Below are 57,671 nucleotides of genomic sequence, written 5' to 3'. Positions count from 1 at the left end.
GCACCGTTGTCCCCACGATCGCGAAATTGGCGCCGCTGACCACACACAGATGCTGCAATCCCGCGATCTCGAACTCCTCGCGCACCGAATCCGCCAGCCCGGCGGTGTCCCCGACCACCAACGCGGGCAGCAGCCCGGCCGCCTCCTCCGGCAGCGACCGCACCGCCGCCGTCCGCAGATCGGCGCGCACCACCCCGGCGACCCGCTGCCACCACGGCAGTGGCCCCGCGATCACGGGCTCCCCCTCGGCGCGCAGGACCGCCACCGTCAGATCCCGCCGATCGGGTGGGCTGACCCGGGCATCGAACGTGATCGGTTGCCCCGGCGACAGCGCGGCCCAGCCGGAGCCACCGGCGAGGACCACGACCGCTCCGCCACCGCGCGTGAGGACCCCACCGCGCCGAAACTCCCGCAGCTCGGCCCGCACCACCCAGCGTTGCCCGCCGAACGACGTGCCGCGCAGCGGTTTCGGATCACCGCTCGGTGTCACGGTGACCTCGATCCGCGCCTTCTCCCCCATGTCCCCCAACGGATGGAGATCCACCTGATACCCCCGCAACCCCGCCGACAGCGCGAATCCGAGCGTCAGCCCCGACGCCGCGACCACCACCGTCACCCAGGTCCGATGCCGCCGTGCCGGACCCCCGATCCCCCATGACCGCAACGGTTCTGCCCACGACTCGGTATCACCGCGCGACCTCGCCCCGGTGCCGCCGTGCGAGGACAGCATCGCCGACCGATCACCCAGCCGGATCACGCGCCCCACCCACCCCGCGATCGCGGTCCCGCCGCTGGGCTCAGGCCCGCCTGCGGCCTGCGCCCACGATCTCCCCCAGACCACCATGCCGGTGACCGAAACCACCACGGCGACAACGACGCCGATCGGCCATCCGCCGCGGATCACCACCAGTGTCGTGATCCAGCAGCACAAGGCGGCAGGCAGCAGCCGTGCGTCGAGCCTGTCCTTCGAGTCTCGACGTTCCCCGGCGACGGTGTCTCGGATGCGGCGGAGAAACACTTCGACCGTCGTCGCGAACGGGTGGGCATGTCGCATCCGCCACCTCGGCACCGGCGTGACGCCGCACGTCGGCCGAGGCCACCGCCTGGTCCCCCGAGGCGTCATACCGTCACCAGGTCTCGCAGACGCGCGAGTCGGGCGGGGCCGATGCCGTCGACTTCGGCGAGCTGGTCGACCGAGGTGAAGCGGCCGTTCGCGGTGCGCCAGTTCAGGATTGCGCGGGCGGTCACCGGACCGACGCCGGGCAGGGCGTCGAGTTGCGTCTCGGTCGCGGCGTTGAGATCCACTCTGCCGGTCGGCCCGGTGTCCGGTGTGATGTCCGCCGAGCCCGGCATCGTCGCGGACCCGCTGGTGGTGCCGCTGCCCAGCTGGGATGATCCGTCCGGCCGGGCGGCGCCGACGAGGATCTGATCGCCGTCTCGTACCCGCTGCGCCAGGTTGAGTCCGGTCAGGTCGGCCCCCTCGCGCGCGCCTCCCGCTGCGGCGAGGGCGTCGGCGACGCGGGCTCCGGCGGGAAGCCGGACCAGTCCGCCACGGTGGACCAGCCCGACGACACTGACCACGACTTCGCCGGGCGCGTCCAGTCGTACCTGTGCGGAGGCGCCGGCTTCCGCGGGCTGTGTCACGGTCGAGGGCGCGCCCGGCCCCACGGTCGTGGTCTGTACCGCGGCGAGCGGCGGGACGGGATAGGAAACCGGTCGCTCGCGCATGACGACGAACACCGTGACCACCACCGCGATCACGCCGACGACCACCAGGGTGAGCGCCCCACGGCGGCCCGGATCGATCCGCGCGCCCCCGAATCGGTTGGTCGGCACATCGTCGTCGCCGTCGGGATCGGGCCTGTCGCGCAACCAGTCCGGCGTTCCGACATCGGCCACGCCGTCGGCGTCGGCGACGGCCGAAGGCGCCCGGACATCATCGACGGCGACGGCTCGACGCTGTCGTCGGGCGCGTGCCGCCGAACGCGCTTCGACCGAGCCGTCCGGAGACACCGGATCCGACGACCGCGGAACCGAATGCGGTTCCGCTACCGCATCTGTCGACGCGGGATCGGCCGGCGGCGCGGTGCCCGGCCCCGAGTCCGCAGACAACTCGGGACTCCGTGCCTGCCCGAGCCGCGTCACCTTGCCCGGCAGCGACGCGGAATCCGCTGTGTACGTGCCGTTTCCGACTTCCGCGACCGCCGGGTCCCGCGCATCCGGATCGTCCGGCAGACGCTCGAGATGCCACCGCGACGTCACGTGGGGAGAGGAATCCCTCGGCCCGACCGGAAAGTCGCGGCCTGCCGCCTCGTCGGCCGGACGCCGGGGCATCCGGTCCGTACGCCCGGCCACCGCAGGTCTGCCCGATGCGAGCACCGCGGCGCGGCTCGCGCTCACCTGGTCGGACAACACCCCCAGCCGACGGCGCCGCCGCTCGCGTTCGTCATATCGCACCATGTCGGCGAGAGTAGGTACGACGGTCCTCGCGAACGGTTCGCCGACCTGGGAGTTCATCCATGCTGGGGATAACCCTCAGGCTGTGGAGAAGTAGACCCCGGCCGCCTGGGAACGGACCGCTCACCCGCATCCGCCGGGCACGACCAGCACTCCGACCGCACCGAGACCGAGGTGCACGCCGAGCACGGGTCCGAACTCCGCCACGATGAGTTCTTCGACGCCGGGAACCCGCTCGCGCAGCTGGTTCGCGATGTTCTCGGCGGTGTCGGCGGCGCCGAGGTGCTGCACGGCGATGGCGGCGCCGTCCGCGCCCGCCGCTTCGACCGCGGCGGCGACCAGGCGGGCGTGGGCTTTGGAGCGGGTGCGGGCTTTTTCCCGCAGTTCCAGCCGGCCTTCGACGATCTGCAGGATCGGTTTGGTCACCAGTTCGCTGCCGAAGAACGAGGCCGCGGTGCTCAACCGACCGCCACGGCGCAACTGCTCGGTGCGGTTGACCAGGATGAACGTCCGTGCCCTGGTCGAGGCGGTGACCGCGGCCTCGTAGACCTCGTCCAGCGTCGCGCCCCGCGCCGCGGAGCGGGCCGCGGCCAAGGTCGGCAGGCCGGTGGCCAGCCCCGCGCCCAGGGAGTCGACCAGGCGGATGTTCTCGCCGGAGCCGATATCTCGAACGGCCTGCCTGCCGGCTTCCCAGGTGGCCGAGAGCTGGCGGGACAGGTGCACGGCCACCACGCCGTCGCCACCGCTGCGTGCCAGGGCGTGCTCGTAGACCGCACGGATCTCGCCGGGCGAGGCCGCCGAGGTGGTCACCGTGTCGGAGCTGTAGTCGATCTCGACGGGGTCGACACCATCCCGGATCGCGCGGTCACCGACCAGCACGTGCAACGGGACCACGACGATGCCGAGCTCGTCCACCGTTGCGGTGGGCAGGCCGGCCGACGAATCGGTGACGACCACGACGGCCACGGACTACCGAACCTCCTGCAAGGTCTTCACCATCGCGTTCGCGACCGCGGTGTGACCGTCCCACCCCCAGTGGATGCCGTCGGGGTTGGCCTCGCCGGAGAAGATGTTCTCCCGCACCGCTTCCGCGAGATCCACCAGCGGCACCGAGGTCTTCTCCGACCACGCGCGCAACGCCTTCTCCGCACGCGGACGACCGGAGTGCACCCGCCCGTAGGCGTCGCAGTTGTGCACCGAGGGCAGCACCGCGATCACCGGCAGATCAGGACGCAGCTGGGTGATCGCCTGCCGCGACTGCTCCAGGTAGTCGACGCTCAGCCGCGGCGGCAATGCCACCGGACGGCCCAGCTTGGACAGCTTGGGCTGGCACCAGTTGTAGACGTTGCGTACCACCCGGCGCAGCCCGGGCGGGCGGATGTAGCGGATCAGCTCCCGCAGCGCGGTCGGCAGCGGCGAGGGCAGCGTGTCCATGCCGCCGACCGCGAACACCACTGCCGACGCCTTCGGTACCGCCGCCCAGATCCGGGGATCGCCGATGAGTGCCCAGTAGGCATCACGGCTGGTCCAGCCGATCCGGCCGACCAGCTCGACATCCCAATCCAGCTCGGCACCGACCAGATTCGGCCAGATCCGCGGATGGTCGGCGGGCAGTCCGCCCTTGGGACCGAAGTAGGCCAGTGAGTCGGCGATGACGATCAACACCGGACGCTGGGCGTTGTCGGCCGGCACAGGCGCCGGCTCCGCGGCGGCCACCTGCGACAACGATGCGGCAGTGACGCCCGCATCGGGTGCGCCGGTCTGCTCGCCCGCCTCCCGCGCGGCCTCACCGGTCACCGCGGTGTCGGCCGCGGGATCACCTGCCTGCCCATCGGCGGAGGGAACGTTCACCGCGGTCGCGGCGGCGCCGGGATTCCTTTCGGCGACCTCATCGAGGACGACGGCGTTCGCCTCGGAGTCCTCGGCGGCGCCGGGGTCGGCCGCAGCGTCCGCTCCTGTCGAGAGCGAATCCGGATCGGCGCCGAGAGCGTCGTCGGTTCCGGCGGGCCCGACTTCGGCAGCCGCACCCGTCGAATCCGCCACGCCTGCGCCGGCGCCGCCGAGGTCCTCGGCGGCATCCGCCGCCACGGAATCCTGTGCGGACTCGGTGGCGGACACCGGATCCGCGGCGGCTTCCCGCCCGGCGGAATCGACACTCGCCTCGGCGACCCGAGACTCACCGACACCATCGGACTCGATCTCGCGTGCCGCCACGGGCTCGGCCGCCGACGCCTCGGCGTCCGATTCGGCTTCCTCGTCCTCGGAACCGGACACCGCGACAGGCGAACTGGGGAAAGGACCACCGAAAAGCAGGTCGGGCAACTGCCGTTCGGCCTTGGCCGACACCTTCTGCTTGAACAGCTCGTCCGGCACCGACGGTGCCTCCTCGGCCGCCGGGCGCGGAAGCCCCTTCGCCGCGGACGTCTCGTCCTCGGCCACCGGATCCGCCGCCGCGGCGGGTGGTCCGCCGAAAAGCGCATCGGGCAGTCGTCGTTCCGGTCTGGCGCTCACCTTCCGGAACAGTTCGTCCGGCACCGACCGGTCGGGCTCATCAGAGGACATCGGGTGCTACCTTCGCCGCTGCGTTCCACACATCGAGACGCCAGCCGGGCTGGTCGATGCCTGGACCGTGGCTGCTCAGTTGCACCCAGCTGGTATTGGCCAGTCCACCGAGGATCGGCCAGTTCTGCGGCGGCAGTTCGAGCAGCGCGGCCGTCAAGGCGGCGATCAGCCCGCCGTGCGCCACCAGGATGATAGTCCCGCCGGGCCAATCCTGCCGCTCGTTGTACAACTCCTGGACCACGGGCAGCGCCCGCGCGCCGACCTCGAGCTTGCTCTCCCCACCGGGCGGGCGATAGGTGGCGTCCAGTCGCCATGCCACCCGCGCGCCAGGTGCCTGAGCGTCGACGTCGATGTGCGTCAGTCCCTGCCAGTCGCCGAGATGGGTCTCGCGCAGGCGCGGATCCACGGTGATGGGCACGTCGATGTGCTCGGTGAACGCGAGTGCGGTGTCGTGGGCGCGACGCAGGTCCGAGGTCACGATGGCGAGGGCGTTACGCGAAACGAGTTCGCGGGCGGCTTCTTTCGCCTGCCGACGCCCCAGCTCGGTGAGGTCGGTGTCGATCTGGCCTTGCATGCGATCGGAGGCGTTCCACTCCGTCTGCCCGTGCCGCAGCAGGATCAGCGTGCGGACGCCGGCGTACTTGTTCACGCGTCGTTTTCTCCCTCGGCGACCGCCTCCGGTCGCGGCCCACCGACACCCTCGACAGGCAGGACCGGGCAGTCCTTCCAGAGCCGTTCCAATGCATAGAAATTGCGCTCGTCGTTGTGCTGGATGTGCACGACGACGTCGACGTAGTCCAGCAGCGCCCAGCGCCCTTCGCGGGTGCCCTCCCGGCGCACGGGCCGGTGCCCGACCGCGCGCAGCTTCTCCTCGACATTGTCGACGATGGCGTTGACCTGGCGCTCGTTCGGCGCCGAGGCGATGATGAAGCAGTCGGTGATCACCAGTTGCTCGGAGACGTCGAGCACGACCACGTCGGTGGCCAGCTTCTCGTCGGCCGCGCGGGCCGCCACTTCGGCCATCGCGATCGCTTCGGCGGACGCGCTCACCCGCTCACCTCCGGGCGGTACTCGTTCTCGTTCAACTCAGCTACCCTCCGCTGACTCCGGCACGTACAGGTGCCGCTTCGATATGTACTGCACCACGCCGTCCGGGACGAGGTACCAGACCGGCCGCTTCTGCGCGGCTCGGCGACGGCACTCGCTCGAGGAGATCGCCAGCGCCGGGATTTCGAGCATCGTCACCGCATCGGCAGGAAGCTCACGCAGGTGTTCCTCGAGATGATCGGTGTTCAGTTCGTAGCCCGGACGGCTCACCCCGACGAACTTGGCCAGTTCGAACAGTTCGGCCCAATCCTGCCACGACAGGATGTTCGCCAGTGCGTCCGCACCCGTGATGAAGTACAGCTGCGCATCCGGGTACTGCGCCTTCATCTCGCGCAGGGTGTCCACGGTGTAGGTGACCTTCCCGCGGTCGATGTCGGCGCGACTGACCGAGAACCGGGGGTTGGAGGCGGTCGCGATGACCGTCATGAGGTATCTGTCCTCGGCCGGACTGACCGTCTTGTGCGCCTTCTGCCACGGCTGCCCGGTGGGGACGAAGATCACTTCGTCCAGATCGAACCGGTGCGCGACCTCGCTGGCGGCGACCAGATGTCCGTGGTGGACGGGATCGAACGTGCCGCCCATCACGCCCAGCTTGCGGCCACCCGTCCCTGTCTCGTGCATGAGAAGCGAGCTTACTGCGACCTGGAATCGAGCATGTCGGTGAGCTGGCGGCGGGTGTGGTCGAGCTCGTTGGCGATCTCCCGGCTGGGCTGCCTCTCGGCGCGCTCCTGCAATTCCGCCAGCAGGCTGCGCAGCGCCTCGATGCTGGGCCCGCGCAGTTCGCCGGTCGGAGCCGCCCAGAACCGCAGCCAGGCCGCCGAGCGCAGGCAGCGGGCGCGGGGGCCGGTGCGGCCGAGCTCGCCCCACAACTCGGCCGCGCGCAGATAGGCGAGCGCGGCCGGGCCGTCGGCGCCGCAGGCATCCAGCGCCGAGGCCGCCGACCACGTGAGCTCGGCGCGCAGTTCCCGCTGGTCGGCGTGTCCGCGGATCGCGTGCGCGGCCGCGAGGTATTGCCGAGCCGCCCCGCGATGATCGCTCAGCAATCGCAGCGAACGGCCGTACTGGCCGCGCAACACCGCCATCTCGGGGACCGGGTAGGGCGCGGCCTTCGCGAGGGCGCGGGCGAACAGCTCGGCGGCACGGGCATGGCGGCCCGCGCGGTGCAGGGCGCGAGCGGCCACGAAGACCAGGTGGGTGGCGGTGTCGCCGGACAACTCCTCCCAGTGTCGTGCGGCGTCGAGCGCCACCTCGGCGAGTTCGGCCTCGCGATCGGGCGCACCGGACAGCGCCGTGACCAGCTGCGCGTGCAGTCGTGCGATCTGTTCCTCGGACAGGACCCCCGTGCCCGCGGCCAGCGCCGCGCGCAGATACCCTTCGGCCTCCGTGGGCGCGCTCAGCAGACTGCCCGCGGCCAGTTCCCCGAGCCGTGTCGCCTCCTCGGCCGGACCGGGGTCCGGGTCGGTCGATGTCACGCCGTCGGGCGTCGTACTCCCCATGGCGGCGAATGCTGGAGGGCGCCACCAACGAACCGCTTAACAAATCCTGAAGGCGGGCACGACGAAGCCACCGAGGCTCGGGCGATCTCTCGTCGAGACAGGATCGACGGGCCCGCTCGATGCGTTAACCGCGCACGCGCCTCGGCGACGATCAGACCGGCAGCAGTCGGGAGACCACCTCGGTCAGCTGCCTGGCCGAGCGGCATTCGTGCATCTCGATGACGTCGAGGTACTTGTCGGCGGCCGAATCGCCCGATCCCCAGTTGTGCGTCGGCTCGGGATTGAGCCAGTGCGCGTGTTTGGCGGTGGCCACCAACTCCTGCAGGGTGTCCAGGGCCGGGTCGCGGTAGTTGGTGCGGGCGTCACCGAGAACGAGCAGCGAACTGCGACTGGTGACGGCGTCGGGAAAGTGTTCGGCGAAGGACCGCAGCGCGTTGCCGTAGTCGGAGTGCCCGTCGAAGCCGACCACGTCGGCCTCGGTGAGGATGCGCGTCATCGACTGGTCGAGCTGAGTATGCGGGTCGAAGAAGCGGGTCACCTCGTCGGTGTTGTCGACGAAGGCGAAGATCCGTACCCGGGAGAACTGCTCGCGCAGCGCGCTCACCAGCAGCAGCGTGAAATTGCTGAAGCCGGCCACCGAACCGGAGACATCGCACAGCAGAACCAGTTCCGGACGTCCCGGGCGCGGCTTCTTGTTGACCAGGTCGATCGGCACGCCGCCGGTGGACATGGACTTGCGCAGCGTCCGCCGCAGATCGATCTCCCCACGCCGGTGATGCCTGCGCCGCACGGCCAGTCGGGAGGCCAGCACCCTGGCCAGCCGCTGGGTGCCGCGCCGCAGTTCGGCGAGTTCCCGTTCGGAGGCACGCAGGAAGTCCACATCCTCGGCTTGGCGGGCGACGCCGTAGTTGGCGACCCGCTCCTTGCCGATCCGCTCGGCCACCCGCCTGCGGGTCTCGGCGTCGACACTGGCGCGGAACCCCTCGATGCGCTGACGGGCCGCGCGCCGGGCGACCTCGGTCTCGAACTCGCCCGCGTCGGGGCCCAGCGCCATCCCGGCCAGGATCTTCGCCAGCAGCGTCTGCGGTTGCACGTCCTTGAGCGCCTGGTAGGCCGAGAAGGACGGGCCACGCGCGGATTGGTACTGCCCCATCTGCTCGACCATCTGGGCGGCCATCTGGTCCAGTCCGTCGGTGTCCTGCTGGGCCAGCATCTCGGCCAGCATCTCGCGCAGTGCGGGGATGTCGACCTCGCCGGAGGGCTTGCGCGGGATGTCGACGATCTCCTCGACGGTGGCTCGCTCACCGACCGCGACCGGGAACCACAGGTCGAACAGCCCGTCGAAGGTGGCGCGGTGGGTGGTGCGGCGCAGTAAGGCGCACGCCAGGCCCTCGCGCAGCACCTCGCGGTCGAACAGGTCCAGCACGGTCACGACGCGGCCCGCGTCCACCGTTTCCGAGGGGCCGACCGGGATGCCGCGCGCCCGCAACGCCTCGACGAAGCCGACGAGGTGCCCGGGGATGCCGTGTTCGGCGCGCAACGACACCGGCGTCTGCGGGGACGATCCGGCGCTCATGTCAGGCCAGTTTCAGCTCGGACAGCGCACGCTCGTGATCGCTGCGATGCTTGAGCACGACACCGAGGGTGGCGCGCACGGTCGTGTCGTCGAGATCCTTCATGCCCAGCGCGAGCAGGGTGCGCCCCCAGTCGATGGACTCGGCGACCGAGGGCAGCTTCTTGAGCTGCATGCCACGCAGCACGTGCACGATGCGCACCAGCTGCGCCGAGACCGCGGCCGAGAGTTCCGGCACCCGGCTGGCCAGGATGCGACGCTCGAGTTCCTCGTCGGGGAAATCCAGGTGCAGGTACAGGCAGCGGCGCTTGAGTGCCTCCGACAGCTCTCTGGTGGCGTTGGAGGTCAGCACCACGAACGGCTTGCGGGTGGCGGTGATGGTGCCCAGCTCGGGGACGGTCACCGCGAAATCGCTGAGCACCTCGAGCAGCAGACCTTCGATCTCGACGTCGGCCTTGTCGGTCTCGTCGATCAGCAGCACCGTGGGATCGGTGCGCCGGATCGCGGTCAGCAGCGGGCGGGAGAGCAGGAACTCTTCGGTGAAGACGTCGGCTTTGGTCTCCGACCAATCGTTTTCACTGGACGCCTGGATCCTCAGGATCTGCTTGGCGTGGTTCCACTCGTAGAGCGCGCGGGCTTCGTCGACGCCCTCGTAGCACTGCAGGCGCACCAGTTCGGCACCGGAGGTCTGCGCGACGGCGCGGGCCAGTTCGGTCTTGCCGACACCGGCCGGGCCTTCGATCAGCAACGGTTTGCCCAGCCGATCGGCCAGGAACACCGAGGTGGCCGTGGATTTGTCGGCCAGGTAGCCGGTGGTGGCGAGCCGCTCGACGACATCGTCGACCGAGGTGAAGATCGGCTCCTGGGGTGCGTCGGCCACTGGTCTGTCCTTCCTCATCCGAGCGCACGGATCGCGCTCGGTGCAATCTCTACCGCGTCACGCGGGCCTGATCTGGCCCTCGCCCCACACAATCCATTTGGTCGAGGTCAGCTCCGGCAGCGCCATCGGACCGCGCGCGTGCAGTTTCTGTGTCGAGATGCCGATCTCGGCGCCGAAGCCGAACTGCTCGCCGTCGGTGAAGGCGGTGGAGGCGTTCACCATGACGGCGGCGGCGTCGACCCGGCTGGTGAAGGCGCCCGCGGCGGCCAGATCACCGGTGACGATGGCCTCGGTGTGGCCGGTGCCCCAGGTGTTGATGTGCTCGACGGCGGCGTCCAGGTCGTCGACGACCTTCATGGCGATGTCGAGGGTCAGGTACTCCTCGGCCCAGTCGGCGTCGGTGGCGGGCACCTGGCCGGGCAGGTCACCGTGGATGGTGACGCCCGCGGCCTCGAGAGCGGCGGTGAGCCTGGGCAGCGCGGTGTCGGCGACAGCACGGTCGATGAGCACGGTTTCGGCCGCGTTGCACACGCTGGGCCTGCGGGTCTTGGCGTTGATCAGGATGCGCTCGGCCATGTCCAGATCGGCGGCGGAATGCACGTAGACGTGGCAGTTTCCGGTGCCGGTCTCGATGGTGGGCACCGTCGCGTCCCGGACGACCGCGTTGATCAGACCGGCGCCGCCGCGCGGGATCACCACGTCGACCAGGCCCCGCGCCTGGATCAGATGGGTCACGCTGGAGCGGTCGTGGCTGGGCAGCAGGTGCACGGATTCCTCGGGAATGCCCTGGCTCCGCAGCGCTTCCCGCAGGATCTCGACCAGCGCGGCGTTGGACTCCGCCGCCGAGGACGAGCCGCGCAGCAACGCCGCGTTGCCGGACTTGAGGGCAAGACCGAAGGCGTCGACGGTGACGTTGGGGCGCGCCTCGTACACCATGCCGACCACACCGAGCGGCACCCGCACCTGGCGGGTCTGCAGCCCGTTGGGCAGCGTCGAGCCGCGCACCACGACACCGATCGGATCGGGCAGACCGGCGACCTGGCGCAAGCCGGAGGCGATGCCGTCGATGCGATCCTCGGTCAGCCGCAGCCGGTCCAGCAGCGAGGCCTCGGTCCCCGCGGCCTCGGCGGCGGCGATGTCCCTGGCATTGGCGGCCAGCACCTTCTCGGCGGACGCGAGCAGGAGGTCGGCCGCGGCGTGCAGGGCGTCGTTCTTCTGCGCGGTGGTCAACTGGGCGAGGGCGCGCGCGGCCACCCTGGCCTCACGCGCGGCCTCATGCACTGCTTCGCGCACATCGAACTCGGCCGTCGTCTCCACCGTCATGGGGTACAGCCTACGCACCGGGACGAACGAGTTTCCGGCTGCTCCACCTCCCGATCGTCCGCGGGGGCGGCGGGTCCGTGGTTGGGTTCTCGGCATGGACGTTCTGGGCACGGACATCGGCGCGGAGCGGGCGCGACGAGCACCCGTCATCGCGGTACTCGGCAGCGTGAACATGGATCTGGTGACCACTGTCACACGACGGCCCGAGCCGGGCGAGACGATCGCGGGCCGCGATTTCGCCACCGTGCCCGGCGGCAAAGGCGCCAATCAGGCCGTCGCGGCGAGCCGGTCCGGCGGGCGGGTGCGGTTCCTCGGCGCGGTCGGCTCCGATGTGTTCGCGCCGCGGCTGCGTGAACTGCTCGGCGAGTCCGGGGTGGGCATCGAACGACTGCGCACCGTCGAGGGGCCGAGCGGGATCGCGACCATCGTCGTCGAGGGCGACGGCGAGAACAGCATCATCGTGGTCGGCGGTGCGAACGCGACGGTGACCGAACTCGACGCGGACGATCTCGCCGTCGTGGCGGACGCGGACATGTTGCTGTGCCAACTGGAACTGCCGGTGCCGACGGTGGCTGCCGCGCTGCGGCACGCACGGGCCCACTCGACGATCACCATGCTCAATCCCTCACCCGTGCGGGATCTTCCGGACGGACTGTGGGCCGATGTCGATATCGCGGTGGTGAACCGTGACGAGGCGCGGCGCCTGGGTGCGGTCCTCGACCGGATTCCGCACGTGGTGACCACGCTCGGTGCCGACGGCGCGCACCACCGTGGGCCGGACGGCTCGGAACTGTCGGTGCCCGGGCCGGCGGTGCCGGTGGTGGACACCACCGGCGCGGGCGACGCGTTCACCGGGGCGCTGGCGGTCGCTTGGCGCCGAGGCCCGCGGCGGGCGTTGCCCTGGGCATGCGCTGCAGGTGCGCTGGCCACGACCACCCTCGGTGCGAGCGCCGCCATACCGGACCACGCGGCGATCGCGGCGCTGCTTGGCCGATAATTCGAGTGCCTTTTCGCCCACGGCTGCCTACCGTGGAATTCGCGGGCGGCTACTGCGTCGCCGGCGAATTCGGAAGGATCGAAGCATGTTTCCCGTCGAGCTGTCCGGTGCCCGGGCACGGACGTTGATGTGGGCCCACGAGAGCGATATCGAGGCGGCCGCGCTGCAACAGCTGCGCAATATCGCCCGACTGGAATGGGTGCACGGCGTTCGGGTCATGCCGGATGTGCACCTGGGGAAGGGGGCGACGGTCGGCTCGGTCATCGCGATGCGAGATGCGGTCGCGCCCGCGGCGGTCGGCGTGGACATCGGCTGCGGAATGGAGAGCGTCCGCACCGATCTGACCGCCGCCGATCTGCCCGACGACCTGCGGTCGCTGCGCTCGCGCATCGAGGCGGCGGTACCTGTCGGCTTCGCCGCGCACCGGCACGAGGTGCCGGTGAAGGCGCTGGCCGGACGTCCGTCCGGTGCCACCACGGCGATTCTCCGCTCCGGGTGGGACCGATTCTGGTCGCGGTTCGGCGAACTCGACGAGCGGGTCGCGCCGCGTGAGTCCAAGGCGCACAAGCAGATGGGCACCCTCGGCGGCGGCAACCATTTCATCGAGGTCTGCCTGGACACCGACGATCAGGTGTGGATTCTGCTGCATTCCGGGAGCCGCAATATCGGCAAGGAAATCGCCGAGCGGCACATGGAGGTGGCGCGCAAGCTGCCGCACAACCAGAATCTGGTCGATCGCGATCTGGCCGTATTCCTGGCGGACACCCCCGAAATGGCGGCCTACCGGCACGACCTGACCTGGGCGCAGGAATACGCCGCGCGGAATCGGGCGGTCATGCTGGCGCTGGTCTGCCAGGCCGTGCGGGAGGAATTCCCGACCCGCGAGGTGCGTTTCGACGTCCCCATCTCCTGCCACCACAACTATGTGGCCGAAGAGGTGATCGACGGCACGCCGATGCTGGTGACCCGTAAGGGCGCGGTCCGCGCGGGCAAGGGCGATCTGGCGCTCATCCCCGGCTCCATGGGCACCCGCTCCTACGTGGTCCGCGGCAAGGGCAACCCGGACTCGTTCGATTCCGCCTCGCACGGCGCGGGACGGCGGATGAGCCGCAACGCCGCCAAGCGGCAGTTCAGCGTGGCCGACCTGGTCGCGCAGACCGAGGGCGTGGAGTCGCGCAAGGACGCCGGAGTGCTCGACGAGATCCCCGCCGCCTACAAGAACATCGACGAGGTCATCGAGGCTCAGCGCGATCTCGTCGAGGTGGTGGCGACCCTGCGCCAAGTGCTCTGTGTGAAGGGCTGACCTGCCCGGCCGGATGTGGATCGCTCGATGTCCACATCCGGTCGGCCGCCGGGCTGTGCGCTGTCGGTGGCGTGGGGCACGATGGGGTTCGTGACCACGGCGAGCGGAAGTCCTGCGATCGACCTCACCGCACCCGACCTGCGCGAGCGGGCCGAGGAGCTGCTCCGCGAACTCGCCGGGCCGCACGCGCGACTGCGCGAGGACCAGTGGACCGCCATCGAAGCGCTGACCGTGCGAAGGCAGCGGGCCCTGGTGGTGCAGCGCACCGGATGGGGCAAATCGGCGGTGTACTTCATCTCCGCGAAGCTGCTGCGCCGGGCCGGGCGCGGTCCGACGGTGATCGTCTCGCCGCTACTGGCACTGATGCGCAACCAGGTGGCCGCCGCCGAGCGCGCCGGGGTGGTGGCCGCCACCATCAACTCCGGCAATGTCACCGAATGGGACGAGATCCACCAGCGGGTTGCCCAGGGCGAGATCGACGTGCTGCTGGTCAGCCCGGAGCGGTTGAACAATCCCGATTTCCGCGATCAGGTGCTGCCCCGGCTGGCCGCCGACGCCGGGCTCGTGGTGATCGACGAGGCGCACTGCGTCTCGGACTGGGGACACGACTTCCGGCCCGATTACCGCCGCATCCGCACCCTCATCGCCGATCTCGGCGCCGACGTCCCCGTGCTCGCCACCACCGCCACAGCCAACGACCGCGTGGTCACCGACGTCGCCACCCAGATCGGGACCGACACCCTGGTACTGCGCGGCAGCCTGGACCGGGAGTCGCTGCATCTGTCGGTGGTGGCCTTCGACGACGCGGTGAAGCGCACGGCATGGCTGAGCGGCAGGCTGCGCCAACTGCCCGGCTCCGGCATCATCTACACCCTCACCGTGGCCGCCGCCCACGACCTCGCCGACGTGCTGAACTCCAACGGTCACCACGTCGCCGCCTACACCGGCCAGACCGACCCGGCCGAACGCGAGGTCCTGGAGAACGCGCTGCTGCGCAACGAGATCGAGGCGCTGGTAGCCACCTCCGCGCTGGGCATGGGTTTCGACAAGCCGGATCTGGGATTCGTGGTGCACGTGGGCGCGCCCTCCTCCCCCATCGCCTACTACCAGCAGGTCGGCCGCGCCGGGCGCGGCACCGAGCGCGCCGAGGTCATCCTGCTGCCCGGCCCCGAGGACGCCCGGATCTGGAGCTACTTCGCCTCGGTGGCCTTCCCGCGCGAGCACATCGTGCGCAGCGTGCTCGACGCGCTCGATCACGACCGGCCCATGTCGACGGTCGCGCTGGAGCCGATGGTCGAGTTGAACCGGTCGCGGCTGGAAATGGTGCTGAAGGTGCTCGATGTGGACGGCGCCGTGCGCCGGGTACGCGGCGGCTGGCTGGCGACGGGGCAGCCGTGGGAATACGACGCGCCCCGCTACGAGCGGCTGGCGGCCGCCCGTGAGGCGGAGCAGCAGGCGATGCTGGATTACCAGCGCACCACCGGCTGCCGGATGAACTTTCTGCGCCGCCAGCTCGACGATCCGAGCCTGCCCGCCCTGGACGGCCGGGTGCCGGGCTGCGGCCGCTGCGACAACTGCACCGGGCAACGCCCCGATATCACCGTGGACGCCGATGCGGTCGCCGCCACCCGCGCTCGGCTCGACCGGCCCGGCATCGACCTCACCCCGCGCAAGCAGTGGCCCACCGGCATGGCGAAACTCGGCGTGCCGCTGTCGGGGAAGATCACGGCGGGCGCGGAGACCGGGCGGGTGGTCGGCAGGCTCACCGATCTGGGTTGGGGCCAACGGCTGCGTGCCCTGTTGGACGGGCCGGACGGGCCGGTGCCCGACACCGTGTTCGACGCCTGCGTCGCCGTACTCCGTGAATGGGACTGGGCAACGCGTCCGGCGTCGGTGCTCGCCCTGCCCTCCGAGCGGCACCCGCTGCTCGTCGACAGCCTGGCCGCCCGTCTCGCCGAGGTCGGCAGACTGCGACCGCTGGGCACCATGCCCCTGCGGCCGGGTCGGCCGCCGGTCTCGGCGGCGAACTCCGCCCACCGTGTCGCCGGGCTGTACGACTCGTGGGAGGTTCCCGACCTGTCCGGTGTCGAGGGCCCGATCCTGCTCGTGGACGCCCGGACCGACACCGGCTGGACCTTCACCGTCGCCGCGCACGCACTGCGCCGGGCGGGGGCCGAGGCGGTACTGCCGTTCGCCCTGGCGAGCGTCACCTGAGCTGGGCTGCGACCGTCCGCTAGAGGCTGAGGGTGGCTCTCAGGCTCGCATCGAGCGCTTCGGTCTCCTCCGGGGTGAGCCTGCCGACGTGAGTGCTCAACCACGGACGGTAGGCGCGGTGCAGTTCCAGCGCGTCGACCCAGCCGTGGTCGGTGTAGACGCCGAGCACATGTCCGGGATCGTTGTCGACCACGGGGACGACGTGCACCCAGCGATACGGCGAGATGATGACCGCCGGATCCGAAACCAGCACCACGGTGCTGCGACGCGGCAGCGGTGTGCCGTCACTGAGCGCCGGGGTGTAGGTCCAGATCTCGCCGCGCTTCACGCGGCCCCGCGGGAACGGCGCCTGGCATCGACCGCCGCCTGCTCGGCGATGTCGACCTCGACGCGCGCGGCGGCCTGCTCGGCTTCCTCGTCGACCGACAGCTCGGACAGACTGTCCTGGACGAGAGCAGTGCGCAACGCGGCGTTGACGACGTCGGACAGGCTGCGGTCCTGCCGTTCGGCGGCCGCCTGCGCCCACGCGGCGACCTGAGGATCCAGGGTCACCGAGACACGTGCAGCCTTGCTCATGTCCCTATGCATACCAGTCCCGGCCACCCGGCGAAACCGGTCTTCGCGGAAGGATGTCCTGGTGGGGGACTCGCCGGTATGGCGAGCCGCGTGCGGGAGGCGAACGGCGGCGTGCCGATCACACGCCCTGACCGCGTGGAGGCGCTAGGGTCGCAGAGATGGCCGGTAAGTCGGCGGCCCCGGCGGTGGAACTCGACGTCGGCGCCCATCGCGTGCGTATCTCGAATCCGGACCGGGTCTACTTCCCGGAGATCGGGGCGACCAAGCTCGATCTGGTGCAGTACTACCTCGGCGTCGGTGACGGCATCGTCAACGCACTGCGGGAGCGGCCGTGCATGCTGCACCGTTTCCCGAAGGGTCTGGCCGGAGACAAGGTCCACCAGAAGCGACTGCCCGCGGGGGCGCCGGATTGGGTGCACACGGTGCGGGTGTCGTTCCCGCGCTACGGCCGCCATGCCGACGAATTGTGCGTCCGGGAGCTCGCGGAGGTCGTGTGGGCGGTCCAGATGAGCACCGTGGAGTTCCATCCGTGGAATTCGCGGGCCGCCGACACCGAGCGTCCCGACGAATGGCGCATCGACCTCGATCCCATGCCCGACTGCCCGTGGTCACGGGTGCAGCGGGTGGCGGGAGTCGTGGAAGAGGTGCTCGGCGAACTCGGCGCGACCGGCTGGCCGAAGACCTCCGGCGGCCGCGGCCTGCACGTCTACGTGCGCATCGCGCCGGAATGGACGTTCACCGAACTACGCCGCGCGGCCATGGCTTTCGCCCGCGAAGTGGAAAGGCGCGCGCCGCGGGACGTGACGACCACGTGGTGGCGACGCGACCGCGACCCGCGGCTGCTGTTCGTCGACTACAACCAGAACGCCCGCGACCACACCATCGCCGCCGCCTACTCGGTGCGCGGCGTCCCTCGGGCGACGGTCTCCACCCCCGTCCGCTGGTCGGAGATTCCCGAGATCGACCCCCGCGACTTCACCATGCGGACCGTGCCCGCCCGGTACGCCGAACTCGGCGATCTGCACGCCGGTATCGACGACGCGGTGTTCCTCATCGACGAACTGCTCGAATGGGCCGACCGTGACCGCATCGAGCCCGATCCCGCACCGAACGAGGATTAGCCGCTCCGGCGCGGGAGGGGCGTCGTATCCGCCCGCTTCGCCGCCCGATCACCCGGTTTTCGTCGTGTACCGCCGAGCTTTCGCGCCGGTCGGCGCGGGCCGCGACTCGGTCGACCTCGGCCGGCCGGGGTGTGCCGGGCAGATGCCGCGGCGGGACGATCTCACGAGCGCCGCGACGCGCGAGACCGGTGCGCAGAATCCACCGTTCAGGGTGGGGTCGGCACACGACACGATCCGGGGGGCCGGAGCCCGCGGAAGCGAAGGCGGCATAATCGGCCCGGTGCATTGGATTTTCACGCCGGACGAGTTCGCCCATGTCTGGCGGGAGACCGACATCGACCGGCCGCCGTATCCGCTGCGCATCCTCGAATCGCCACGCACCGAGCACGCCGCGGAGGTGATGCGTGCCGCGCTGGCACAGAAGTTCCCACCGGGTGCCGACCCGGATCTGACGGCCTGCCTGCGCATCATGGCCGATCCGCATACCCGGTTCCTGGCGGTCGGCCAGGGCTCCGACCCACGGGCCGAGCTGCGGCTGCTGGCGTGCGTGGTGTTCGATAGGGCGGTGCTCGCGGTGCAGGGCCGTTCGACGCGGGTCGGTCAGGCGGGCGCGGTACGGATTTCGATCGGTCACGCCGCGAAGCTGGGAGCGGGCATCGCGAGTGTGCTGCCGAAGGCGCCCGCCGGCCGCGAGCCCGCGCGGGCCGCGTCGACGGGGGCGATCTACGACACCGAGGCGGTGCGCCCCGCGCCCGAGGTGGCGCGGATCCGCAGGCTGTTGCTGTCGAGACATGTTTCTTCCGGGCACATCCGGATCGAGCCGCGACTGGATCGGCCGCAGCCGCCACCGCCGGTGCACTACACCTGGATGGATGTCGAGGGTGACGGCCGGTATCTGCTGAAAGCAGACGAGGCCGTGCGCGTCGTGCCCGCCTCGGTCGAGCAAGTGGCGGGACAGCTGCAGAAATGGGTGCCGTCCCGAGCCGGGTGAGCGCGACACGGGCGACGGTGTCGGCCGGAGCGGTTAGGCTGAATCGGACACGACCGGTGGGCGTTCCGGTCGGACCGACCGATCGCTGGGGGTGCGCATGACGCTGGAGTCGAGCCGAGCCGATATCGCGCGGTTCAAGGAACAGGCCGGCAGGGGTGAGGTGCGATTCGATCCCGAAGCCGCCCGCCGCTGCGCCGAGATGTACGAGCAGCAGGCCGATCGGCTGCTGCATCTGCGCGATCGGATCGAATCGGTCACCCAGGCACAAGGTTTCGGCGGATTCGATTCGGCCAAGCAGCTGCAGGCCGGTTTCGGGCACAAAGCACGCGATGCCGCGACACTGCTCGACCACTACATCGAGGCGTCGTACCGCATGAAAGAAGCGTTTCTCATCAGTGCCGGGCTCTACGAGGAAGCCGATGCCGCCAACGCCGCGGCGCTGCGCGCGATCGAGACGAGGCTGCCCCGATGACCGGCACCGATCCGACCTACATCAGCTCGATGGAGCACTTCGAGTCGATGTCGCACGAAGAGATCTATGCCAAGACCCAGCAGATCGACGCCGGTGAGATCCTGCGCGCGTCGGGGGTGTGGCTGGAGGCGGCCGCCACCGTCGCCGGCGCGATGCCGCTGACGAGGGCCGCCGCCGACCGGATGATGAACTCGATGGAGTGGGAGGGCGCCGCCGCTGACGCCGCCTACGCCAGCACCCGCAGTTTCGCCGATTCGGTAGAGGAACTGACCTCGGTGATGGGGCAGGTCGGCGCCCGCCTGGGCGCGGTCGCCGCGGCCGCCGAAGCGGTGAAGCTCGCCGTTGTGCCGCCCGGTGATTCGGGTCCGATCGGCGCGATCGCCCGTCTGCTGGAGGCCGCCAAGGTCATCGACGCGCAGATGATGCAGGAGGCACTGCGCCAAGAAGCCGTGCTCGCGATGAACATGATCTACAAGCCCGCCTACTCCGCGGCGGGCACCGGCGTCCCGGCGCTGCCCGAGCCGCCGGGTCTGCTGCGGGTTCCCGGCGGGCAGGATGCCACGCCGCCGCAGAAGTCGGCGCCCGCACCGGCCGCCGATGCTCCGCCCGGCGCCGGTGACGCCCCGGAATCACCAGAGCCGCCGTCGGATTCCGCTCCGCCGAGCGGGGACTCCGCTCCGGACGGAGGTGCGACGCCGGGGCCGGAGTCCGAGCCGACTCCACAGGACCCGCCGACCGATCTGGGCCCGAGCGCCGAACCGGCACCGAGCCCGGAACCCGTTCCCGAACCAGCACCCTCAGCCCCTCCGACTCCGGAAGCGCCGCAGGAACCCGACCCGAGCCCCGCGCCGGAATCGCAGGCTCCACCCACGCATACCGAGCCTGCGCCGGAACCCGCGCCGCAGCCCGCTCCCCCGCCGCCCGCTCCGGAGCCCCATGTCGGCGAGTCGGGGCAGCTCCCCGATCCCGGTGGCCAGCCCGGCGTGACCGGCCCGATTCCCGACGGAGCACAAGGAGCGGCACACGAATCGGGTATGGATCAGCCCGGCGTGATCCCGACCAGGTCGTGACCAGGAGGCGGCGGGCTCAACCTGCCCGAACCGATTCGGTGACCGCCACCCCGTCGACGACGTGCAGCACCGCGTCGGCTCCGTCGAGAGTGTCCCGATCGAGCGGGAAATAGCCCTGCATCGGGTCGGTGTCGGTGCGAACCCGGCCCGCCGGAAGGGTATCGGGCGCGGACAGACCCCACCCGGACGTCCGGGCCTGCAACACGCTCTCGATCGTGCCGGGGGCGGGCTCGCCGAGTTCGATCGTCGCACTGCGGCCGAGACTGCCTGCGACGAAACGGTATTCGTCCGGGTGCGCGGCGTCGAAGATCGCGCCCGCGCTGAACCATTCCACCGTGACCTCGCCCATGCGCATCGACCCCGGATTGCGTTGCAGGTGCAGGTTGTGGGCGAAGACCAGGGTGGCCCCGCGCGCGGACTCGACGGACCGGATGTCGGCCAGGTTCTCGGCCATGCACGCGTCCCTGGTGGCGCACATCCTGGTCAGCCGGTCACGTTCGTCGATGCGTTGGGCGCATTTCGCGTGATAGCGCAGCAGGTGGACAGCTGCCATGAGATGCATGCGTGCCGTGTGCCATTCGTCGCGAGAAGTCGCCGCGATCAGAGCCGGTGTGCGGATCGAGAACTCGAGGGACATGTCGTCGGCGATGGTGCGGAGCTGCCGGGCTTCGGCCGTCAGGCCGGGGGATGCTGCCGGGTCGAGCACCGCTTCGGTGCGGCTCCACTGTTCGTCCTCGCCGAGCAGGCCGGCGAGGTCGACACCGTAGTCCAGGTAGTCGCGGGCGAATTCGAGGTAGCGGCGCGGGCTGGGTGCGCTCATGGTCTCGAGCGGTGCGTCGAAGCCGTGGAAAGCGAGGCGGCGCTGCGGGGGCAGCGTCGCGTTGTGGTCGCGCATCCAGGTCACCAGTTGCCGGTTGGCGGGAAAGGCTCCGAAGCCGTGGGAGAAGCCCTTACGCATGACCGTGTCGAGATCGCCCACGCCGCGACGGACGTAGTCGTCGACCACGCGCGCGGCCACCCGATCGGTTTCCAGGGCGATGGAGGCGAACCCGTGCTCGGCCAGTCCGGCGAACAGTTCGTTGCGGAGCCAGGTGATCGAGGGCTCGAGGTGGGTGGGCTCGCCCACCGCGAGCACGGTGCAGGAAGGCGTCAGGAACTCACGAATATCTCTACTCATGTGTCTCGATCGTATCTCTGAAAGCCCAGTTGAGACTTTCGCCGAATTTCTCCAGGAGCGTCCCGTACTACCCTCGAACACGTGAGAAGCCTGCGTCCTACCGATCTGGCGCGCGAGCACGGACTGTCGACGCAAGCCGTGCGCAACTACGAAAGCGACGGGTTCCTCCCCGCGGCCGAGCGCACGGCCTCCGGTTACCGGATCTACACCGAACGGCACGCGGCCGCGCTACGCGCCTACCTCGCCCTGATCGCCGCTTTCGGATACGCGACAGCGGGCGAGATCATGCGGGCGCTGCATCGCGGCGACCTCGACACCGCGCTCCACACCGTCGACCGCGGCCACGTCCAGCTGGTCCGGGACCGGGAGACGCTCGACCAGGTCCGCAGCGCGACAGACCATCTCGCGACCGAGTCACCGGATCCGGAGAAGGTCACCGGCACCAGAAGCATCGGCGAACTGGCCCGCCTGCTCCGGCTGTCACCGGCTACCCTGCGCGCCTGGGAACGAGCCGGCGTTCTCGGCCCCACCCGCGACCCCCATACCGGCTACCGCGTCTACCGCCCCGCCGACATCCGCGATGCTCGCCTCGCCCACCTGCTCCGGCGCGGTGGCTATCCGCCCGCCCACATCGCCGCCGTCGTCGACCACCTCCGCACCGCGGGCAGCGCCGACACCCTGACCGATTCCTTGGTCCGCTGGCAGGCGAAACTCACTGCCCACAGCCTCGCCATGCTCGACGCCGCGGCCCTGCTCGGCGTCTACATCCGCATGCTAAACCTTCCCGCCACGCAGCACGTCACACCAGGCCCCGCCTCCACGAGTTGACGGGCTGTGGTTTCGACACCCCGTGCGGTTCGTGCAACAACGGCGAGGTGCTCGCCTGCGTCTGTTGGTTCTGCCGCGCTCGACTCTCCCGAGCCCGTCGGGTGAAGACGAGATGCTGTCGGCCGTAGGCCCGCAGGTCGTTGCCGAGCCAGCACAACAGAACCGGAAGAACGATGCGGGACCGCTAGACCTTGACCAGGTCGTCGGCGTGGATGACCGGGCGCTGCATGGTGTCGGGGAGTTCGGTGGTGGATCGACCGAGCATGGTCGACAGTTCGGTGCTGTCGTATTCGACGACGCCGCGGGCGACCAGGCGATGATCGGCGGCGACCAGGTCGACGACGTCGCCGCCGTAGAAGCGGCCGCGCACGCCGATGATCCCCGCGGCGAGCAGGGAACGGCGGCCGACCGCGACGGCGTGGACGGCGCCGTCGTCGAGGACCAGCGCGCCGCGGCTGTCAGCGGCGTGGCGGACCCAGAATTTGCGGGCGGACAGGCGCGTGGCGCGGGCGGCGAACGCGGTGCCGACGGTCCCCTCCGACAGCGCGACATCCGCCTGTTCCGCGGCGGCCAGCAGGACCGGCACGCCCGCGTCGGCGGCCAGCCGCGCGGCGGAGAGCTTGGAGGCCATGCCGCCGGTGCCGAGCACGCCGCCGCTGCCCGCGATCACGCCGTCGAGGTCGGCGCTGCTGCGGACTTCCGGGATGAACGAGGCCGCGCCTTTACGGGGATCGCCGTCGTATAGACCTTCGACATCGGAGAGCAGCACGAGCGCGTCGGCGCCGACCAGATGGGCCACGAGTGCGGCGAGCCGGTCGTTGTCCCCGAAGCGGATCTCTTCGGTGGCGACGGTGTCGTTCTCGTTGACCACCGCGACCGCGGCGAGAGAGCGCAGCCGGTCCAATGTGCGCTGGGCATTGCGATGGTGCTCACGCCGGGCGAAGTCGTCGGCGCTGAGCAGGACCTGCCCGACGGTGCGGCCATAGCGGGTGAAGGAGGTGCCCCAGGCATGTGCCAGAGCGAGCTGGCCGACGCTGGCGGCGGCCTGTTTGGTGGCCAGATCTCGCGGGCGCCGACGCAACCCGAGCGGGGCCAGGCCCGCGCCGATCGCGCCGGAAGACACCACGACCACGTCGGAACCGGCGCGCATCCGTGCCTCCACCGCGTCGGCGAGCCGGTCCAGCCGGACGGTGTCGAGCCCGCCCTTCAAGCTGGTCAACGCCGACGAACCGATCTTTACCACCACACTGCGCGCCGTGGCGATGGCCTGCCGGGCCTCGCTCAGCTCCTGCGCCTGCGCACCGAGTGAATTCACCTGCGTCACAACAACACTCCTACCGCACGCCCGCGCGGACCGACACCCGATCGGCGCGGTGAGCGCGGGCGGGCCTCACTGCCGTTCCCCGTCTCTCACCGAGCCGCGCCCGGGCAGCTCGGTCACTGCTGATCCTCGTCCTCGTCCACCAGACCACGGCGGACCCGGGACGCGTGCTTGCGCTCGGCGGCGCCGATCCGCTCGGACTGTTCGAGCCTGGCGTCGGTGCCGCGACCGGTACGCACCATGTCGACACCGGCGGTGATCTGCGGCTCCCATTCGAAGCAGACATCGCCGATGGTCACCGGGGCGCCCGGTTCGGCGCCTTGGCGCACCAGTTCCTCCTCGACGCCCAGGCGAGCCAGCCGGTCGGCGAGATAGCCGACGGCCTCGTCGTTGTCGAAGGCGGTCTGGCGGACCCAACGCTCCGGGCGCGCGCCGCGGACGATGAAACCACCGGGCTCGGACGGATCGGCGTACACGCTGAAGCCGGACTCGTCGGCCGCGATCGGGCGGATGACCGGGCGCTTGGGCGCTGCCTTCGGGTGCGCTTCCCGGTATTCGCGGACCAGATCGGCCAGCGCGAAGGTCAACGGTCGCAGACCGGCTCGCGAGACGGCCGAGATCTGGAAGACCGGCCAGCCGCGCGCGGTGAACTCCGGGGTCACCATCTCGGCGAGTTCGGCGGCGTCGGGCACATCGGTCTTGTTGAGGATCACCACCCGCGGCCGATCGGCCAGGTCGCCCAGGCCGGCGTCGGCCGACAGCGCGGGCTTGTAGGCGGCGAGTTCCGCCTCGAGGGCGTCCACGTCGGAGATCGGGTCGCGCCCGGGTTCCAGGGTCGCGCAGTCCACCACATGGGCGAGCACCGCGCAGCGTTCGAGGTGGCGCAGGAAATCCAGGCCCAAGCCGCGGCCCTCGCTGGCGCCCGGGATCAGGCCGGGGACATCGGCGACGGTGAAGGTGGTGTCGCCGCTGGCGACCACGCCGAGGTTCGGCACGAGGGTGGTGAAGGGGTAGTCGGCGATCTTCGGCTTGGCGGCTGAGAGTACCGACACCAACGAGGATTTGCCCGCCGACGGGAAGCCGACCAAGCCGACATCGGCGACGGACTTCAGTTCCAGGACGAGTTCGTGTTCCTCGCCCTCCTCACCGAGCAGCGCGAAGCCGGGGGCCTTGCGCGCCTTGGACGACAGCGCCGCGTTGCCGAGCCCGCCGCGACCGCCGCGCGCGGCGACGAACCGGTTGCCCGGTCCGACCAGGTCGATCAGGATCTCGCCGTCGCGGTCGAGGACGACGGTGCCGTCGGGCACCTTCAGTACCAGGTCGGCGCCCATCTTGCCGTCCCGGTTGCCGCCCTCGCCCGGCTTGCCGTTGCCCGCCTTGGCGTGCGGATGGAAGTGGAAGTCGAGCAGCGTGTGCACATTCGGATCGACTTCGAGGACGACATCACCGCCGTTGCCGCCGTTGCCGCCGTCCGGACCGCCGAGCGGCTTGAATTTCTCGCGGTGCACCGACGCGCAGCCGTGACCGCCCTTGCCTGCGCGCACATGCAGCACGACACGGTCGATGAATTTCGACATGGTCGAATCATCCTCCTTCTGGGCTGGTCGACGAACGTGGCGTCGCTCGCACCCTGTTGTGGCACGACGACGTGTGCGAACCCGGTCGGGAACGCGAAAAGCGGGTCAGGGTTGGCACCCTGACCCGCTCGGCTCGAGTCCGGATCGGCTCGGCGGTCAGGCCTGAACCGGCTCCGGAACAACGATGTTCACGGTCTTGCGGCCACGCTTCGTGCCGAACTCCACCGCGCCCGCCGACAGCGCGAACAGGGTGTCGTCGCCGCCACGGCCGACGTTCACGCCGGGGTGGAAGTGGGTGCCGCGCTGACGGACCAGGATCTCGCCGGCCTTGACGGTCTGACCGCCGAAGCGCTTGACGCCGAGTCGCTGGGCGTTGGAATCGCGTCCGTTCCGGGAGCTGGACGCGCCCTTCTTGTGTGCCATAGCTCTGTCTCCTCGGGGTGTCTTACTTGATGCCGGTGACCTTCAGGACCGTCAGCGGCTGACGGTGACCCTGGCGCTTGTGGTAGCCGGTCTTGTTCTTGAACTTGTGAATGCGGATCTTGGGGCCCTTGGTCTGCTCGACCAGCTCCGCGGTCACCGAACGGCCGGCCAGAGCGGCCGCGTCGGTGGTCAGTTCGGCGCCGTCCACCACGAGGACGGGCGAGAGCTCGACGGCGGCGCCGGGCGCGCCCTCGATCTTTTCGACCTTCACCAGGTCACCGACCGCGACCTTGTACTGCTTTCCGCCGGTCTTGACGATCGCGTACGTTGCCATCGGTCGGCTTCCTCCACTCGATGTATGTCTTAATCGTGCTTCATCGCGCCGCAGGTTGCGACACGACTTGTCTTGGCTGGTTGCTGCACGGGGCGCTTGCTCCGCCGACCGCTCGTGTCTTCTCCGATGTCTGTCCGGACTGTCTGTCTGGACCGATATCGGAGAGCACTTCGGGCGCGTCGGCATCATGCGCATCGCCAGGCAGCGACCGGTCAAGGCTATCAGAAGGGCTCCCGACTACCCAATTCGCGGCCCCGGCAACCCCGCGGCCACCCCGGCGTCGGGCCAGTGGCGGCGCGCCCGCGGGCCCGCCGCCAGCTGACGGACTCAGTTCGGCGCGTCCACCGGCGGACCGGCAGGACGACCCACCGCACGGCGACGCGGCCGTTCACGGGGCTGCACCACCGGCTCGGGACCGTCGTCGAGCACCACGGCCGCGGGCGCCTCGCTGCCGGAGACCACGAACACGGCGGGGCCGCTGTCGGTCGAGAGCGCGCCCTTGGTGCGGGCGACCCGACGGCGACGGGGCTGCGGTGCCGGTTCGGTCACGGTCTCGGCCGCCGTGGCCGGGGTGGCGCCCGGCTCGGGCTCGGCAACTGTCACCGGTTCTGCAGCGATCGCCGGTTCGGCAGCGGGCTCGGCGACCGGCTCCGCGGCGAGGCCGCCCTCGCCGGTCGGTTCGGCGGCGATGTCCGCCTCGGCGAGACCGTCGGCCGGAGTCTCCAAGACCTCGACCTGTTCCGCCTCGACCTGCTCCGCCTCGGCCGACAACCCAGCCGCCACGACGGCAGGCACGGTCTGCACCGCACCGGCGTCGGTCTCGACAGCTGCCGTGGCCGCCACCGCTTCACCTTCCGCCTGCTCGGCAGCGCTCGCGGCCTCGGCCTCGGCAGCCGCGGCACGAGCCGCCTCGCCACGCCGCGACCTCCGCCGCGACCGGCTCGGCCGCTGCGCCTGCTCGGCTCCGTCCTCGGGGGACGCGGTCTCCGGCGCCGCACCGGCCTCGGCCGACACCACCACGTCGGCGGGCTCGGAAGCCGCCTCGCCGGGCTCGCCCGACTGATGCGCAGCCATCGCCAACGCGACCGGATGTGCGCGCTTGACCGCGGCGTCCTCCACGGGCTCGGCGGGATGCGGGGCGATGCCGTTGGTCGCGGCGACGGCGACAGCGGGCGCGACGCCCTTGTCGCGGCCACGTCGGCGACGGGTCCCGCTCTCCCTGCGGACGGCGGCGTCCTCGGCCTGCGACAGTTCCACCGGGTAGTCGTGCACGATGAGGCCGCGGCCGTGGCAGTGCTCGCACGTCGTGGAGAACGCCTCCACGAGTCCGGTGCCCAGCTTCTTCCGGGTCATCTGGACCAGGCCGAGCGAGGTCACCTCGGAGACCTGGTGGCGGGTGCGGTCGCGCCCCAACGCCTCGGTGAGCCTGCGCAACACCAGATCCCGGTTGGACTCGAGCACCATGTCGATGAAGTCGACGACGATCATGCCGCCGATATCGCGCAACCGCATCTGGCGCACGATCTCCTCGGCCGCCTCCAGGTTGTTCCTGGTGACGGTCTCCTCCAGATTGCTGCCGCCGGAGCCGGTGAACTTGCCGGTGTTGACGTCGATGACGGTCATGGCTTCGGTGCGATCGATCACCAGGGTGCCGCCGGAGGGCAGCCACACCTTGCGATCCAGCGCCTTGGCCAACTGCTCGTCGATGCGATACGCCTGGAAGACGTCGACCCCGTTGCCGCCGGGACCGTCGTTCTCATGCCGCGACACCCGTGCCAGCAGGTCGGGGGCGACGGTGCGGATGTAGTTCTCCACCGTCGTCCAGGCACGGTCGCCTTCGATCACCAACTGGGAGAAATCCTCGTTGAACAGGTCACGGATGACCTTCACCAGGAGATCGGGCTCCTCGTAGAGGGTCTTCGGGCCGCCGCCGTCCTTCGTGGACTGTTCCTCGATGGCACGCCAGGTGCTCTGCAGCCGCTCGACGTCACGCGCCAGTTCGGCTTCGCTGACGCCCTCGGAGGCGGTGCGGATGATGACGCCCGCGTCGGCGGGGACGATCTCGCGCAGGATCTCCTTGAGCCGCTTGCGCTCGGTGTCGGGCAGCTTGCGGCTGATACCGGTGGAGGTGCCGCCGGGCACGTACACCAGGAAGCGGCCCGCAAGGCTGATCTGGGTGGTCAGGCGGGCACCCTTGTGCCCCACCGGGTCCTTGGACACCTGGACCAGCACCTGATCGCCCGGCTTGAGCGCCTGCTCGATCTTGCGTTCCTTGCCGCCGAGGCCGGCGGCTTCCCAGTTCACCTCACCGGCGTAGAGCACGCCGTTGCGGCCGCGACCGATGTCGACGAAGGCCGCTTCCATGCTCGGCAGCACATTCTGCACCTTGCCGAGGTAGACATTGCCCACCATCGAGGGCGCGCCGGTATCGGTGACGAAATGCTCGACGAGGATGTTGTCCTCGAGCACCGCGACCTGGGTGATGTTCGGGTGGTCGGGGAAGTTCTTCTCCCGCACGACCATGACCCGGTCGACGGCTTCCCGCCGGGCCAGGAACTCCGACTCGGTCAGGATCGGCGGACGCCGCCGTCCGGCTTCGCGCCCGTCGCGGCGACGCTGACGCTTGGCTTCCAGCCGGGTCGAGCCGGTGATGCCCTGCACCTCGTCGATGCTCGCGCGGCCACGCGACTTGTTGCGGGGTTCGCGCTCGTGCACGACGGTGTTCGGCGGATCGTCGTCGGCGGGCTCGGCCTCGCCGTCGCCGCCGACCTTGCGGCGCCTGCGACGACGCCTGCGACGCGTGGAACCCTCGGACGTATCGTCGACGTCCTCCGAAGCCTCGGCGGTGTCGCCTTCGTCGCCGGATTCGTCGGGCTCGGCCTCGTGATCGGCATCGGCGCTCGCCTGGTCGGACTCCGCCGTGAGTTCGGTGCCGGACTCTTCGCCTTCGGTGTCCTGGCCCTCGCGGTCCTGCTCGTCACCGTCGTGCTCGTCGTTCTGATCGCCCTCGTTGGCCTGCTCACCGCGGCCGCGGCCACGGCCGCGACGACCGCGACGGCGCCTGCGCGGCTGGCCGTCGGCGTCACCGTGCTGATCGGTGTCGCCGTGCTGGTCCTGCTCGGTGTCCTCGGTCTCGGGTGCGGCGGTGACCGGCTCGGTCTCGGCGACGGGTTCGGCGGCCTCCCGCTCGGCACGACGGCTGTCGCGCTCGGCGCGGCGCTTCTTGCGCAACTGCTCGGCGGCAGTGGCGTCCGGCGGCAAGAACAGCGGCGCGGCCACTTCGGCGGGCGGCTGGAAGGCCACCGGCTCGGCCGCCGGCTGCGGCGCGGGCGCGTGGGTGAACAGCTGCGCGCCGCCGGAACGGGGCTCCTCCGGGGCGTCGGTGCGTTGCGCCGGTTCGGTGGCGGAGAACAGCAGACCCGGTTGCGGGGGCGCTGCCGGTTGCGGCGCCTGCGGCACGGCGGCGGCGGTACCGCTCCCGGCCTCGCCCGCCGCCGGTGCGACCGCCTCGGCTTCGGCGTCACCGGCGACCAGCGCGTCACGCACGGATTCGGCGACCGCGCGGTCCACATTGGACTGCACGCTGCGTGCCTCGGCGCCCAGCTCGCTGAGCTTGGCGAGGATGCGTTTGCTGGTCACTCCCAGCCGTTTGGCAAGTGCGTGAACTCGGATTCGCTCCGGCAATTGATCGGCATCCTGTGATGTTGTGTCCAGCGGCTCTTGATCGGCCACGAAGTCTCCTCGGACCCCCGGGCGCGTTCCAGTCCACGACTGTGACGCGGCCGACGCGGGGGCACTGTCCGTACACCTCGCGTCGTCGACGCGAGGTCTGATGGTCTCGCCCCGCGTGCCCGGTTGTCACCTGGTTCTTCGTCGTTCGGGCAACTGGTCACGCGGCGCCTGGCTGTTGGCTGAACTCCACGGAACAAGCGCTCATCCAGCGTGCCGACGCGGACTCCCGCGCCCTCGAGCTATCGGGCGTGAACGTCCTTGGCAGCGATGATCGGCATCGAACCGTGGTGTCATCCGGTCGCCGTCGTCACCCACTGCTCGCGTACCTGCGCGAACCGTCGGTATCGACGACGACCACTGCCAGTATCCCATACACCGCGCTCGTAGCCTGCCATCGGCGCACAGACGAACGAATGCCCGGAGGTTGCCGCCTGGTCCCGCGGCCGGGAAAACGCTCGTGGCGGCGGGATTACCGCCGCCACGAGTACCTACGACGGTGTGCTCAGATCGGGAACGAGGGGAACCAGAGACCGATCTCGCGCTTGGCCGACTCGGGCGAGTCGGAGCCGTGCACCAGGTTGTACTGGGTCTCCAGGCCGAAGTCGCCCCGGATGGTGCCCGGGGTGGCTTTCTCCACCGGGTCGGTGCCGCCGGCGAGCTGACGGAAGGCCGCGATGGCGCGCGGGCCCTCGAGCACGGCCGCGACGACCGGGCCGGAGGTGATGAACTCGATCAGGGAACCGAAGAACGGCTTGTCGGCATGCTCGTCGTAGTGCTCGCGAGCCACTTCCTCGGACACGTGCTTCAGTTCGAGGGCGGCGATCTTCAGGCCTTTGCGCTCGGCCCGGGCCAGCACCTCGCCTACCAGGCCGCGCGACACGCCGTCCGGCTTGATGAGTACCAACGTCTGCTCAGTCACGGCGCACAGCCTAACGGCCCGTCCCGCCGAGCCGCTGACTGGGCAGCAACCCCTGGTCCATCCGCCGCTTGACCTCGCCGCGCAAGATCAGCACGAATGCCCACACCAGCAGGAACAGTACGCCGATGACCAGGATCGACAGGTGGAACAGACCGCCGATCAGCACGAGCACCTGCAGGCCGAGGTTGTAGGCCAGCGCCCAGGAACGGCCCTGCAGACCGGCGCCGAGGATCATCGCCAGCGCTACGCCGACCAGGTAGGTGCCCGACACCCAGGTGATCCCGCCACCGAGATCGGCGACGATCGGCAGCGCGAGCAGCACCACGATGGATTCCAGGACCAGAGTGCCCGCCATGACGCCGCGCAGGCCCTTCCACGGGTCCGGCGGCGCGGGCGCGTCCGCGGGGCGGTCGGGCTGATCGGACCGGTTCTCTGCCGAGCTCATGCCGGCTCCTTTCCGAACAAGGCGCGGGCGGCGCCTGCGGTGACCACCGAACCAGTGACCACCACTCCCGCTCCGGAGACCATCTCACCGCTGTCCGCGACGTCCTCGGCGAGGGCGATGGCGGTCTCCAGCGCGTCCGACAGAGTCGGCGCGACGACCACCCGCTCGTCACCGAAGCGCTGGACCGCCAGATCGGCCAGCGTGTCGGGATCCAGCGCCCGCGGTGAGCCGTTGCTGGTCACCACGATCTCGTCGAACACCGGTTCCAGCGCCTGCAGGATGCCCGCGGCGTCCTTGTCGCCGAGCACCGCGATCACCCCGACCAGTTTACGGAAGTCGAACTCGGTGCCGATCGTCTCGGCCAGCGCCCGCGCCCCGGCCGGATTGTGCGCGGCGTCGATGAAGATGGTCGGCGCGCTGCGCATCCGTTCCATCCGTCCGGGGCTGGCGACCGAGGCGAAGCCCGCGCGCACGGCGTCCAGGTCGAGTTGGCGTTGCGCGCCCGCTCCGAAGAACGCCTCCACCGCGGCCAGGGCCAGCGATGCGTTGCGGGCCTGGTGCTCACCGTGCAGCGGCAGGAAGATCTCGTCGTAGACACCGCCGAGCCCCTGCAGCGTCAACTGCTGACCGCCGACCGCGATCCGCCTGGCGAGCACCGTGAACTCCGAGCCCTCGCGCGCGACGGCCGCGTCCACCTCGACGGCGCGGCGCAGCAGCACGTCCATGGCCTCGGGTTCCTGCCGGGCGATCACCGCGACGGTGTCGTGCGGAACGAGGCTCTGCTCGGCGCGCTTGATGATGCCCGCCTTCTCCCCCGCGATGGAGGTGAGGTCGGGGCCGAGGTAGTCGGTGTGGTCCACACCGATCGGCGTGATGACCGCGACCTGGCCGTCGACGACATTGGTCGCGTCCCAGGTGCCGCCCATCCCGGTCTCCACCACCGCGACGTCGACCGGCGCCTCGGCGAAGGCCGCGAACGCCATGCCGGTGAGCACTTCGAACTTGCTCATCGCCGGCCCGCCCGCCGCGGCGGACTGCTGATCGATCATCTCGACGTACGGCTGGATCTCGCGATAGGTCTCGACGTACTTCGCCGGAGTGATCGGCGCGTTGTCGATGCTGATCCGCTCGGTGGCCAACTGCAGGTGTGGGCTGGTGATCCGGCCGGTGCGCCGGTGCAGCGCGGTGAGCAAGGCGTCGATCATCCTGGTGACCGAGGTCTTGCCGTTGGTGCCCGCGACGTGGATGGCCGGATAGGACTGCTGCGGCGAACCGAGCAGATCCATCAGCGTGGAGATCCGGGTCAGCGAGGGCTCGATCTTGGTCTCCGGCCAGCGCCGGTCGAGTTCGGCCTCGACCAGCGCCATCTCGGCGAGATCGACCGGTGAGGGACCCGTGCCGAGGCGGGCGGCACCCCCGGACTCGTCGCGGTACTGCGGCTCCGGTTCCGGGTTCGCGCCCGTGTCGTCCTCGGTCACTTGGCACCCAGCTCGGTGAGCCTGGCACCGATCCGCTCGACCTCGGCGGCGGCGACCGTGCGGCGCCCCTTGATCTTGTCCACGACCGCCTCGGGCGCCTTCGCCAGGAACGCCTCGTTGCCGAGTTTGGCCTCGGTGGTCGCGAGTTCCTTCTGCGCGGCGGCCAGATCCTTCTCGAGACGCTTGCGTTCGGCCTCGAGGTCGACCGTGCCCGAGGTATCGACCTGCACGGTGACGGTCGCGCCGCTCAGGCGCACCTCCACCTCGGCGGTGGCCGAGAAGTCGGGGCCGGGTTCGGTGAGCCGGGCGAGGTTGGCGACGGCGGGGGCCAGCGCGAGCAGGTCGGCCTCGGCCAGGCCGATCACGGTGGCGGCGACCTTCTGCTTGTCCGCCAACCCCTGATCGCTGCGGAACCGGCGGATCTCGGTGATCAGGCGCTGCGCGTCGGCGATCCGGCGCGCGGCGACCGGGTCGGCGCTCTCGGCGCCGCGCCGCGGCCACGCCGACACCACCACCGACTCACCGCCGGTCAACGCCTGCCACAGCGATTCGGTGACGAACGGGATCACCGGATGCAGCATTCGCAGCACCGCGTCGAGGACATTGCCGAGCACCGTGCGGGTGGCCGTCGCTGTATGGGAGGAGGCGTGCGCACCGTCCTCGGCGAACTGCACCTTCGCCAACTCCAGGTACCAGTCGCACAGTTCGTCCCACGCGAAGTGGTAGAGCGCCTCGCAGGCCTTGCCGAACTCGTAGGCGTCGAAGGCGGTGTCGACCTCGGCGAGCACCTCGTCGAGCCGGTCCAGGATCCAGCGGTCGGCATCGGTGAGTTCCGCGCGCGCGGGCAGCAGCCCCGGTGCGGCACCGTTGAGCAACGCGAACTTGGTGGCGTTGAACAGCTTGGTGACGAAGCTGCGCGAGGCGAGCGCGTGCGACTCGCCGACCGAGAGGTCGCCGCCCGGCTGGGCGCCCCTGGCCAGGGTGAAGCGCAGCGCGTCGGCGCCGTAGGCGCGGATCCAGTCCAGCGGATCGATGCCGTTGCCGCGCGACTTCGACATCTTCTTGCCGTGCTGGTCACGGATCAGGCCGTGCAGGAACACATCCTGGAAGGGCACCTGCACGACCCCGGGGGCCTTGCCCGCGGTGAGCGCGGTGTCCTCGGAGACGTACATGCCGAACATCATCATCCGGGCGACCCAGAAGAACAGGATGTCGTAACCGGTCACCAGCACGCTGGTCGGATAGAACTTCGCCAGCTCCTCGGTGGCCTCGGGCCAGCCCATCGTGGAGAACGGCCACAGGCCGGAGGAGAACCAGGTGTCGAGCACGTCGGGGTCCTGGACCCAGCCCTCGGGCGCGGTCTCGTCGGGGCCGACGCACACCACCTCGCCCTCGGGGCCGTACCAGATCGGGATCCGGTGGCCCCACCACAGCTGACGCGAGATGGTCCAGTCGTGCATGTTGTCGACCCACTCGAACCAGCGCGGTTCCAGGCTCGGCGGGTGGATGGCGACCTGGCCGTTGCGCACCGCGTCACCGGCGGCCTTGGCCAATGCCTCGACCTTGACCCACCACTGCATCGACAGGCGGGGCTCGATCGCCTCGCCGGACCGCTCGGAATGCCCGACGCTGTGGATGTAGGGACGCTTCTCGGCGACCACACGGCCTTCCTCGGCCAGCCGCTCGCGCACCTTGACCCGGGCCTCGAAACGGTCCATGCCGTCGAATTCGGTTCCGGTGCCCGCGATCCGGCCACGCTCGTCCATGATCGTCGGCATCGGCAGCTGGTGACGCAAGCCGATCTCGAAGTCGTTGGGGTCGTGCGCGGGCGTGATCTTCACTGCGCCGGAACCGAATTCGGGATCGACGTAGTCGTCGGCCACGATCGGGATCCGCCGTCCGGTGATCGGGTGCTCGAGGGTGGTGCCGATCAGCTTCTGATAGCGCGGGTCCTCGGGGTGCACCGCCACGGCGGTGTCGCCGAGCATGGTCTCCACCCGGGTGGTGGCCACCACGACGTGCGGTTCGTCGTCGTTCAGCGAGCCGTAGCGCAGCGAGACGAGCTCGCCCTCCACGTCATCGTGCTTGACCTCGATGTCGGAGATGGCCGTGCGCAGTTCCGGCGACCAGTTCACCAGGCGCTCGGCGCGGTAGATCAGGCCGTCGTCGTAGAGGCGCTTGAAGATGGTCTGGACGGCGCGCGAGAGGCCCTCGTCCATGGTGAAGCGGTCGCGGCTCCAGTCGACGCTGTCGCCGAGAGCGCGCATCTGCCATTGGATGGAGCCACCGGATTCGTGCTTCCAGTCCCAGACCTTCTGCACGAACAGCTCGCGGCCGAAGTCCTCTTTGGTCTTGCCGTCGGCGGCGAGCTGCTTCTCCACCACGTTCTGGGTGGCGATCCCCGCGTGGTCCATACCCGGCAGCCACAGCACCTCGTAACCCTGCATCCGCTTGCGGCGGGCGAGGGTGTCCATCAGCGTGTGGTCGAGGGCGTGGCCCATGTGCAGGGTGCCGGTGACGTTCGGCGGCGGCAGCACGATCGAGTACGCCGGCTTGTCCGAGCCCGGGTCGGCGGTGAAATAGCCCGCGCCTACCCAGCGCTCGTACATCTCGGCCTCCACGACGCTGGGGTCCCAGCTCTTGGGGAGGGCGGCGGCACGATCATGCGAGTTGTCAGGGGCTGCGCTGGTCACCCCGTGATCCTATCGGGGGCCCGTCGGGCGATTGCCCGGCCCTCTCGCGCCGGGAGGACCGGGGCGGGTGCGGACAGGAAGAGGGCGGAGTCTTCGGTGGATGAGGGACACCGAAGACTCCGCCTCGTGGCCAAGTTTAGCGCTTCTACCGGCCGGTAGTCTCCTTCCATAAGCAATTCTCAGGTTCCGGGCCGAATGCCTCTATCGGTTGGTTTCGCGACCAGCGCCGCCGGTGTCCGACCGTGACCTATCACACCTCCGGCGAGGGCTCGCGTCCTCGCCCGCTCGGCGCGAACCGGAGCGCGCAACGCACGGCTCGCCCCTGCCCTCCGCCGACCGGCGGCACTCGCCCGCACGCACGGCACACGGCGCCGGAGGCACGAGAGCCCGTGTCGCCCTTGTCGATCCGCTCCGATCGAGGCGAAAGCCGTTGACAAGGCACGGGTCATAGCCGAATCACACTGGCGAATCAGGGTTTTCCCTGTTGCCGAAACGGCCGGGACTGAGGAATCTGGAAGAGGTGAACCCCCCGCTCGGCACGACCCCCCTGCACGCCCCCGCCCCGCGAGCCACGCTCGCACCGGCGGCGCTGGCTCCCTCCGCCGTCCACGACCTGCGCGGCACGGCGGCCCACGACGAGCACGCGCGCGATGGTGATCCCGGGAGTCGTGGACGGCGTCTCGGCGAACCAGACGGGGGCGACCCGCTCGGCGAGGAGGTCCCCGACGCGATCGCCCGCTTGCGGTATCCCCGGACGGCCGCCCTGGTGTTCGCCGGGGTACCGGGCGCGGGCAAGAGCACGGCGCTGCTGCGGTTCTTCGGCTCGGGCGCGACCGAGCTGCACCCGCCGACCGGCCCGGACGGTCGGATCGTCGTCGACTCCCAGCACGCGCGCAATCGCTGGACCAGGCGATTGCACCGGCTGCCGTACCCGCTGTGGCGACCAGTGGTCCAGGTCGCGCACTTCGCGACCATCCGCCGTGCGCTGCGCACCGCGACCGGGCCGGTGATCATCCACGACTGCGGAACCTTCCGCTGGAGCAGGCGGCTGATCTCGCGGTGGGCGAGCGCGCACACCCGCAGCCTGCACATCATCATGATCGACGTGGCGCCGACGGTGGCCAGGGCGGGTCAGGCGCGGCGCGGCCGTCGCAGCAGCGGCCTGTTCTTCGATCTGCACTGCAGACGGTGGGCCGAACTGGTCGGGGCGGTCGCCGACTCCGCGCCCGCGCGGGCGGCCTCGGTGATCATCGCCGATCGCACGGTGATCAACCGGCTCACGGCGATCACCTTCGACACCTGAGCCGCACCGGTCATGTGGACCGGACCGATCACCGAGAGGACCAGTCCCCCCAGGCCGGGCCGCACCTGAACCGGACCGGTCACCTGAACCGGACCGGACCGGACCGGACCGCTCATGTGAGCCGGCCCGCTCACCCGAGCCGGCCCGCTCACCCGAGCCGGACCGGTCCCCGAGCCGGACCGGTCGCCGGATCAGGGCACCAGCACGGTCAGCGCCCGCGGCACCGCGCGCAGCGTCACCGGAAGCGTTCCCGCGGGTTCGCCGTCGGCGGTGGCGGGCGCGCCGGGCGAGGCCAGGGTGACCGCCCGCACGCGATACTGGGTGACAGCGGGATGCTCGATCCGCTTGCCCGCCGAGAGCGCGGGCAACAGCCGCAGCATCGACAACCGCGACACCGCGCCGACGACGGTGACATCGAGATACCCGTCGTCCATCTCGGCGTCGGCGCAGATCAGCATGCCGCCGCCGTAGGTGCGGGTGTTGCCGACCGCGACCATGACCGCCTCGGTCTCGATCACGGTGTCGCCGGGCGGGTTGTCGAGCACGCCCACGGCGACGCCGGACAATTCGATCCGGTAGGGCAGCCCGATGCCCTTGGTGATCTCGGCCAGGGCGGCGAGGGTATAGCGCAGCGGGCCCTTGGGCCATCGCATCTCGTTGGCGCGCAAAGTAACTCGCGCGTCGAACCCGGTTCCCGCCACGGTGGCGAACCACATCGGCGTGCCGGACGCGCCTGCCGGGGCGATCTGCCCGAGGTCCATGACCCGGGTGCGTCCGCGCAGCACCACACCGACCGCGGCCGCGGTGTCGCCGACCGGGACGCCGAGTTCGCGGGCCAGATCGTTGCCGGTACCGCTGGGCACCAGGCCGAGCGGGACGCCGGATTGCGCGAGCGCTTCGAGCAAGGCGCAGGCCAGGCCGTCGCCGCCGACGCCGACCACCGCGTCCGGGCGGGTCGTAGGTTCGCTCAGCGCCGCGCGCACCTGTCGCACCACGTCCGCGACCGACCGCGCGTGGACCTCGGCAACCTCGACGCCACCCGCGGCCAGCCCGGCGAGCACGGCATCAGCGGTGTCGTCTCCCCGGCCGTGACCGGCTTGCCGATTGGCCACGACCAGCACCGATCGCGGAGCCGAGAAGTCGGGAGCGCTCATCAGATCAGCTTGCCGGGATTGAGGATGCCCACGGGGTCGACTTCGCGCTTGATCGCGGCGAGGACCCGGACGCCGAGCTCGCCGATCTCCTCGGGCAGCCAGGCCCGGTGATCGGCGCCGACGGCGTGGTGGTGGGTGATGGTGCCGCCCGCCCGGACGATGGCTTCGCTCGCGGCACTCTTGGCCCGCATCCACTGGTCGATCGGCGTCTCGAGCGCCTTGGCGACGACGGTGAAGTACAGCGACGCGCCCGTGGGGTAGGTGTGCGAGATATGGCACATCACTACCGCCGGGGTGCCCTGGCCACCCAGGGATTCGGTGAGCGCGCCGGTCACCGCGGATTTCAGCTCGGCGATGTTCGACCAGGTGGTCGCGGTTTCCAGCGTTTCGCACAGCACTCCGACATCGAGCAGCGCGTCCCGCAGATACGGGGCGGCGAAGCGGCCGTGCTCCCACTGCCGCGCCGGTTCGGGACCGAGCTCGCGGCCGCCCGCCGCGCGCAGTATCTCCTGGGCCAGGGCGCTGCGGGTGGCCACCGCCGCGGCTTTCCCCTCGAACAGGGTGATTGCCAGGCAGCCGTGCACCGGTTCGCCGCCGATGTCGCCGGAGCGGGCCAGGTTAAGACCGGTCTCGGCTTCGTCGGACAGCCGCAGGACGGTCGGCGCCACACCGGACTGCACCACGGTGCGCAGGGCGAGCGCGCCGGTGGCGAAATCCGGGAACGACCACGCCTGGTGCACAACGGTTTCCGGGACCGGATGCACCCGCACGGTGACCTCGGTGATGACACCGAGCACCCCTTCCGAACCGAGGAAGATCTCACGCAGATCGGGTCCGGCGGCCGAGGCGGGGGCGCGGCCGAGGTCCAGTTCGCCGCTCGGCGTGGCGATCCGCAGCCGCTGCACCATGTCGTCGAAACGTCCGTAGCCGGCCGATGCCTGGCCCGAGGACCGGGTGGCGGCGAATCCGCCGATGCTGGCGTATTCGAAGCTCTGCGGGAAGTGTCCGAGCGAGAGGCCGTGCGCGGCGAGCAATTCCTCGGCGCGCGGACCGGTGACGCCCGCACCGAGGGTCGCGGTGCCGCTGACGGCGTCGAGGTCGAGCAGTCCGTCGAGGCGGCGCAGGTCCAGCGCCACGACCGCCCGGAAGCGGCCGCGTACCGGGTCCAGACCGCCGACCACGCTCGTGCCGCCGCCGAAGGGCACCACCGCGATGCCGTGCTCGGCACAGTGCGACAGCACCGCGAGAACCTCGTCGTGATCGGCGGGGAAGACGACGGCGTCGGGCGCGTCCTGCGGACCTTCGGCGCGGCGGCGCAGCAGATCGAGCGCGCTCTTGCCACCCGCGTGCCGGAGCCGGTCGCGATGGTCGACGCTGACGCGGTCGGCCCCCACCACCGCGGCCAAACCGCTGCGCTCCTCGGCGGTCAGCGCCGACGGACGCAGTGGCACCTCGCCCTCATCGCGTCGCGCCACCGCGTCGCCGGAGACCCCGAACACCTGCCGCAGCAGGCCGCGGATCTGATCCGACAGCGGCTTGTGCTCCGCCGGATCGCCCCAGGCGTCCCACACCATACTCGCCGCCCGCGCGGGCGCGCCGGGATTCGTGACCCGCATCGGGTCTTCCACTGTGTCGTCGGTCTCGGCCATGCGTTACAGTCTTACATAGAATGTCAAGTAGTAATCACCCGTGTGGTACCCGTAGCGATCGACGCGGTAATCGATCGAGTGACGACTACGCGAGCAGATGACCGAGCGACCCCGGTGGTGAGTGCCTGTGCCCGATGCCGATGTATCCGACCTGTCCGGTCTGTCCGCGATCGACCTGGCGATCTTCGAAGCGGCGCGAGACTGTGTGTCCGAGTTCGGAGTCCGGCGCACCACCCTGACGGAGGTGGCACGCCGCGCGGGCGTGAGCAGACCGACGGTCTACCGGCGCTGGCCCGACACCGGCTCGCTGGTGGCCGAACTGCTCGTACGCGAACTGCGCGAGATCCTGATCTCGACCACCCCGGACGGCGGCGACGCCAGGGCCAGGCTGGTCGGCTCGGTGGTGTCCGGCGCGGCGACAGTCCGGTCGAACCCCTTGTTCGCCAAGATCTTCCGCACCGACACCGATCTCATGCTCACTTACGTCTTCGGCAGACTGGGCCGCAATCAGCGCGCGCTGGTCGAACTGTTCGCCGCGGGCATCCGCGAGGGACAGCGCGACGGCTCCATTCGCGCGGGTGAGCCGACGCAACTGGCGGCGATGCTGCTGCTCATCGCCCAGTCGGCGGTGCAGTCGGCCGGGATGGTCGCGAGTCTGCTCCCGCCCGCCGAGCTCGACGCCGAGCTGGGCCTGGCTCTGGACAGTTACCTCCGTCCCCGCCCCGGCGACGCGTGATACGCGCCCGGGCGGCACGCCTGCGATATCGCCTCCCGCGCGTGGTCGCCGGGGATGCGCCTTCGCAGAACGCGTCCGCGGTCGGAGACCGACAGCACGACCCGGCACAGGCACGCCGCATCCGGGCCGGATCAGCGCGTCCACCGGCCCGGCCGGCGATGCGATCGGGATGTCGCCCGGCGGCGGCTTCCACCGGTGAGTGGCAACGATCGAACGGCGGCGAGCGCCGTTCAGGAAGGCAGTGCGATGACGAACACGATGCCGGCCGAGGGTGATTCGGCGCTCAATGCCGAGCGGCGGACACGGGAACTGCGCGAGCTCGGCGATCTCGGCGCGGTCGATGTGCTGGTGGTCGGCGGCGGGGTGACCGGCGCGGGGGCGGCCCTGGACGCGGCGTCGCGCGGCTTGCGGACGGCACTGGTGGAACGGCGTGATCTGGCGTTCGGCACCAGCCGATGGAGTTCCAAGCTGGTGCACGGCGGTCTGCGGTACCTGGCGAGCGGCAGGGTCGGGATCGCCCGCGAAAGTGCGGTGGAGCGCGGATTTCTGATCGAAACGGTGGCGCCGCACCTGGTGCGGCCGCTGCCGCAGCTGGTGCCGTTGCTGCCCGGGCTGGGCCGGCCCCAGGAAGCGCTGATCCGCGCCGGGTTCCTGGCGGGCGACGCCTTGCGCTGTAGCGCGGGCACCTCGGCGGCGACCTTGCCGCGGTCGCGCCGGGTGGCCGCCGCCGAGGCCCTGCGACTGGCGCCGACCGTGCGACGGGCGGGGCTGCGCGGCGGTCTGCAGGCCTGGGACGGTCAGCTGGTCGACGACGCGCGGCTGGTGGTCGCGCTGGCGCGGACCGCCGCTGCCCACGGAGCACGGGTACTCACACGGGTGGCGGCCGAGTCGATCTCCGGCGACGGCGCCGTCCTCACCGACACGCTCACCGGTGAATCGCTCACCGTGCGCGCGAAGACCGTGATCAACGCCACCGGAGTGTGGGCCGATCAGCTCGACCCGAGCATCGAGCTGCGTCCCAGCCGCGGCACCCACCTGGTCTTCGACGCCGCGGCTTTCGGCGGGCTGAGTGCCGCGCTGACGGTGCCCGTGCCCGGCAGCGTCGGACGATTCGTCTTCGCGTTGCCCGCCGCACACGGCCGCGTCTACCTCGGCCTCACCGATGAAGACGCACCGGGCCCGGTGCCCGACGAACCCGAACCCACCGACGCCGAGATCGACTTCCTGCTCGACACCGTCAACCCGGCGCTGCGCGCACCGCTGTCCCGCGCCGACATCCGAGGCACGTTCGCGGGACTGCGGCCGCTGCTGCGCACCGAGGACGGCAGCACCGCCGACATCTCCCGCGAGCACGCCGTTCTGCGCTCGCCGAGCGGGGTGTTCACGGTGGTCGGCGGCAAGCTCACCACCTATCGCCGCATGGCCGAGGACGTCGTCGACGCCGCCGTCGCCGCGACCTCACTGCCCGCCGCCCCCTGCCGGACCCGGACATTGCCGCTGGTCGGAGCCGTCACCGGAGCGGCCCGCGACCGCATCACCGCCCCGCCGATCCTCATCGAGCGCTACGGCCGCGAGGCCGCCACCGTGCTCGCCCTGGCCGAGAGCGACCCCGCCCTCGGCTCACCGGTCGCCCCGGGCGCCGACGTACTCGCCGCGGAATTCGCCTTCGCGCGCACCCACGAACTCGCCCTCACCACCGACGACCTGCTCGATCGCCGCAGCAGGATCGGATTGGTCGCCGAGGATCGGGCCGCCGCCCTCGCGGCCGCCGAATCCGCACTCGCCGCGGAAGGCTGATCCGTCGCGCGCCGGACTCCGACGCGCGGCCACGGTCTCTCCGCTTCAGGGCTTCACCCGGTGATCCAGGACGCCACTTCGGCGCGCATGCAGGTGCGCGGCCAGCGCTGCAGACCGTGCGCCGCTTCGGCGGCGCACACCGCCCGCAAGCCGGGAGTCTGCTCCTGCGGCGGAACCGTGCGGAAGCCGAGCCTGGCGTAATACGGCCCGTTCCAGGGGACTTCGGTGAAGGTGGTGAGCGTGACGGCGGGCAGTCCGCGCTCGCGAGCCCAGCCGACGAGATGGTCGATCAACTGCTTGCCGAGCCTGCGGCCCCGCTGCTCGGGACGCACCGACACCTGGTCGATGTGGGCGTTGCCGTCGACGATGTCGGCCACGAGATAGGCGACGGGCCGATCGATATCGTCGATCACCCAGGCCCGGCCCGCCCGGACATAGGACTGCAATGTCTCCGGGCTGGGTGGTTCGTCTTCGGCGATCTCGGTCATTCCCAGCCGGGCGAACGGTTCTCCGGCGTCACGCTCGATTTCCCGGAGATCGGGAATATCGGCTTCGACTGCCTCTCTCACACATGCCACCGGTCCAGTGTCGTCGGTGGCCGCTCCGCACCCAACCGGATAGCCGACGAATATTCTCGTGGCGATTTCCTTCGGCCGTGGCCGCCGGTGACCGAAAACATATCCGCTGTCGGCTGCGGTAGGCGGATGCTATCGCCGCCTCGCATGAAATGTCCTGCGCCGTCCGCGATTTCCAGGGCAAACGGTTCGTAATGCGGCAATCGGAGACCGTTATGACCGATCTTGTCCGCCTGGCGGCCCGGTGCCGCGAAATTCACTATCCTGGACCGCGTTGAGGCGCGGAAAAGGAGGTTGCCGGGTGGGCAAGACCCCGTCGACGGTGGGCATCGCAGCTGGTGCGGGACTGGTCGCACGCTTCGGGACGGCGGTGGTGTATCTCGCCGAAACCGATTCCGCGGAACTGGTTCTGGATGCGGTCGAAGCCGAGGCCGACGGCGAGTACCCCGGCGCCGCGATCGCCCGGCGACTGGCGGGGGTGGTCTTCGGTGGCGGCACGGAACCACCGGCCTTCGGTGTGGTCGCACCCACCGAGGACGGCACCGTCATCCTCCTTCGCGGCAAGGTCTTCGCCCAGATCCTCGGCGCCGAAGGGCCGCGCTCGCTGTCCGGCGCTCGCGCGTTCACCTGGGTGGACGAGATCGTCCGCGAACCGGTGCGCCGCATCCGCGTCGGCGACGACAACGGCGAACCGCTGCCCGTGCACCCGGCCACCGACCTGCGCGCGGGCATCGTCACCGGCTCCGGGTTCGAACTCCGCGTCGGCGTCCGCCGGGCGGAAACGCCCGGCGATCGCGCCGAATCGGCAGGCGCTGCCGCCGCCATCTCCTCCCCTTCTCCCTCCCGCGCAGGCGGCGGCAGCCCGGCCTCCGCTGTTCCCGTCGCGACGGCTTCGAGCCCCGCGGCTTCCGCGACACGACCTGCCGCGGGATCGGCGACCGCACCCCGTGCCGCCGCGTCGAACGGGTCGGCGGCCGATGACCGTGCGGCCGCTGTCCCGGAATCTGCGTTCGCGGCGAAGAAGTCCGCGACACCAGAGCCCGGAAGGCCGCGGCCTCGAGTGGAGAGTTCCGGAGCAGCGAGCGCTCGAGGGTCCGCGGGCCTCGCGGACCGAGCTTCCTCGTCCGAGCATCAGAAACCGGACGTGACGACAGCTTCCGGCCGCCCGGCTCCGGCGCCCGCGGTTACCGACTCGGCGACTACGTCGGCACCCGGACCGGCTACGCCGAGTTCGGCAACCCCGAGTTCGGCAACCCCGAGTTCGGCAACGCCCGGGCCGACAGCCACGGCACCGGAAGACCCGTCATCGGCGGCGTCCCGGTCGGCCGTCGGACCTACGGGCACCGCGGCGGCCGACATCCCGTCCTCGGGATCCTCGCCGTCCGCAGGGAAATCCGTGGCATCGATGTCGCCGGCGTCCGAGGACCCGGACACGGCGCCCGAGGCCCCCTCGATTGCGGAGCCCTCGATTGCGGCCCCCTCGACGGCGAAGCCTGATTCCGCGGAATCAACTCCCGGCGAAGCGAAGGCCGCCCACGCGAAGGCCATCGCGACGAGGTCTTCGGCAGCGACGGCCACCGACGGAGCGGTCACGGGAAAGACGGGCGCGGAAGCCGAGTCGCCCGCCGCGGCCGCGACCGACTCCGCCACACCGCGGTCCCTGCGCGCCTTCGGGTCGGCGACCGGCGCGCGGAGTTCCGCAACACCGGGCACCTCGGCCGCCACGCCGATGCGCCCCGCACCGGCTTCGGACCCCTCGACCTGGCTGACCACACCCGATTCCGGCGGCAGTGCCGACACGCCCGCCGACGAGCAGACGGCGACGGAGGCGCGGACCGACGCGAAGCAGCGCGGAGCCGACACCGACGCGGCCTCGAACGCCGACACCGCGGGCCTCGGCGCCCGCCCCGTGGTTCCGGGCCGGTCGACTCCCGCCTCGAACACCGGATCCCGGCCGATCGCGGCGCCCACGGTCGGTAGCGCACAGCCGACCGGATCGGGCTCGCGGGCATCCGCGCCGGGCTCGGAGATCCGCCCGGGTTCGCTCGCGGCGTCCGGTGGCACCGGGCCCACCGCCGCCGACGCCCGCTGGTCCCTGGCGAGCGGCTCGGACTCCTCGGCGAAGGACCTCGGGTCCGGCCGATCCGGTAGCACCGGCAACTCCCCGGCAGCGGATTCCGACGAGCGTCCGGCCACTGCGGGGCCCTCCGAGCCTGCGCCCGCCGAACCCCCCGGCCCGCGCACCGCGGATCTCCCGGCCACCGCTCCCGCGGGTTTCGACGCACTCGCCGCCGATCACAGCCGTGGCCGCGACACCGGCCGCCGCCCGGCCACGCCCTCCCCCCTGGGCTGGTCGGAGGCCGAAGAGCCCGCGCGACCGGACTTCTTCGCCTCCCGCCCCGGCATGCATCAGGCTCCGGCGAGCGTCCCCGGATCGAACTTCACCGGCTCGCATCCTTCGGGCCCGAACCAGTGGGGCCGGGTCGTCCCGCTGCGGCCACAGACCCCGCCGGAGCCGCCGGGCGCGCTGGTCTTCGAAGACGTCATCTATCCGCTGGACCGCGCGTATGTGATAGGGCGCAACCCGTCCGGCGACGAGGCCGTGCGCTCCGGGACGGCCGCGCCGCTGACCCTGCCGCGCGACCGGCACGTCTCCCGGGTGCACGCATACGTCACCCTCGACAACGGCGTGGTCTACGTCCGCGACGCGGGGACCTCCGGCGGCACCTACATCGCCGCCCCCGGCACCGAGCAGTGGACGCGGGTCGGCGATACAGCGGTGGAACTGGCACCGGGCTGGCGGATGCGGCTCGGCCAGAAGATCCTCACCCACCGGCCGCCCACCCGGCCGCTGGCGGCCTATCCACGGCGCTACTGAGTCGAGCTCACCACAGGGCGCGGAACCCGGTCCTACGATGCATCGAACGGGCGTCGCCGAACGCCCCGCCGAGGCGGAGAGGACAATGAGGGCCATGCATCGCCAGGGACCGACCGAGGACGTCGACGAGTCCGATCTGACAGTCTCGTCGCCGAAGACCCGGGCAGCGGGCCTCACCGCGGTCGCGGTGGCGCTGAGACGCTCGGTCGAGGAGATGGGCGTGGTGCGCACCGCCCGGACCTTGGCCCGGGTGAACCAGGTGCACGGTTTCGACTGTCCCGGCTGCGCCTGGCCGGAGCCCACAGGCCACCGCAGACCCGCCGAGTTCTGTGAGAACGGCGCGAAGGCCGTGGCCGAGGAGGCCACCCTGCGCACCGTGACCCCGGAGTTCTTCGCCGCGCACCCGGTCGCCGAGCTGGCGCGGAAATCCGGGTACTGGCTCGGTCAGCAGGGCAGGCTGACCCACCCCATGGTCCTGCGGCCCGGCAACACCCACTACCACCCGATCCGCTGGGAGGATGCCTACCGCCTCGTCGCCGACGAACTGCGCGCCCTCGATTCCCCGGATGAGGCCCTCTTCTACACCTCCGGTCGCACCGCCAACGAGACCGCGTTCCTCTACCAGCTGCTCGTGCGCAGCTTCGGAACGAACAATCTGCCCGACTGCAGCAATATGTGCCACGAGTCCTCCGGCACCGCGCTGATCTCCTCCATCGGGATCGGCAAGGGTTCGGTCACCATCGACGATTTCGGCGCGGCCGATCTCATCATCGTCGCGGGCCAGAATCCGGGCACCAATCATCCACGAATGCTCAGCGCGCTGGCCGAGGCAAAGGCGGGCGGCGCGCGGATCGTCGCGGTCAACCCGCTGCCGGAGACCGGTCTGCTCGGTTTCCGCGACCCGCAGACCGTCCGCGGCCTGACCACCGGTGTCGACCTGGCCGACGACTTCCTGCAGATCCGCCTCGGCGGCGACCTGGCGCTGTTCCAAGGCCTGGGCAGACTGCTGTTCGAGGCCGAGGACCGCGCGCCGGGCACCGTCGTCGATCGCGCGTTCGTCGAGGCCAGTTGCGCGGGCTTCGACGAGTACGAGGCCCACGCCCGCGCGGTCGACCTGGACGTGGTGCAGGTCGCGACCGGCCTCACCCTCGAGCAGCTGCGCCACGCCGCCGACCTGATCGCGCGCTCCCGGCGCATCATCGTGTGCTGGGCAATGGGCCTGACCCAGCACAAGCACGCGGTCGCCACCATCGAGGAAGCCACCAATGTGCTGCTCATGCGCGGCATGATCGGCAAGCCGGGCGCGGGCCTGTGCCCGGTGCGCGGGCACTCCAATGTGCAGGGCGACCGCACGATGGGTATCTGGGAGAAGGCGCCCGCCGCGTTTCTCGACGCCCTCGACCGCGAATTCGGCATCACCAGCCCCCGCGAGCACGGCTACGACACCGTCGAGGCGATCAGGGCGATGCGCGACGGCAAGGCGAAGGTGTTCGTCGGGATGGGCGGCAATTTCGTCTCCGCCACCCCCGACACCGAGATCACCGAGGCCGCGCTGCGCACGTGCTCACTCACCGTGCAGATCTCCACCAAGCTCAACCGCAGCCACGTCGTGCACGGGCGCACCGCGCTGATCCTGCCTACTCTCGGCCGCACCGACGAGGACGTGCACAACGGGGTCCGCCGCTCGGTGTCGGTGGAGGACTCGATGTCGATGGTGCACCTGTCGACCGGGCGGCTGAAGCCGGTCAGCGACCAGCTGCGCAGTGAGGTCGCCATCGTGTGCGAGCTGGCGACCGCGTTGCTCGGCTCCGATCACCCGGTGCCGTGGGCGCGGTTCCGCGAAGACTACGACGCCATCCGCGACGCCATCTCCCGGGTCGTCCCCGGCTGCGACGACTTCAACACCCGGGTCAGGCAGCGCAACGGATTCGTGTTGCCCCATCCCCCGCGCGACAGCCGCGAGTTCTTCACCAGCACCGGCAAAGCCAACTTCGCGGTCAACGCGATCGCCTGGATTCCGGTGCCCGAGGGCAGACTGGTGCTGCAGACGCTGCGCAGCCACGACCAGTACAACACCACCATCTACGGCCTCGACGATCGTTACCGCGGTGTGCGCGGCGGGCGCAAGGTGGTGCTGGTGCACCCCGACGACATCACCGACCTCGGTTTCGCCGACGGCGACCTGGTCGACCTGGTCACCGAGTGGACCGACGGGATCGAGCGGCGGGTGCGCGGCTTCCGTGTCGTCGCGTTCCCGACCCCGCGCGGCAATGCCGCGGCCTACTATCCCGAGACCAATCCGCTGGTGCCGCTCGACCATGTCGCCGAGCGTTCCAACACCCCCGCCTCCAAGGCCGTGGTGATCCGGCTGGAAGCCCATGCGCACGACGGAGAGGGCGCGTGAGCGGACGGGTCACCGCCCGGCGGCGGATGGTGCGCCTGTCCCCCACCGGCGAGATCCGCCGTCAGGACACGCTGGCGGTGGAGGAGCCACTGGAGATCCGGGTGGACGGGCAGTCGCTGACGGTCACGATGCGCACCCCGGGCAACGACATCGACCTGGTGCACGGTCTGCTGCTCAGTGAGAACATGATCGGCTCGGCCGAGGATGTGATCAGCGCCCGCTACTGCGCGGGCACCGACGAGCAGGGCCGCAACACCTACAACGTGCTCGATGTCGCGCTGCGGGTGCCTGTTCCGGTGCGCACCCGGCATCTGCTGACCACCGGCGCCTGCGGGCTGTGCGGCAAGACCGCGCTCGACGAGGTCCGCTCCCACAGCCGCTTCCCGCAGCCGGATCCGGGCCCGTCCGTCACCCCCGGAGCGCTCGCGCAGATGCCGCTCACCCTGCGGCAGAAGCAGTCGGTGTTCGACGCGACAGGCGGGCTGCACGCGGCGGGTCTGTTCACCGCCGACGGCACGCCGCTGGCCGTGCGGGAGGACATCGGCAGGCACAACGCGGTCGACAAAGTCGTGGGCTGGGCCGTGCGGGAGAACCGGGTGCCCGCCGCGGATCTGGTGCTGATCGTCAGCGGCCGGGCGTCCTTCGAGCTGGTGCAGAAGGCGGTGATGGCGGGCATTCCGCTGCTGGGCGCGGTGTCGGCGCCCAGCTCGCTGGCGGTCGACCTGGCCGTGGACACCGGTCTCACCCTGGTGGCCTTCCTGCGCGGGGAGACCATGAACATCTACAGCGCCGCACATCGGGTGCGCGGCGCCGCCGCCGACACCAGGTCGGCCTGAACTCTTCCGGGTAGCTCGCCCGGCCCGCATTCCCCGCCGGGCCGGGCGAACCCGTCGCGGCCCCACCCGAGAGGGTCGCGAAGGTGTGACCGAATCAGACGTTCAGCGCCTCGAGCAGCGCCGCGCGCTGACGGGCGCCGAGACCGCCGATGCGCCGATCCTCGGGGATCTCCGCCTGGTCCAGCAGCTTGGCGGCCTTGACCGGCCCGACACCGGGCAGCGCCTTGATCACGGCCGCCACCTTCGTCTTCTTCACCAGGTCGTCGGAATCCGCTTTCGCGAGCAGGTCCGCGACGGAGACCTTGCCGGCCTTGACCTTGCCGATCAGTTCCGAGCGCGCCTTACGAACCGCGGCCGCTTTGGCCAACGCTTCGGTGCGTTGTTCGGCGGTCATCGTGGGCAGTGCCATTTCTCCTCCGCTTTCACTCGTCACTCGAACCTCTGGTTTGACCGCACCGAGTAAACAGCACGCCACCGACAGACCGACGCAGACACACCGGTCGGCTCGGCAGCGGAGTTTCCCAGGTCGGCGCGTCATTACCCGCGCAAGAGGCGAGCGGGTACCGACGCGGCCGGCGCGTAACGCCACGCGTGTGAGCACCGACACATCAGACAGCAGTACCCCGTCAGGTCGGGTTCAACGCAGAACCACCGAGGCCGTATCAGGGACCGACGATGTTCCCCAGCCCGGACCGAGCGCCGTACTGCCCAGTGTGACAGCGATCGGGATCCACGCTCACGGCAGCAGGAGGATTCACCGACAAGCATTCGCGGCGGCGAACATGCCTGTCAGCGGCCTTCGCGCGCGACAGGCGTGCCGCCGCCATCGACAAAAATCTCAACGCTACGAAAACACCGACGCCGTACCGGAGGCTTTCCGGTACGGCGTCGGTTCGTCTCGTCCCGCCGAGACTCAGGCGGACTTGTCGCGACGCTCGGTGCGCTGCTGCTTGCGCGGCACGATGGTCGGCAGCACGTTGTCGTTGACCGTGTCGGCGGTGACGACCACCTTGGCGACGTCGTCGCGGCTGGGAATGTCGTACATCACCGGCAGCAGGACCTCTTCCATGATGGCGCGCAGGCCGCGGGCGCCGGTGCCGCGCAGGATGGCCTGATCGGCGATCGCCTCCAGCGCGTCCTGCGAGAACTCCAGCTCCACGCCGTCCATGTCGAACAGCCGGATGTACTGCTTGACCAGCGCGTTCTTCGGCTCGGAGAGGATCTTGACCAGGGATTCCTTGTCCAGGTTGGTCACCGAGGCGACGACCGGCAGGCGGCCGATGAACTCGGGGATCAGACCGAACTTGATGAGGTCCTCCGGCATGACCTCGGCGAAGTGGTCGGTGGTGTCGATCTCGGCCTTGGAGCGCACTTCGGCGCCGAAGCCGATACCACGATGGCCGGTGCGGTCGGAGATGATCTTCTCCAGGCCCGCGAACGCGCCCGCCACGATGAACAGCACGTTCGTGGTGTCGATCTGGATGAACTCCTGGTGCGGATGCTTGCGGCCGCCCTGCGGCGGCACGCTGGCCTGGGTGCCCTCCAGGATCTTCAGCAGCGCCTGCTGCACGCCCTCGCCGGAGACGTCACGGGTGATCGAGGGGTTCTCGCTCTTGCGGGCGATCTTGTCGACCTCGTCGATGTAGATGATGCCGGTCTCGGCGCGCTTGACGTCGTAGTCGGCGGCCTGGATCAGCTTCAGCAGGATGTTCTCCACGTCCTCGCCGACATAGCCCGCCTCGGTCAGCGCGGTGGCGTCGGCGATGGCGAACGGCACGTTCAGCATCTTCGCCAGGGTCTGCGCCAGGTAGGTCTTGCCGCAGCCGGTAGGGCCCAGCATGAGGATGTTGGACTTGGTCAGCTCGACCGCTTCACCCCGGCTGTCGCGACCCTTGTCGCCGGCCTGGATGCGCTTGTAGTGGTTGTAGACCGCGACGGCGAGCGTGCGCTTGGCCGCGTCCTGGCCGATCACATAGTTCTCCAGGAACTCTCTGATCTCGGCGGGCTTGGGCAATTCGTCGAGTTTGACCTCGCTGGATTCGGCGAGTTCTTCCTCGATGATCTCGTTGCACAGATCGATGCACTCGTCGCAGATGTACACGCCTGGCCCCGCGATGAGCTTCTTGACCTGCTTCTGACTCTTTCCGCAGAACGAGCACTTCAGCAGATCGCCGCCGTCTCCGATGCGCGCCATCTCGTGGGTCCCTACTTCCTTGTCCGCGTGCAACCATCCGTCCGGGCCGCCCCGGCCGGCCGCCCGGCCCGGTGTATCACGAACACTGCGAGCAATTCCGGCGGGGCGAATATTCCGTCGTCCCAGAGCAAAGGTCCTAGGTCGACCGTACCCGGTGAACGCGACGGAGGTCGACAACTCGAGCATGTTTCTCGCCGGGGTTGTGCGAGTTATCACGGTAGCGGCGAAATTCCACCGTTCGCAGGCCGTTTTCGCTACCGGCCGGTCGACGCGCCATCGGGCGTGTCGACCGGCCGGGACGAGAGACGACGCGGATACCGGGCCTCAGGACTGCGCGCTGAGCTTCCGGTAACCGAAGACGTGATCGACGATGCCGTATTCCTTTGCCTGCTCGGCGGTCAGGTAACGGTCGCGATCGGTGTCCTTGCGGATGTCCTCGGCGGACTTGCCGGTGTGCCGCGACAGGGTCTGCTCCATCGCGGTGCGCATGCGCTCGATCTCCGCCGCGGCGATCTCCAGGTCGGAGACCTGACCGCGGATACCGCCCGCGGACGGCTGATGGATGAGCACACTGGCGTTCGGCAGGCAGGCACGCTTGCCCGGGGTGCCCGCGGCCAGCAGAACGGCCGCGGCCGAGGCCGCCTGGCCGAGGCAGACGGTCGCGATGTCGGCGCGCACGTACTGCATGGTGTCGTAGATCGCCATCAGCGAGGTGAACGAGCCGCCGGGCGAGTTGATGTACATGGTGATGTCGCGATCGGGATCCTGCGACTCCAGCACCAGCAGCTGCGCCATCACGTCGTTGGCCGACATGTCGTCGACCTGGGTGCCGAGGAAGATGATGCGCTCGTCGAACAGCTTGGCGTAGGGGTTCCACTGGCGGGTGCCGGTGGCGGTCTGCTCGATGTACTCGGGCAGGACGTAACGCGCCGTGGGCGAGGTCGGCGCGATGCCGGACAGCCCGGCGAGGGGGTCGATCAGAGCCATTTCGTCTCCAAAGTCTGTGTGTTCAATCGACGGCTGAAACGGGCGCCGGCGCGCGCCGGCGTCGGCTCAGCTGCCTACGCCGCTGGCCTGGTTCGCGTGGCTGACCACGTGATCGATGAAGCCGTACTCCAGCGCCTGCTCCGCGGTGAACCAGCGGTCACGATCGGCATCGATCTCGATCTGCTCGACCGTCTGCCCGGTGTGCAGGGACTGCAGCTTGTTGAGCTCCTGCTTGTTCTCCGCGAAAAGCTTTGCCTGGATGGCGATGTCGGCGGCGGTGCCACCGATGCCCGCCGACGGCTGGTGCATCATGATCCGCGCGTGCGGCAGGGCGTAGCGCTTGCCCCTGGTGCCCGCGGTGAGCAGGAACTGCCCCATCGAGGCCGCCAGACCCATTCCGACGGTGCGGATGTCGCATTCGGCGAACTGCATGGTGTCGTAGATCGCCATACCCGCGGTCACCGAGCCGCCGGGCGAGTTGATGTAGAGGGAGATGTCGCGGGTGGGATCCTCGGCCGAGAGCAGCAGGATCTGCGCGCACAGCTTGTTGGCGATGTCGTCGTCGACCTGGGTGCCGAGGAAGATGATGCGCTCGCGGAGCAGGCGCTCGTACACCGAATCACTGAGGTTGAGACCAGCAGTCGCGGATGTCATGACCCCTGCCTGGTTCTTTGTCACGGATACCTGCCTTCTCTTCTCACCGGCTCGTTGCCGAGTGCTGTGCCTCGGCGACCGCGGAGCCCGAGCTCCACAGCCACCCTCGCCTACAGCCATCAACACTGGTTCGTCGTCACACACATTAACGAAGCGGGGCGGCACCGAACTCCCGGTACCGCCCCTCTTCGCTCACAGCGGAACGAGGTGCGCGTTCGCGCGCAACACTAGGTCACCGCGAGCCGGCTCGTCGCGAACCGGGCTCGTGGCGACGGATTCACTCCGAATCGGCGGCGACGACCTTGTCCTGATCGGCGGCGCCCTGCTCGGCCTCAGCCTCGGTCGCCGGCTCGCCGAACATCTCGGCGGTGTCGACCACATTGCCCTCGGAGTCGGTGACCTTGGCCTGGCCGACCACACCGGCCAGCGCCTTGCCCCGGCGCACATCGGCGAACACCGCGCCGAGCTGACCGGCCTGCTGCACCTGCTGGATGAACTGTTCGGGGGCCATGCCGTAACGCTGCGCCTGGAACAGAATCCGCTCGGTCAGCTCTTCCTGGCCGACCTGGGTCTTCTCCGCCTCGGCGATGGCGTCGAGCAGCAGCTGGGTCTTGACCGACTTCTCGGCCGCTTCCTTGGTGTCGGCGTCGAACTCCTCGCGGCTGGACCCCTGGGCCTCGAGCGCCTCGGCCAGCTTGGCCTCGTCGTGGTCGAAGCCGTGCACCGCGTCGTGCAGCACCGCGTCGATCTCGGCCTGGACGACCTTCTCCGGCAGCGGGACCTCGGTCTTCTCCAGCAGCGCCTCGAGCACCTTGTCGCGGATCGCGCCCGCCTGCTCGACCTTCTTCACCCGCTCCACGCGAGCGCGCAGGTCGGTCTTCAGCTCGTCGATGGTGTCGAATTCCGAAGCCAGCTGGGCGAATTCGTCGTCGGCCTCGGGCAGCTCGCGCTCCTTGACCGACTGCACGGTGACGGTGATGACCGCTTCCTTGCCCGCGTGCTCACCGGCGACCAGGGTGGAGGTGAACTCCTTGGACTCGCCGGCCGACAGCCCGGCCAGCGCCTCGTCCAGGCCCTCGATCAGCTGGCCGGAACCGACCTCGTGGGACAGGCCGGTGGTGGCCGCCTCGGGCACCTCCACCCCGTCCACGGTCGCCGAGAGGTCGATGGAGACGAAGTCGCCGTCCTGGACCGGGCGCTCCACGCCGGTCAGGGTGCCGAAGCGCTGACGCAGCGAGTTCAGCTGCTCCTCGATGTCCTCGTCCCCGATGGTGAAGGAATCGACGGTGACCTCGAGCTCGGAGAAGTCCGGCAGCGCGATCTCCGGGCGCACGTCGACCTCGGCGCTGAAGGCCAGCTCCTGACCGTCCTCGATCTTGGTGATCTCGATCTCGGGCTGGCCGATCACCTTGACCTCGGCGGTGGTGACGGCCTCGCTGTAGCGCCCGGGCAGCACGTCGTTGACGACCTGCTCGAGGATCGCACCGCGGCCGAGACGGGCCTCGAGGAGCTTGGCCGGGGCCTTGCCGGGCCGGAAGCCCGGGATGCGCACCTGCTTGGCCAGGGCCTTGTAGGCGCGATCGAAGTCCGGCTTCAGTTCCTCGAAGGGCACCTCGACATTGATCCGGACCCGGGTCGGGCTCAGCTGCTCGACGGTGCTCTTCACGGACATGCTCCTTGGTTCGTTGTTCGTTTCGGACTCGGGGCGCGACTCCAGGCCGGGGCGCGCGTGACGCATCCCGACCAGGGTAGTTGACCGGTGCGTGAGGACTGCAATCGCCTGCAGGGGCGGCCGACGGCCGGCGTGGCCGTTACTTGCCGACGCCCACCGCGTCGGTGACGAAGACCAGCGTCTCGTTCGGCTTGATGCCGTTGCCCCCGGCGCCGTAGCCGAGGTCCGGCGGGATGATCAGCAGCCGGCGCGCGCCTTCCTGGACACCCTCGAGGCCCTGCTCCCAGCCGGGAATGACCTGACCCGCGCCCAGCGTGAGCCCGAACGGCTCGCCGCGGTCGAAGGAGCTGTCCAGCTTCTCGCCGTCCGACCAGGCGACCAGCGAGTAGTTCATGGTCAAGTCCTGGCCCGGCGCGGCGCCGGGGCCGCTGCCCGGGACCAGGTCCTCGACGATCAGCCGGGTGGGCGCATCGCAGTCGTCGGGCAGGGTGATCGTGGGGTTCTCGCCGAAGCCGCCGGTGACCTCGATGTCCGCGGCGGTGCACTCGCGGCCGTGCGACTGCGGTGCCGCGGGAGCCGCGGCGGAACGCGAGGTCGCGGAGGTCGCCGCGGTGGCGGCGGTGGCGGAGGTCGCGCTGGTGGCGGTGTCGGAGTCGTCGGAACCGCAGGCGGTCAGCGCGAACACGGCGGCGGCGACAGTGCCGATCCCGATGATCCTGGCGAGATTCTGCATGCGGCGGACCCTAGACCACCAGCGCCCGCGTGCCGAATCCGACTGCCCGCCCGGCACGCCCGCCGGTGGTCGTCGCCCTGCCGGATACCGTGGCGGTGCGTAGGCTGGCCGATGCGTGCGCCGTCCGAACCACGGCGGTGTTCTGCCGAGCCGGGCGACCGGCGACCACGACCGCGGCGCCCCGGCCGGGATCGCCGCCAGAAGCGTTCGCGAGGAGAAATCCACATGACGCAGCGGCCAGGCACTATCACGACCACGACCAGCTCTGCCGGTGGCGACACCGCCGCGGACATCCCCGCCGCGGCGGCGGGCAGGCGGACCGGCGACACGATCGCACCGCGACCCTATGACCTCGGCGAGGCGCCCGGCCCGCTGAGCCGCGACGAACTCGCCGCGCTCGACGCGTGGTGGCGGGCGGCCAACTACCTGGCGGTCGGGCAGATCTATCTGCGCGGCAACCCGTTGCTGACCGAACCGTTGCGGCCCGAGCACATCAAGCCGCGCCTGCTGGGCCACTTCGGCACCGTCCCCGGGCTGAATCTGGTCTGGGCGCATGGCAATCGGGTGATCCGCGAGCACGACCTCGACGCGGTGTTCGTCGCCGGGCCCGGTCACGGCGGGCCCGGCCCCAACGCCTGCGCCTGGCTGGAGGGCGCCTACTCGGAGTTCTACAGCGACATTCCACGCGACGCCGCCGGTATGGCGGCGTTGTTCGCGCAGTTCTCCTTCCCCGGCGGGGTGCCGAGTCACTGCGCGCCGGAGACGCCGGGTTCCTTCCACGAGGGCGGCGAACTGGGCTATTCGCTGCTGCACGCCTTCGGCGCCGCCCTGGACAATCCAGATCTGACGGTGTTCTGTGTGGTCGGCGACGGCGAGGCCGAGACCGGTCCGCTGGCCGCGAGCTGGCACGCGAACAAGTTCCTCGATCCCGGTCGCGACGGCGCGGTGCTGCCGATCCTGGCGCTCAACGAGTACAAGATCGCCAACCCGACACTGCTGGCCCGCATCCCGGAGCACGAGCTGATCAGCCTGTTCGAGGGCTACGGCTACCAGCCCTTCCTCGTCTCCGGCGACGACCCCGCCGCGGTGCATCAGGACATGGCCGCCGCCATGGACACCTGCGTGGGACTGATCCGCGATGTCCAGCGGGCCGCGCGTTCCGGCGGCGACTACTCCCGCCCGGCCTGGCCCATGATCATCCTGCGCACACCCAAGGGCTGGACCTGTCCCCCGGTCGTCGACGGCGAGCCTGTCGAGGGCACCTTCCGAGCCCACCAGGTGCCGCTGCCCACCGCCCGCGACGACGACGCCCATCGCGCGGTGCTCGAGCAGTGGCTGCGCTCCTACCGACCCGAGAAGCTGTTCGACACCGAGGGCAGGCCGATGCCGGACCTGCTCGCGCAGGTGCCCGAGGGCAACCGCAGGATGAGCGCCAACCCGGTCGCCAACGGCGGCGCCCTGGTACGGGATCTGCGCCTGCCGGACTGGCGGGACTTCGGCGTCGAGGTGCAGACGCCGGGTGCGGGGAAGGTCGAGGCGACCCGGGTGCTCGGCGGCTGGCTGCGTGAGGTCACCCGGCACAACCCGGACAACTTCCTGACCTTCGCTCCCGACGAGTTGGCCAGCAATCGGTTGCAGGACATCCTCGAGGTCACCGGCCGCAAGTGGCTGGGCGAGGTCGGCGCGAACGACGTCGGGCTCGACCGCACCGGCCGGGTGATCGAGGTGCTCTCCGAGCATCTGTGCCAGGGCCTGCTGGAGGGCTATCTGCTCACCGGCAGACACGGGATCTTCACCTGCTACGAGGCGTTCATCCACATCGTCGACGCCATGTTCAACCAGCACGCCAAGTGGCTGGACGCCAGCGCCGCGGTGCCGTGGCGGCGCCCTCTGCCGAGCCTGAACTACCTGCTCTCCTCGCACGTGTGGCGCCAGGACCACAACGGCTTCACCCATCAGGATCCGGGCTTCCTGGACGTGGTGCTGAACAAGAAGCCCGAGATCGTGCGGGTCTATCTGCCGCCGGACGCCAACACCCTGCTCTCCACCTACGACCACTGCCTGCGCTCACGCCACTTCGTCAACGTGGTGGTGGCGGGCAAGCAGCCGCAGGAAGCCTGGCTGCCGGTGCGGGAGGCGGCCGCGCACTGCGCGCGCGGACTCGGCATCTGGGAGTGGGCGGGCAACAACGACATCGCCGGCCACACCCCCGACGTGGTCTTGGCCTGCGCGGGCGACGTGCCGACTCTGGAAACCCTGGCCGCCGCCGCGATACTGCGGCACCGCCTGCCGGACTTGCGAGTTCGCGTGATCAACGTCGTCGACCTGATGCGTCTGACACCGGCCGAGGAGCATCCGCACGGCCTGCCCGACCGCGAGTTCGACACCCTGTTCACCACCGACCGCCCGGTGATCTTCGCCTTCCACGGCTACCCGTGGCTGATCCACCGCCTCGCCTACCGCCGCACCAATCACGCCAACCTGCACGTGCGCGGCTACAAGGAGGAGGGCACCACCACGACGCCCTTCGACATGGTGATGCTCAACGATCTGGACCGCTTCCACCTGGTCATGGATGTCATCGACCGGGTACCGTCGCTACGGGAGAAAGCGGCGGGACTGCGTCAGGAGATGGCCGACGCCCGCTGGGCGGCGCGTGCCTGGACCCGCGAACACGGCACCGACATCCCCGCCGTGGCGGATTGGGTGTGGCCGGAAGTGAGCCTGTGAACGCCCGCCGGGCACCGGTCCCGCCCCCGGCCGCGGAGCGGCGATCGTCGAACAATGGTCGGGGTGACAGGATTTGAACCTGCGACCCTCCGCTCCCAAAGCGGATGCGCTACCAAGCTGCGCTACACCCCGTGGCCTCGCGGCGGTAGGCAACCGACGAGGATGAAACGTGCGTTGAGCGGGCGACGGGAATCGAACCCGCACCATCAGCTTGGAAGGTAGATCACGGGACCCCGATCTGTCCAATTGCTGCCTGATCATGACCGTTTTCCGAGGCCCGGGCGAAGTCCGCGATGTACC

The 57,671-nt window shown here is 70.3% G+C and carries 47 protein-coding genes and 1 tRNA gene (1 of these 48 running past the window's edge); 15 read left to right on the top strand and 33 right to left on the bottom strand.

From position 1 onward, the window contains the following. From IU449_RS20855 to IU449_RS20805, 11 genes are all read right to left on the bottom strand, one after another. A protein-coding gene (locus IU449_RS20855; RefSeq protein WP_195003819.1) for a ComEC/Rec2 family competence protein crosses the window boundary here: on the bottom strand, positions 1-1,054 show its 5' portion. The gene continues 818 nt to the left of window position 1, outside the view; only the first 1,054 of its 1,872 coding nucleotides appear in the window; the start codon lies at positions 1,052-1,054; the stop codon falls past the left edge of the window. Between the two features lie 65 nt (positions 1,055-1,119). Beyond that, positions 1,120-2,013 carry a ComEA family DNA-binding protein gene (locus tag IU449_RS29190; protein ID WP_324188355.1) on the bottom strand — a complete coding sequence of 298 codons (894 nt, stop codon included), beginning with the start codon at positions 2,011-2,013 and terminating at the stop codon, positions 1,120-1,122. A 567-nt stretch (positions 2,014-2,580) separates the two neighbouring features. Continuing rightward, positions 2,581-3,423, bottom strand: coding sequence for a DegV family protein (locus IU449_RS20845; RefSeq protein ID WP_195003818.1), 843 nt, complete (start codon positions 3,421-3,423; stop codon positions 2,581-2,583). Positions 3,424-3,426: 3 nt separating this feature from the next. Continuing rightward, entirely contained in the window at positions 3,427-4,173 is a 747-nt protein-coding gene (octT, locus tag IU449_RS20840; protein ID WP_195004097.1) for a diglucosylglycerate octanoyltransferase, read from the bottom strand. A gap of 835 nt (positions 4,174-5,008) precedes the next feature. Beyond that, positions 5,009-5,668, bottom strand: coding sequence for a histidine phosphatase family protein (locus tag IU449_RS20835; protein ID WP_067861314.1), 660 nt, complete (start codon positions 5,666-5,668; stop codon positions 5,009-5,011). Further along, the gene (rsfS, locus tag IU449_RS20830) at positions 5,665-6,069 is read right to left on the bottom strand and encodes a ribosome silencing factor (protein ID WP_195003817.1); all 405 of its coding nucleotides are present in this window, start codon (positions 6,067-6,069) and stop codon (positions 5,665-5,667) included. The genes IU449_RS20835 and rsfS overlap by 4 nt, the downstream gene beginning before the upstream one ends. Positions 6,070-6,105: 36 nt before the next feature. Next, the gene (gene nadD / locus IU449_RS20825; protein ID WP_228805447.1) at positions 6,106-6,747 is read right to left on the bottom strand and encodes a nicotinate-nucleotide adenylyltransferase; all 642 of its coding nucleotides are present in this window, start codon (positions 6,745-6,747) and stop codon (positions 6,106-6,108) included. A gap of 11 nt (positions 6,748-6,758) precedes the next feature. After that, the gene (locus IU449_RS20820) at positions 6,759-7,622 is read right to left on the bottom strand and encodes a hypothetical protein (RefSeq protein WP_195003816.1); all 864 of its coding nucleotides are present in this window, start codon (positions 7,620-7,622) and stop codon (positions 6,759-6,761) included. Between the two features lie 151 nt (positions 7,623-7,773). Continuing rightward, the gene (locus IU449_RS20815) at positions 7,774-9,198 is read right to left on the bottom strand and encodes a vWA domain-containing protein (protein ID WP_195003815.1); all 1,425 of its coding nucleotides are present in this window, start codon (positions 9,196-9,198) and stop codon (positions 7,774-7,776) included. A gap of 1 nt (position 9,199) precedes the next feature. Next, on the bottom strand, positions 9,200-10,093 hold the full coding sequence (locus IU449_RS20810; protein WP_195003814.1) for an AAA family ATPase: 894 nt from the start codon (positions 10,091-10,093) through the stop codon (positions 9,200-9,202). Between the two features lie 39 nt (positions 10,094-10,132). Beyond that, a complete protein-coding gene (locus tag IU449_RS20805; RefSeq protein ID WP_195003813.1) occupies positions 10,133-11,398 on the bottom strand; it encodes a glutamate-5-semialdehyde dehydrogenase in 1,266 nt (421 codons plus the stop codon). A 94-nt stretch (positions 11,399-11,492) separates the two neighbouring features. Between IU449_RS20805 and IU449_RS20800 the strand changes: the two genes are divergently transcribed. The 3 genes from IU449_RS20800 to IU449_RS20790 all read left to right on the top strand — a co-directional run bounded on the left by IU449_RS20800 (position 11,493) and on the right by IU449_RS20790 (position 15,912). Beyond that, positions 11,493-12,395, top strand: coding sequence for a ribokinase (locus IU449_RS20800; RefSeq protein WP_195003812.1), 903 nt, complete (start codon positions 11,493-11,495; stop codon positions 12,393-12,395). Between the two features lie 85 nt (positions 12,396-12,480). Continuing rightward, positions 12,481-13,698, top strand: a complete 1,218-nt coding sequence (locus tag IU449_RS20795; protein ID WP_195003811.1) for an RtcB family protein — start codon at positions 12,481-12,483, stop codon at positions 13,696-13,698. A gap of 81 nt (positions 13,699-13,779) precedes the next feature. Then, positions 13,780-15,912 (top strand): RecQ family ATP-dependent DNA helicase, encoded by a 2,133-nt coding sequence (locus IU449_RS20790; protein WP_195004095.1) that lies wholly within the window; start codon positions 13,780-13,782, stop codon positions 15,910-15,912. 19 nt (positions 15,913-15,931) lie between these two features. Here IU449_RS20790 and IU449_RS20785 read toward each other — a convergent pair whose 3' ends face one another. Both IU449_RS20785 and IU449_RS20780 read right to left on the bottom strand, forming a co-directional pair. After that, positions 15,932-16,240 carry a hypothetical protein gene (locus IU449_RS20785; protein ID WP_195003810.1) on the bottom strand — a complete coding sequence of 103 codons (309 nt, stop codon included), beginning with the start codon at positions 16,238-16,240 and terminating at the stop codon, positions 15,932-15,934. Next, positions 16,237-16,488, bottom strand: coding sequence for a hypothetical protein (locus IU449_RS20780; RefSeq protein ID WP_195003809.1), 252 nt, complete (start codon positions 16,486-16,488; stop codon positions 16,237-16,239). Before IU449_RS20780 ends, IU449_RS20785 begins: the two co-directional genes overlap by 4 nt. Before the next feature lie 158 nt (positions 16,489-16,646). Between IU449_RS20780 and ligD the strand changes: the two genes are divergently transcribed. The 4 genes from ligD (at position 16,647) to IU449_RS20760 (ending at position 20,142) form a co-directional block, all read left to right on the top strand. Next, positions 16,647-17,609 (top strand): non-homologous end-joining DNA ligase, encoded by a 963-nt coding sequence (gene ligD / locus IU449_RS20775; protein WP_195003808.1) that lies wholly within the window; start codon positions 16,647-16,649, stop codon positions 17,607-17,609. Between the two features lie 280 nt (positions 17,610-17,889). Next, positions 17,890-18,600, top strand: a complete 711-nt coding sequence (locus IU449_RS20770) for an ESX secretion-associated protein EspG (RefSeq protein WP_195003807.1) — start codon at positions 17,890-17,892, stop codon at positions 18,598-18,600. Positions 18,601-18,697: 97 nt separating this feature from the next. Beyond that, positions 18,698-19,072, top strand: a complete 375-nt coding sequence (locus tag IU449_RS20765; RefSeq protein WP_195003806.1) for a hypothetical protein — start codon at positions 18,698-18,700, stop codon at positions 19,070-19,072. Then, positions 19,069-20,142, top strand: a complete 1,074-nt coding sequence (locus tag IU449_RS20760; protein ID WP_195003805.1) for a hypothetical protein — start codon at positions 19,069-19,071, stop codon at positions 20,140-20,142. The genes IU449_RS20765 and IU449_RS20760 overlap by 4 nt, the downstream gene beginning before the upstream one ends. 16 nt (positions 20,143-20,158) lie before the next feature. On the opposite strand, the gene IU449_RS20755 is transcribed toward IU449_RS20760, so the two are convergent. Next, positions 20,159-21,319, bottom strand: a complete 1,161-nt coding sequence (locus IU449_RS20755; protein ID WP_195003804.1) for an erythromycin esterase family protein — start codon at positions 21,317-21,319, stop codon at positions 20,159-20,161. A gap of 81 nt (positions 21,320-21,400) precedes the next feature. Between IU449_RS20755 and IU449_RS20750 the strand changes: the two genes are divergently transcribed. After that, positions 21,401-22,147 carry a MerR family transcriptional regulator gene (locus tag IU449_RS20750; RefSeq protein ID WP_195003803.1) on the top strand — a complete coding sequence of 249 codons (747 nt, stop codon included), beginning with the start codon at positions 21,401-21,403 and terminating at the stop codon, positions 22,145-22,147. Between the two features lie 184 nt (positions 22,148-22,331). On the opposite strand, the gene proB is transcribed toward IU449_RS20750, so the two are convergent. The 9 genes from proB to IU449_RS20705 form a co-directional block, all read right to left on the bottom strand. After that, entirely contained in the window at positions 22,332-23,432 is a 1,101-nt protein-coding gene (gene proB, locus IU449_RS20745) for a glutamate 5-kinase (RefSeq protein WP_195004094.1), read from the bottom strand. A 152-nt stretch (positions 23,433-23,584) separates the two neighbouring features. After that, the gene (gene obgE / locus IU449_RS20740) at positions 23,585-25,045 is read right to left on the bottom strand and encodes a GTPase ObgE (RefSeq protein WP_195003802.1); all 1,461 of its coding nucleotides are present in this window, start codon (positions 25,043-25,045) and stop codon (positions 23,585-23,587) included. A 156-nt stretch (positions 25,046-25,201) separates the two neighbouring features. Beyond that, a complete protein-coding gene (gene rpmA / locus IU449_RS20735; protein WP_040795044.1) occupies positions 25,202-25,468 on the bottom strand; it encodes a 50S ribosomal protein L27 in 267 nt (88 codons plus the stop codon). Positions 25,469-25,490: 22 nt separating this feature from the next. Beyond that, positions 25,491-25,802, bottom strand: a complete 312-nt coding sequence (rplU, locus tag IU449_RS20730; RefSeq protein WP_040795043.1) for a 50S ribosomal protein L21 — start codon at positions 25,800-25,802, stop codon at positions 25,491-25,493. A 327-nt stretch (positions 25,803-26,129) separates the two neighbouring features. Beyond that, entirely contained in the window at positions 26,130-29,534 is a 3,405-nt protein-coding gene (locus IU449_RS20725) for a translation initiation factor IF-2 N-terminal domain-containing protein (RefSeq protein WP_195003801.1), read from the bottom strand. A 502-nt stretch (positions 29,535-30,036) separates the two neighbouring features. Then, a complete protein-coding gene (ndk, locus tag IU449_RS20720) occupies positions 30,037-30,453 on the bottom strand; it encodes a nucleoside-diphosphate kinase (RefSeq protein ID WP_195003800.1) in 417 nt (138 codons plus the stop codon). A 10-nt stretch (positions 30,454-30,463) separates the two neighbouring features. Continuing rightward, positions 30,464-30,898 (bottom strand): DUF4233 domain-containing protein, encoded by a 435-nt coding sequence (locus IU449_RS20715; protein WP_195003799.1) that lies wholly within the window; start codon positions 30,896-30,898, stop codon positions 30,464-30,466. Continuing rightward, entirely contained in the window at positions 30,895-32,376 is a 1,482-nt protein-coding gene (gene folC / locus IU449_RS20710) for a bifunctional tetrahydrofolate synthase/dihydrofolate synthase (RefSeq protein WP_416382203.1), read from the bottom strand. The genes IU449_RS20715 and folC overlap by 4 nt, the downstream gene beginning before the upstream one ends. Beyond that, positions 32,373-35,069 (bottom strand): valine--tRNA ligase, encoded by a 2,697-nt coding sequence (locus IU449_RS20705; RefSeq protein WP_195003798.1) that lies wholly within the window; start codon positions 35,067-35,069, stop codon positions 32,373-32,375. Before IU449_RS20705 ends, folC begins: the two co-directional genes overlap by 4 nt. Positions 35,070-35,589: 520 nt before the next feature. Between IU449_RS20705 and IU449_RS20700 the strand changes: the two genes are divergently transcribed. Then, the gene (locus IU449_RS20700; RefSeq protein ID WP_324188354.1) at positions 35,590-36,372 is read left to right on the top strand and encodes an AAA family ATPase; all 783 of its coding nucleotides are present in this window, start codon (positions 35,590-35,592) and stop codon (positions 36,370-36,372) included. Positions 36,373-36,563: 191 nt separating this feature from the next. On the opposite strand, the gene IU449_RS20695 is transcribed toward IU449_RS20700, so the two are convergent. Both IU449_RS20695 and IU449_RS20690 read right to left on the bottom strand, forming a co-directional pair. Continuing rightward, a complete protein-coding gene (locus tag IU449_RS20695) occupies positions 36,564-37,526 on the bottom strand; it encodes a diacylglycerol kinase family protein (protein WP_195003797.1) in 963 nt (320 codons plus the stop codon). Next, positions 37,526-39,100, bottom strand: a complete 1,575-nt coding sequence (locus tag IU449_RS20690) for an FAD-binding oxidoreductase (RefSeq protein WP_195004091.1) — start codon at positions 39,098-39,100, stop codon at positions 37,526-37,528. Before IU449_RS20690 ends, IU449_RS20695 begins: the two co-directional genes overlap by 1 nt. Positions 39,101-39,302: 202 nt before the next feature. On the opposite strand from IU449_RS20690, the gene IU449_RS20685 reads away from it, so the two are divergent. Beyond that, positions 39,303-39,911 carry a TetR/AcrR family transcriptional regulator gene (locus tag IU449_RS20685; protein ID WP_195003796.1) on the top strand — a complete coding sequence of 203 codons (609 nt, stop codon included), beginning with the start codon at positions 39,303-39,305 and terminating at the stop codon, positions 39,909-39,911. Positions 39,912-40,157: 246 nt separating this feature from the next. Further along, positions 40,158-41,708 (top strand): glycerol-3-phosphate dehydrogenase/oxidase, encoded by a 1,551-nt coding sequence (locus IU449_RS20680; protein WP_195003795.1) that lies wholly within the window; start codon positions 40,158-40,160, stop codon positions 41,706-41,708. A 53-nt stretch (positions 41,709-41,761) separates the two neighbouring features. Here IU449_RS20680 and IU449_RS20675 read toward each other — a convergent pair whose 3' ends face one another. Continuing rightward, entirely contained in the window at positions 41,762-42,277 is a 516-nt protein-coding gene (locus IU449_RS20675; protein WP_324188353.1) for a GNAT family N-acetyltransferase, read from the bottom strand. A gap of 307 nt (positions 42,278-42,584) precedes the next feature. Between IU449_RS20675 and IU449_RS29700 the strand changes: the two genes are divergently transcribed. The 3 genes from IU449_RS29700 (at position 42,585) to fdhD (ending at position 48,401) form a co-directional block, all read left to right on the top strand. Then, entirely contained in the window at positions 42,585-45,161 is a 2,577-nt protein-coding gene (locus tag IU449_RS29700) for an FHA domain-containing protein (RefSeq protein ID WP_195003794.1), read from the top strand. Positions 45,162-45,246: 85 nt separating this feature from the next. Further along, the gene (locus IU449_RS20665) at positions 45,247-47,565 is read left to right on the top strand and encodes an FdhF/YdeP family oxidoreductase (protein WP_416382202.1); all 2,319 of its coding nucleotides are present in this window, start codon (positions 45,247-45,249) and stop codon (positions 47,563-47,565) included. Continuing rightward, complete coding sequence (fdhD, locus tag IU449_RS20660) at positions 47,562-48,401, top strand: formate dehydrogenase accessory sulfurtransferase FdhD (protein ID WP_195003792.1); 840 nt, start codon at positions 47,562-47,564, stop codon at positions 48,399-48,401. Before IU449_RS20665 ends, fdhD begins: the two co-directional genes overlap by 4 nt. Before the next feature lie 94 nt (positions 48,402-48,495). Here the strand turns inward: fdhD and mihF are convergent, their stop codons facing one another. The 6 genes from mihF to IU449_RS20630 form a co-directional block, all read right to left on the bottom strand. Further along, positions 48,496-48,810, bottom strand: a complete 315-nt coding sequence (mihF, locus tag IU449_RS20655; RefSeq protein WP_040794996.1) for an integration host factor, actinobacterial type — start codon at positions 48,808-48,810, stop codon at positions 48,496-48,498. A 504-nt stretch (positions 48,811-49,314) separates the two neighbouring features. Continuing rightward, entirely contained in the window at positions 49,315-50,595 is a 1,281-nt protein-coding gene (gene clpX / locus IU449_RS20650) for an ATP-dependent Clp protease ATP-binding subunit ClpX (RefSeq protein ID WP_195003791.1), read from the bottom strand. A 324-nt stretch (positions 50,596-50,919) separates the two neighbouring features. After that, positions 50,920-51,582 carry an ATP-dependent Clp protease proteolytic subunit gene (locus IU449_RS20645; RefSeq protein WP_195003790.1) on the bottom strand — a complete coding sequence of 221 codons (663 nt, stop codon included), beginning with the start codon at positions 51,580-51,582 and terminating at the stop codon, positions 50,920-50,922. A gap of 66 nt (positions 51,583-51,648) precedes the next feature. Next, positions 51,649-52,236: an ATP-dependent Clp protease proteolytic subunit gene (locus tag IU449_RS20640; protein WP_195003789.1), complete on the bottom strand. Its 588-nt coding sequence runs from the start codon at positions 52,234-52,236 to the stop codon at positions 51,649-51,651. A 277-nt stretch (positions 52,237-52,513) separates the two neighbouring features. Then, a complete protein-coding gene (gene tig / locus IU449_RS20635) occupies positions 52,514-53,902 on the bottom strand; it encodes a trigger factor (protein ID WP_416382201.1) in 1,389 nt (462 codons plus the stop codon). Positions 53,903-54,047: 145 nt separating this feature from the next. Beyond that, positions 54,048-54,641 (bottom strand): FKBP-type peptidyl-prolyl cis-trans isomerase, encoded by a 594-nt coding sequence (locus tag IU449_RS20630; protein ID WP_195003787.1) that lies wholly within the window; start codon positions 54,639-54,641, stop codon positions 54,048-54,050. Positions 54,642-54,866: 225 nt separating this feature from the next. Between IU449_RS20630 and IU449_RS20625 the strand changes: the two genes are divergently transcribed. Next, positions 54,867-57,371: a phosphoketolase gene (locus IU449_RS20625; RefSeq protein WP_195003786.1), complete on the top strand. Its 2,505-nt coding sequence runs from the start codon at positions 54,867-54,869 to the stop codon at positions 57,369-57,371. Positions 57,372-57,426: 55 nt separating this feature from the next. Here IU449_RS20625 and IU449_RS20620 read toward each other — a convergent pair. Continuing rightward, positions 57,427-57,503, bottom strand: a tRNA-Pro gene (locus IU449_RS20620). Positions 57,504-57,671: the final 168 nt, after the last annotated feature.

The sequence above is a fragment of the Nocardia higoensis genome (assembly GCF_015477835.1).
In the GTDB taxonomy this organism is placed as follows: domain Bacteria; phylum Actinomycetota; class Actinomycetes; order Mycobacteriales; family Mycobacteriaceae; genus Nocardia; species Nocardia higoensis_A.
The sequence above is the reverse complement of the archived record's forward strand: the minus strand, read 5'-3'. Positions and strand labels throughout refer to the sequence as shown.

Excerpts from the sequence above, each read along its gene's own strand:
- nadD (WP_228805447.1), bottom strand. The coding sequence starts at position 6,747 with ATGCACGAGACAGGGACGGGTGGCCGCAAGCTGGGCGTGATGGGCGGC.
- IU449_RS20820 (WP_195003816.1), bottom strand. The coding sequence starts at position 7,622 with ATGGGGAGTACGACGCCCGACGGCGTGACATCGACCGACCCGGACCCC.
- IU449_RS20815 (WP_195003815.1), bottom strand. The coding sequence starts at position 9,198 with ATGAGCGCCGGATCGTCCCCGCAGACGCCGGTGTCGTTGCGCGCCGAA.
- IU449_RS20810 (WP_195003814.1), bottom strand. The coding sequence starts at position 10,093 with ATGAGGAAGGACAGACCAGTGGCCGACGCACCCCAGGAGCCGATCTTC.
- IU449_RS20805 (WP_195003813.1), bottom strand. The coding sequence starts at position 11,398 with ATGACGGTGGAGACGACGGCCGAGTTCGATGTGCGCGAAGCAGTGCAT.
- IU449_RS20800 (WP_195003812.1), top strand. The coding sequence starts at position 11,493 with ATGGACGTTCTGGGCACGGACATCGGCGCGGAGCGGGCGCGACGAGCA.
- IU449_RS20795 (WP_195003811.1), top strand. The coding sequence starts at position 12,481 with ATGTTTCCCGTCGAGCTGTCCGGTGCCCGGGCACGGACGTTGATGTGG.
- IU449_RS20790 (WP_195004095.1), top strand. The coding sequence starts at position 13,780 with ATGGGGTTCGTGACCACGGCGAGCGGAAGTCCTGCGATCGACCTCACC.
- IU449_RS20780 (WP_195003809.1), bottom strand. The coding sequence starts at position 16,488 with ATGAGCAAGGCTGCACGTGTCTCGGTGACCCTGGATCCTCAGGTCGCC.
- ligD (WP_195003808.1), top strand. The coding sequence starts at position 16,647 with ATGGCCGGTAAGTCGGCGGCCCCGGCGGTGGAACTCGACGTCGGCGCC.
- IU449_RS20765 (WP_195003806.1), top strand. The coding sequence starts at position 18,698 with ATGACGCTGGAGTCGAGCCGAGCCGATATCGCGCGGTTCAAGGAACAG.
- IU449_RS20760 (WP_195003805.1), top strand. The coding sequence starts at position 19,069 with ATGACCGGCACCGATCCGACCTACATCAGCTCGATGGAGCACTTCGAG.
- IU449_RS20755 (WP_195003804.1), bottom strand. The coding sequence starts at position 21,319 with ATGAGTAGAGATATTCGTGAGTTCCTGACGCCTTCCTGCACCGTGCTC.
- obgE (WP_195003802.1), bottom strand. The coding sequence starts at position 25,045 with ATGTCGAAATTCATCGACCGTGTCGTGCTGCATGTGCGCGCAGGCAAG.
- rpmA (WP_040795044.1), bottom strand. The coding sequence starts at position 25,468 with ATGGCACACAAGAAGGGCGCGTCCAGCTCCCGGAACGGACGCGATTCC.
- rplU (WP_040795043.1), bottom strand. The coding sequence starts at position 25,802 with ATGGCAACGTACGCGATCGTCAAGACCGGCGGAAAGCAGTACAAGGTC.
- IU449_RS20715 (WP_195003799.1), bottom strand. The coding sequence starts at position 30,898 with ATGAGCTCGGCAGAGAACCGGTCCGATCAGCCCGACCGCCCCGCGGAC.
- IU449_RS20695 (WP_195003797.1), bottom strand. The coding sequence starts at position 37,526 with ATGAGCGCTCCCGACTTCTCGGCTCCGCGATCGGTGCTGGTCGTGGCC.
- IU449_RS20690 (WP_195004091.1), bottom strand. The coding sequence starts at position 39,100 with ATGGTGTGGGACGCCTGGGGCGATCCGGCGGAGCACAAGCCGCTGTCG.
- IU449_RS20680 (WP_195003795.1), top strand. The coding sequence starts at position 40,158 with ATGACGAACACGATGCCGGCCGAGGGTGATTCGGCGCTCAATGCCGAG.
- IU449_RS20665 (WP_416382202.1), top strand. The coding sequence starts at position 45,247 with ATGAGGGCCATGCATCGCCAGGGACCGACCGAGGACGTCGACGAGTCC.
- mihF (WP_040794996.1), bottom strand. The coding sequence starts at position 48,810 with ATGGCACTGCCCACGATGACCGCCGAACAACGCACCGAAGCGTTGGCC.
- clpX (WP_195003791.1), bottom strand. The coding sequence starts at position 50,595 with ATGGCGCGCATCGGAGACGGCGGCGATCTGCTGAAGTGCTCGTTCTGC.
- IU449_RS20645 (WP_195003790.1), bottom strand. The coding sequence starts at position 51,582 with ATGGCTCTGATCGACCCCCTCGCCGGGCTGTCCGGCATCGCGCCGACC.
- IU449_RS20640 (WP_195003789.1), bottom strand. The coding sequence starts at position 52,236 with ATGACATCCGCGACTGCTGGTCTCAACCTCAGTGATTCGGTGTACGAG.
- IU449_RS20630 (WP_195003787.1), bottom strand. The coding sequence starts at position 54,641 with ATGCAGAATCTCGCCAGGATCATCGGGATCGGCACTGTCGCCGCCGCC.
- IU449_RS20625 (WP_195003786.1), top strand. The coding sequence starts at position 54,867 with ATGACGCAGCGGCCAGGCACTATCACGACCACGACCAGCTCTGCCGGT.